50 protein-coding genes (1 of these 50 cut by a window edge) are annotated in these 57,190 nt (G+C 59.8%); 17 read left to right on the top strand and 33 right to left on the bottom strand.

The window, feature by feature from the left end:
- The 4 genes from ileS to ABCS64_RS01815 all read right to left on the bottom strand — a co-directional run.
- On the bottom strand, positions 1-1,246 hold the start of the coding sequence (gene ileS / locus ABCS64_RS01800; RefSeq protein ID WP_418890227.1) for an isoleucine--tRNA ligase. 1,553 nt of this gene lie to the left of the window's left edge; the window shows 1,246 of its 2,799 coding nt (coding positions 1-1,246); the start codon lies at positions 1,244-1,246; its stop codon lies beyond the left edge, outside the window.
- Positions 1,247-1,255: 9 nt separating this feature from the next.
- Positions 1,256-2,197, bottom strand: coding sequence for a bifunctional riboflavin kinase/FAD synthetase (locus tag ABCS64_RS01805; protein WP_418890228.1), 942 nt, complete (start codon positions 2,195-2,197; stop codon positions 1,256-1,258).
- Between the two features lie 80 nt (positions 2,198-2,277).
- Positions 2,278-3,582: an EAL domain-containing protein gene (locus tag ABCS64_RS01810; protein ID WP_418890229.1), complete on the bottom strand. Its 1,305-nt coding sequence runs from the start codon at positions 3,580-3,582 to the stop codon at positions 2,278-2,280.
- Between the two features lie 54 nt (positions 3,583-3,636).
- Positions 3,637-5,025 carry a cyclic di-GMP phosphodiesterase gene (locus ABCS64_RS01815; protein ID WP_418890230.1) on the bottom strand — a complete coding sequence of 463 codons (1,389 nt, stop codon included), beginning with the start codon at positions 5,023-5,025 and terminating at the stop codon, positions 3,637-3,639.
- 362 nt (positions 5,026-5,387) lie between these two features.
- Between ABCS64_RS01815 and nhaC the strand changes: the two genes are divergently transcribed.
- Positions 5,388-6,764 (top strand): Na+/H+ antiporter NhaC, encoded by a 1,377-nt coding sequence (nhaC, locus tag ABCS64_RS01820; RefSeq protein ID WP_418890300.1) that lies wholly within the window; start codon positions 5,388-5,390, stop codon positions 6,762-6,764.
- Positions 6,765-6,969: 205 nt separating this feature from the next.
- Here nhaC and ABCS64_RS01825 read toward each other — a convergent pair whose 3' ends face one another.
- The 3 genes from ABCS64_RS01825 to ABCS64_RS01835 form a co-directional block, all read right to left on the bottom strand.
- Positions 6,970-7,398 carry a ProQ/FINO family protein gene (locus ABCS64_RS01825; protein WP_418890231.1) on the bottom strand — a complete coding sequence of 143 codons (429 nt, stop codon included), beginning with the start codon at positions 7,396-7,398 and terminating at the stop codon, positions 6,970-6,972.
- A gap of 120 nt (positions 7,399-7,518) precedes the next feature.
- Entirely contained in the window at positions 7,519-8,385 is an 867-nt protein-coding gene (rsgA, locus tag ABCS64_RS01830; protein ID WP_418890232.1) for a ribosome small subunit-dependent GTPase A, read from the bottom strand.
- On the bottom strand, positions 8,382-9,638 hold the full coding sequence (locus ABCS64_RS01835; protein ID WP_418890233.1) for a M48 family metallopeptidase: 1,257 nt from the start codon (positions 9,636-9,638) through the stop codon (positions 8,382-8,384). Before ABCS64_RS01835 ends, rsgA begins: the two co-directional genes overlap by 4 nt.
- A 44-nt stretch (positions 9,639-9,682) precedes the next feature.
- Here ABCS64_RS01835 and orn point away from each other — a divergent pair, with 44 nt between their 5' ends.
- Positions 9,683-10,228 (top strand): oligoribonuclease, encoded by a 546-nt coding sequence (orn, locus tag ABCS64_RS01840; protein ID WP_418890234.1) that lies wholly within the window; start codon positions 9,683-9,685, stop codon positions 10,226-10,228.
- 276 nt (positions 10,229-10,504) lie between these two features.
- Here the strand turns inward: orn and ABCS64_RS01845 are convergent, their stop codons facing one another.
- The 7 genes from ABCS64_RS01845 to trxA all read right to left on the bottom strand — a co-directional run bounded on the left by ABCS64_RS01845 (position 10,505) and on the right by trxA (position 17,441).
- Complete coding sequence (locus tag ABCS64_RS01845; protein WP_418890235.1) at positions 10,505-11,317, bottom strand: ABC transporter ATP-binding protein; 813 nt, start codon at positions 11,315-11,317, stop codon at positions 10,505-10,507.
- Positions 11,314-12,123 (bottom strand): ABC transporter permease, encoded by an 810-nt coding sequence (locus ABCS64_RS01850; protein ID WP_418890236.1) that lies wholly within the window; start codon positions 12,121-12,123, stop codon positions 11,314-11,316. Before ABCS64_RS01850 ends, ABCS64_RS01845 begins: the two co-directional genes overlap by 4 nt.
- Before the next feature lie 96 nt (positions 12,124-12,219).
- Entirely contained in the window at positions 12,220-13,176 is a 957-nt protein-coding gene (locus ABCS64_RS01855; protein ID WP_418890237.1) for an ABC transporter substrate-binding protein, read from the bottom strand.
- Positions 13,177-13,345: 169 nt separating this feature from the next.
- Complete coding sequence (locus ABCS64_RS01860) at positions 13,346-15,091, bottom strand: ArnT family glycosyltransferase (RefSeq protein ID WP_418890238.1); 1,746 nt, start codon at positions 15,089-15,091, stop codon at positions 13,346-13,348.
- 132 nt (positions 15,092-15,223) lie between these two features.
- Complete coding sequence (gene rpmE, locus ABCS64_RS01865; RefSeq protein WP_418890239.1) at positions 15,224-15,439, bottom strand: 50S ribosomal protein L31; 216 nt, start codon at positions 15,437-15,439, stop codon at positions 15,224-15,226.
- 157 nt (positions 15,440-15,596) lie between these two features.
- On the bottom strand, positions 15,597-16,853 hold the full coding sequence (rho, locus tag ABCS64_RS01870) for a transcription termination factor Rho (protein ID WP_418890240.1): 1,257 nt from the start codon (positions 16,851-16,853) through the stop codon (positions 15,597-15,599).
- A 261-nt stretch (positions 16,854-17,114) separates the two neighbouring features.
- A complete protein-coding gene (gene trxA / locus ABCS64_RS01875; RefSeq protein WP_418890241.1) occupies positions 17,115-17,441 on the bottom strand; it encodes a thioredoxin TrxA in 327 nt (108 codons plus the stop codon).
- Between the two features lie 361 nt (positions 17,442-17,802).
- On the opposite strand from trxA, the gene ABCS64_RS01880 reads away from it, so the two are divergent.
- Positions 17,803-20,649: a PD-(D/E)XK nuclease family protein gene (locus tag ABCS64_RS01880; protein ID WP_418890242.1), complete on the top strand. Its 2,847-nt coding sequence runs from the start codon at positions 17,803-17,805 to the stop codon at positions 20,647-20,649.
- A gap of 209 nt (positions 20,650-20,858) precedes the next feature.
- Here ABCS64_RS01880 and ABCS64_RS01885 read toward each other — a convergent pair whose 3' ends face one another.
- The 12 genes from ABCS64_RS01885 to ABCS64_RS01940 form a co-directional block, all read right to left on the bottom strand.
- On the bottom strand, positions 20,859-21,644 hold the full coding sequence (locus ABCS64_RS01885; RefSeq protein ID WP_418890243.1) for a peptidylprolyl isomerase: 786 nt from the start codon (positions 21,642-21,644) through the stop codon (positions 20,859-20,861).
- Positions 21,645-21,753: 109 nt separating this feature from the next.
- Positions 21,754-22,050: a BolA family protein gene (locus ABCS64_RS01890; RefSeq protein WP_418890244.1), complete on the bottom strand. Its 297-nt coding sequence runs from the start codon at positions 22,048-22,050 to the stop codon at positions 21,754-21,756.
- A complete protein-coding gene (locus ABCS64_RS01895; RefSeq protein ID WP_418890245.1) occupies positions 22,047-22,349 on the bottom strand; it encodes a YciI family protein in 303 nt (100 codons plus the stop codon). Before ABCS64_RS01895 ends, ABCS64_RS01890 begins: the two co-directional genes overlap by 4 nt.
- A 13-nt stretch (positions 22,350-22,362) precedes the next feature.
- Positions 22,363-22,908, bottom strand: a complete 546-nt coding sequence (locus ABCS64_RS01900) for a septation protein A (RefSeq protein WP_418890246.1) — start codon at positions 22,906-22,908, stop codon at positions 22,363-22,365.
- 322 nt (positions 22,909-23,230) lie between these two features.
- Positions 23,231-23,947, bottom strand: a complete 717-nt coding sequence (gene bioD, locus ABCS64_RS01905) for a dethiobiotin synthase (protein ID WP_418890247.1) — start codon at positions 23,945-23,947, stop codon at positions 23,231-23,233.
- Positions 23,944-24,750 carry a malonyl-ACP O-methyltransferase BioC gene (gene bioC / locus ABCS64_RS01910; protein ID WP_418890248.1) on the bottom strand — a complete coding sequence of 269 codons (807 nt, stop codon included), beginning with the start codon at positions 24,748-24,750 and terminating at the stop codon, positions 23,944-23,946. The genes bioD and bioC overlap by 4 nt, the downstream gene beginning before the upstream one ends.
- Positions 24,707-25,504: an alpha/beta fold hydrolase gene (locus ABCS64_RS01915; protein WP_418890249.1), complete on the bottom strand. Its 798-nt coding sequence runs from the start codon at positions 25,502-25,504 to the stop codon at positions 24,707-24,709. Before ABCS64_RS01915 ends, bioC begins: the two co-directional genes overlap by 44 nt.
- Complete coding sequence (gene bioF / locus ABCS64_RS01920; protein ID WP_418890250.1) at positions 25,501-26,706, bottom strand: 8-amino-7-oxononanoate synthase; 1,206 nt, start codon at positions 26,704-26,706, stop codon at positions 25,501-25,503. Before bioF ends, ABCS64_RS01915 begins: the two co-directional genes overlap by 4 nt.
- Positions 26,707-27,234: 528 nt before the next feature.
- The gene (locus tag ABCS64_RS01925; protein WP_418890251.1) at positions 27,235-27,627 is read right to left on the bottom strand and encodes an Hsp20/alpha crystallin family protein; all 393 of its coding nucleotides are present in this window, start codon (positions 27,625-27,627) and stop codon (positions 27,235-27,237) included.
- Positions 27,628-27,642: 15 nt separating this feature from the next.
- The gene (locus tag ABCS64_RS01930; protein ID WP_418890252.1) at positions 27,643-28,089 is read right to left on the bottom strand and encodes an Hsp20/alpha crystallin family protein; all 447 of its coding nucleotides are present in this window, start codon (positions 28,087-28,089) and stop codon (positions 27,643-27,645) included.
- A 559-nt stretch (positions 28,090-28,648) separates the two neighbouring features.
- Complete coding sequence (locus ABCS64_RS01935) at positions 28,649-29,221, bottom strand: hypothetical protein (RefSeq protein ID WP_418890253.1); 573 nt, start codon at positions 29,219-29,221, stop codon at positions 28,649-28,651.
- A 71-nt stretch (positions 29,222-29,292) separates the two neighbouring features.
- Entirely contained in the window at positions 29,293-30,267 is a 975-nt protein-coding gene (locus ABCS64_RS01940) for a cache domain-containing protein (RefSeq protein WP_418890254.1), read from the bottom strand.
- A 664-nt stretch (positions 30,268-30,931) separates the two neighbouring features.
- Here ABCS64_RS01940 and ABCS64_RS01945 point away from each other — a divergent pair.
- Positions 30,932-33,907, top strand: a complete 2,976-nt coding sequence (locus ABCS64_RS01945) for a DNA internalization-related competence protein ComEC/Rec2 (protein ID WP_418890255.1) — start codon at positions 30,932-30,934, stop codon at positions 33,905-33,907.
- 944 nt (positions 33,908-34,851) lie between these two features.
- On the opposite strand, the gene ABCS64_RS01950 is transcribed toward ABCS64_RS01945, so the two are convergent.
- Positions 34,852-34,986 (bottom strand): hypothetical protein, encoded by a 135-nt coding sequence (locus tag ABCS64_RS01950; RefSeq protein ID WP_418890256.1) that lies wholly within the window; start codon positions 34,984-34,986, stop codon positions 34,852-34,854.
- Between the two features lie 179 nt (positions 34,987-35,165).
- Here ABCS64_RS01950 and ABCS64_RS01955 point away from each other — a divergent pair, with 179 nt between their 5' ends.
- Positions 35,166-36,089, top strand: a complete 924-nt coding sequence (locus ABCS64_RS01955; protein WP_418890257.1) for a LysR family transcriptional regulator — start codon at positions 35,166-35,168, stop codon at positions 36,087-36,089.
- Between the two features lie 135 nt (positions 36,090-36,224).
- Positions 36,225-36,749 (top strand): hypothetical protein, encoded by a 525-nt coding sequence (locus tag ABCS64_RS01960; RefSeq protein ID WP_418890258.1) that lies wholly within the window; start codon positions 36,225-36,227, stop codon positions 36,747-36,749.
- Between the two features lie 643 nt (positions 36,750-37,392).
- Here ABCS64_RS01960 and hslO read toward each other — a convergent pair.
- Together hslO and ABCS64_RS01970 are read right to left on the bottom strand one after the other, a co-directional pair.
- Positions 37,393-38,262 carry an Hsp33 family molecular chaperone HslO gene (hslO, locus tag ABCS64_RS01965; protein ID WP_418890259.1) on the bottom strand — a complete coding sequence of 290 codons (870 nt, stop codon included), beginning with the start codon at positions 38,260-38,262 and terminating at the stop codon, positions 37,393-37,395.
- 17 nt (positions 38,263-38,279) lie between these two features.
- Positions 38,280-38,639 carry an arsenate reductase gene (locus ABCS64_RS01970; protein ID WP_418890260.1) on the bottom strand — a complete coding sequence of 120 codons (360 nt, stop codon included), beginning with the start codon at positions 38,637-38,639 and terminating at the stop codon, positions 38,280-38,282.
- 509 nt (positions 38,640-39,148) lie between these two features.
- On the opposite strand from ABCS64_RS01970, the gene ABCS64_RS01975 reads away from it, so the two are divergent.
- On the top strand, positions 39,149-40,528 hold the full coding sequence (locus ABCS64_RS01975) for an IS1380 family transposase (protein WP_418889980.1): 1,380 nt from the start codon (positions 39,149-39,151) through the stop codon (positions 40,526-40,528).
- Between the two features lie 777 nt (positions 40,529-41,305).
- Here ABCS64_RS01975 and ABCS64_RS01980 read toward each other — a convergent pair.
- Positions 41,306-43,759: a Tex family protein gene (locus ABCS64_RS01980; protein WP_418890261.1), complete on the bottom strand. Its 2,454-nt coding sequence runs from the start codon at positions 43,757-43,759 to the stop codon at positions 41,306-41,308.
- Between the two features lie 413 nt (positions 43,760-44,172).
- Between ABCS64_RS01980 and ABCS64_RS01985 the strand changes: the two genes are divergently transcribed.
- From ABCS64_RS01985 to ABCS64_RS02020, 8 genes are all read left to right on the top strand, one after another.
- Positions 44,173-45,147 carry a TRAP transporter substrate-binding protein gene (locus ABCS64_RS01985; RefSeq protein ID WP_418890262.1) on the top strand — a complete coding sequence of 325 codons (975 nt, stop codon included), beginning with the start codon at positions 44,173-44,175 and terminating at the stop codon, positions 45,145-45,147.
- Positions 45,148-45,297: 150 nt separating this feature from the next.
- The gene (locus ABCS64_RS01990) at positions 45,298-45,864 is read left to right on the top strand and encodes a TRAP transporter small permease (RefSeq protein WP_418890263.1); all 567 of its coding nucleotides are present in this window, start codon (positions 45,298-45,300) and stop codon (positions 45,862-45,864) included.
- 15 nt (positions 45,865-45,879) lie between these two features.
- The gene (locus ABCS64_RS01995) at positions 45,880-47,178 is read left to right on the top strand and encodes a TRAP transporter large permease (RefSeq protein WP_418890264.1); all 1,299 of its coding nucleotides are present in this window, start codon (positions 45,880-45,882) and stop codon (positions 47,176-47,178) included.
- Between the two features lie 573 nt (positions 47,179-47,751).
- Positions 47,752-48,591: a putative hydro-lyase gene (locus ABCS64_RS02000; RefSeq protein ID WP_418890265.1), complete on the top strand. Its 840-nt coding sequence runs from the start codon at positions 47,752-47,754 to the stop codon at positions 48,589-48,591.
- A gap of 15 nt (positions 48,592-48,606) precedes the next feature.
- On the top strand, positions 48,607-49,158 hold the full coding sequence (locus ABCS64_RS02005; protein ID WP_418890266.1) for a L,D-transpeptidase family protein: 552 nt from the start codon (positions 48,607-48,609) through the stop codon (positions 49,156-49,158).
- A 155-nt stretch (positions 49,159-49,313) separates the two neighbouring features.
- On the top strand, positions 49,314-50,075 hold the full coding sequence (gene pxpB / locus ABCS64_RS02010) for a 5-oxoprolinase subunit PxpB (RefSeq protein WP_418890267.1): 762 nt from the start codon (positions 49,314-49,316) through the stop codon (positions 50,073-50,075).
- On the top strand, positions 50,072-51,070 hold the full coding sequence (locus ABCS64_RS02015) for a 5-oxoprolinase subunit C family protein (protein WP_418890268.1): 999 nt from the start codon (positions 50,072-50,074) through the stop codon (positions 51,068-51,070). Before pxpB ends, ABCS64_RS02015 begins: the two co-directional genes overlap by 4 nt.
- 43 nt (positions 51,071-51,113) lie before the next feature.
- Entirely contained in the window at positions 51,114-51,899 is a 786-nt protein-coding gene (locus tag ABCS64_RS02020) for a LamB/YcsF family protein (protein WP_418890269.1), read from the top strand.
- Between the two features lie 597 nt (positions 51,900-52,496).
- Here ABCS64_RS02020 and fabB read toward each other — a convergent pair.
- Both fabB and fabA read right to left on the bottom strand, forming a co-directional pair.
- Positions 52,497-53,708, bottom strand: coding sequence for a beta-ketoacyl-ACP synthase I (fabB, locus tag ABCS64_RS02025; protein WP_418890270.1), 1,212 nt, complete (start codon positions 53,706-53,708; stop codon positions 52,497-52,499).
- 152 nt (positions 53,709-53,860) lie between these two features.
- A complete protein-coding gene (fabA, locus tag ABCS64_RS02030; RefSeq protein WP_418890271.1) occupies positions 53,861-54,385 on the bottom strand; it encodes a 3-hydroxyacyl-[acyl-carrier-protein] dehydratase FabA in 525 nt (174 codons plus the stop codon).
- A gap of 378 nt (positions 54,386-54,763) precedes the next feature.
- Here fabA and ABCS64_RS02035 point away from each other — a divergent pair, with 378 nt between their 5' ends.
- Positions 54,764-55,759 (top strand): MdtA/MuxA family multidrug efflux RND transporter periplasmic adaptor subunit, encoded by a 996-nt coding sequence (locus ABCS64_RS02035; protein ID WP_418890272.1) that lies wholly within the window; start codon positions 54,764-54,766, stop codon positions 55,757-55,759.
- A gap of 151 nt (positions 55,760-55,910) precedes the next feature.
- Here ABCS64_RS02035 and ABCS64_RS02040 read toward each other — a convergent pair whose 3' ends face one another.
- Entirely contained in the window at positions 55,911-56,630 is a 720-nt protein-coding gene (locus ABCS64_RS02040) for a S24 family peptidase (protein WP_418889933.1), read from the bottom strand.
- A gap of 250 nt (positions 56,631-56,880) precedes the next feature.
- Between ABCS64_RS02040 and ABCS64_RS02045 the strand changes: the two genes are divergently transcribed.
- A complete protein-coding gene (locus tag ABCS64_RS02045; protein ID WP_418889932.1) occupies positions 56,881-57,159 on the top strand; it encodes a helix-turn-helix domain-containing protein in 279 nt (92 codons plus the stop codon).
- Positions 57,160-57,190 lie beyond the last annotated feature (31 nt).

Here is a 57,190-nt window from a genome sequence, read left to right on the forward strand (position 1 = left end):
TGATCGGCGTTTTGTGCCGCCAGCAATGCGGGTAGCTGTGCTGGATTTTTTCGCTGTGCAGCAGGCGGCCACGTGCCTGGAGTTCTTGCAGGACGAGCGGGTTGGCTTCCCAGACGGTTTTGCCAACCAGTGGTGCGACCGAAAGCGGGAGCGTGTTGGGCAGAAAGCAGCCGTCGTCGCCGACCGGATTGTCTACAGGCAAGCCGTAAACCTTGCCGATCAGATAGTCGTCGGCACCATGCGCCGGTGCGGTATGAACAAAGCCAGTACCCGCATCGTTCGTCACATGTGTGCCGCAGATGATGGGTACGTGACGCGCGTAGAACGGGTGCTGGAAGCGGATGCCCTCCAGCGCCTTGCCGGAGGCCGAGGCGAGCGTTTTACCAGTCAGGGCATAGCGTTGCAGGCAGCCTTCGGCCAGTTCGCGGACGAGGATCAGAGCGCCTTTCGGCGTTTCGATAAGGTCGTAAACGAAATCTGGATGGGCGCTGATGGCCACGTTGGCGGGCAGCGTCCAGGGCGTTGTCGTCCAGATGACGGCGAAAGTCGATGTGGGCAGCGTGTCGAGGCCAAACGCGGTGGCCAGCTTGCCGGCATCGTCTGCGGCAACCTCAAAGGCGACATCGATGGCGTCCGATGTTTTATCTTCGTAATCGACCTCGGCCTCGGCCAGCGCCGAGGCGCAATCCAGACACCAGTTGACCGGCTTTAGTCCTTGATAGAGATAGCCTTTTTCCAGGATTTTGCCGAGCGCGCGGATTTCGTCCGCTTCGGTTTTGTAGGCCAGCGTCAGGTAAGGGTTGTCCCAATCGCCCAATACGCCCAGGCGGATGAAGTCCTGCTTCTGACGCGCCACCTGTTCGTTGGCGAAGGCGCGGCACAGCGCGCGCACTTTGTCGGCGGGAATGTGTTTGCCGTGCAGTTTTTCGATCTGGTGCTCGATCGGCAGGCCGTGGCAATCCCAGCCGGGGATGTAAGGGGCATCGAATCCGGCCAGTGTTTTCGAGCGAATGATGATGTCCTTGAGAATCTTGTTGACGGCGTGACCGATATGGATGTCGCCGTTGGCATAGGGCGGGCCGTCGTGGAGTACGAAACGCGGGCGGCCTTTCGCCTGTTGGCGGATCTTCTGGTAAAGCTGTTTCTCCTGCCATTCCTTAACCCATTGCGGCTCGCGTTTGGCGAGGTCGCCGCGCATCGGGAAGGTTGTATCGGTCAGGTTCAGGGTGTGCTTGTAATCGGACATGGTGATCACTCAGTGCGAAAAATAGTGTTTTGCAGAAACGATATCCTGGGCAATCTGCTGCCGAAGCGCATCAAGGCTGGCAAATACCTGCTCATCGCGCAGCTTATGCAGAAAGCGGACGCAAATGTGGGCGCCGTAGAGGTCGCCAGAAAAATCGAATAGATGGACTTCCAGTGTCGGCGGCATTTTGCCGCCAAGGCTTGGGCGCAGGCCAAGGTTGGCGACGCCCGTACGGCGGCCTGCCGGTAGACCGTCCACTTCGACGGCGAAAACGCCGCTCAGTGGCGGTTTGTGGTGCTTGACACGGATGTTGGCCGTCGGTACGCCCAGTCGCCGGCCCAATTGCCGCCCAGGCACGATGCGGCCGCTGATCGCATAGGGTTGGCCGAGAAGCTGGGCGGCAGCTTCCATATCACCGGCCTCCAGTGCCTGGCGTACCAGCGAACTGGAAACCCGTTCCCCGGCACAGGCCACGCCGGAAAGCGTTTCGACCGTGAAACCATGCTGTTGGCCCAGGCGCTGGAGTAGCGCGATGTCTCCGGTGCGTTGTGCGCCAAAGCGGAAATCGTCGCCAACGACGAGATGCGCGACACGTAGCCTATCGACCAGAATATCCTTGACGAAATTTTCAGCCGGACAAGCGGCCAGCGCGGCGCCGAAACGGCAGACATACGCGCGTTCGATGCCTTGGCCGGCGATGCGTTCCAGTTTTTCGCGCAGCGTGGATAAACGAGTCGGCGCGGTGTGCGGCGCAAGAAATTCACGCGGATGTGGCTCGAAGGTCAACACCGCCGGACTCAGCGAGCGGGTGTTTGCGGCGACTTTGATCCGGCCAAGCAGTGCCTGATGCCCCAGGTGGACGCCGTCGAAATTGCCGATACCCAGCGCCGTGGGCGCTGGAGATCGTCGAAAAAAGTCACGGGAGCCGCAAAAGCCACGGAAAACGAGCATGGCAGGTCGTAAAAATCAGGAAAGTCAGGAAGGCCCAGGAAGGCTAGAAAAATGGTGAATTGTAATGGATTTGCAGGCGTTCAGGCTGGCTTTTCCAGCCGTTTCTGGTACCAGTCGATGAACTTGTCTGGCGGCAATCCGGGCGCGAACAGAAAACCTTGCAGGTGGTCGCATCCCATCTCCGCGAGAATCTGCGCCGATTCGCGTGTTTCGACACCTTCGGCGATGACGCGCAGGCCCAGCCGGTGCGATAGGCCGATGATTGATGCCGTGATTTCACGGTCGCGCTGCGATGTGGCGATGTTGCGGACAAAACTCTTGTCGATTTTGACTTCATGCACTGGCAGATTTTTCAGGTTGGACATGCCCGAAAAACCCGTGCCGAAATCGTCGATCGACAGCTGCGTGCCAAGCTGACGGAACCGTTCCAGAACATCGGCGACATGCTCGGTGTATTGAACCATGCTGGTCTCGGTGATTTCTAGCAGCACCATCGACGGATCGATATGCCAGGTCGCCAGCGCCTGCCCGAACAGATCGGGCATTTCCAGGTCGAGCAGATCGTTGGCCGAGAGGTTGACCGACAGGCGCAGGGCGATGTGGTGCGCCGCCAGTTCTTTACAAATATGGCCAAGGCGCTGGAAAAGCCAGCGGTTGAAAAGCTGGCGCAGACCGAGTCGGACAATGGTGGCGAGCAGCTCAGGCGGAGAAACCCATTGGCCGCTTTCACGCTGCCAACGCAATAGGCATTCGGCGCCGATGCAGGCGCCGCCGACGGCTTCGACCTGTGGTTGCAGGTAAAGCTGAAGTCCGCTTTCCGACTGGAAGGCCTGACGGATTTCCTGGTCAAACGATTTCAGGCGATCATCCAGCTTTTCCATATCGGCATGGTAGAGCGCCTGGCCTTCTTCGTTGTTTCTGGCGTGTATCGAGGCGATCCGCGCCGATTGCACGAGGTACAGGGCATCCTTGCCGTCTTCGGGGTACATGGCGCCGCCGCAGGTCGCCGCTAGCCGCAAGGCTATGCTGTCGATGTTCAGCAGATAGGCGTCAAACATCCGATGCAGCTTGATCATGGCCATCGTCAGGGTAGCGCTGCTGCGCAGGTCGGGTAGAACCAGTAGCCATTCGCGCGGCGTGATGAGGTAGAGCAGATCCTGCGGGCGTTTGATGTCGCGCAGGCGGCCGGCGATTTCATGCTGAAATCGTTGCAGCGATTCCGGCTGAAGCCGGTAGAACGCCGTATCCGGCTCGAGGGCGAGCACGATGACGCCCAGCGAAGCCGTCGGTGACTGGCGCGCCAGCTCCGGGATGTCGAGCAGCGCCGTGGTCAGTTCGGCGGGAAGAAAGTATTCGGCGGAAGCGTCGGTTACGTTTGAGTACATCAGGAAAGGCGCCGGAAAGCGTTGGGAAGCGTCGGGAAAAGCTGCGTGAGGGCATCAGCTCAGGAAAAACTCCGTTGGATCGATGCCGTAGGCATTGAGCGGCAGGGCTTTGATGATACGGTACGGTTCGCCGGTCGGCGTCGACGGTTCATAGATCAAGTCGAGGTTGCGCGGGTGCCGTTCGACGGATTTGTCCGGCGCCAGCAGTATCAGCAGACGTGGCTTGAGGCGGCGCACCTGATTTTGCTGGATGACGATGGCGACTTCGCCCGAATTGAGTTCGACGAGTGAGCCGATCGGATACAGCCCGACGCATTGTACGAACTGATCGACGATGGCCGCACGAAATTGCGTGTCCCGCAGACGGGAAAGCGTTTCCAGCGCTTTCTGGCTCGATACGGCGGGACGAAAAACGCGGCGGCGCGTCATTGCGCAATATGTATCGATCAGCCCGGCCAGTTCCGCATCCATGCCGATGTTGTCGCCGCGCAGCCCTTTTGGATAACCGCTGCCGTCATAGCGCTCATGGTGTCCTTTGACGGTTTCAATGACTTCCGGAGGAAAATTTCCGCTGTCGCGCAACATTTCGACCGAATACCCGACGTGGGCGCGCAGCTGCTCGCTTTCCACCTCGCTCAACGGCGGCGTTTTGCCGAGGAGGTTGGGCGGGAGGCGGACCTTGCCGATGTCCTGCATCAGCCCGGCTTGGCCGAGCATCTCGATATTCCGCCGCCCCAAGCCGAGGAAGCGGCCGAACACCATTAGATGGACCGAGACGTCGACAGCATGGTCGTAAGAATACTGATCGGTGGTGCGCAGGCGGGTCAGCCAGAGCAGGGCATCCGGGTTGCGTTCGACGCTGGCCGCCATTTCCTCGATCAGGCCATGCACTTTATCGAGTTCGACGAATCCTGAAGCGTCGGTCGCCTGTTCGACAGCCACCAAGGTGCGGTGAGCGTCATCGACGATGGGCGCCGCATACACCATTTCTTCTTCCAGCGTGCTGCCCGGAGCCGGCGGCAGGCTGCGTCGCTGTATTGCAGCCTGTTCAGCATCCGCTGGTTTGTCAGGCCGGCGTTTACGCAGTTTGCGGATGAAGGCAAAGAAATTGCTCTGCTCCGGATCTGTACCGGCTGTCGTGTATGAAACCGTGCGCGTTGATGTACCGTCAGTTTTAAGACTTGCCGGCGTGCGCGGCCGTTCGGAGAAATGTTCGCCAATCGAGCGCCGTCGGTCGATAAAAACATGCTGACAGAGCTGGCGAAGCTGGGCGAGTTCTTTCTCGCTCTCGACCAGGAAGCCTTGCAGCAAAAACGGCGTGCCTAGCCACGGGCGATCCAGCGATGAGACGAACATGCCGATGCGTAAGTCATCGACGCCGATTTGTTCGTCGTTCTGACCGGCATCGTTCGCTATGTCTGTTCCTAGATTTTCAGTGTTCATAGCAATTTGTGCTTACGTTGACACGGAGATATTCAGCGTACTCGGTTTTCTTATTATTACTTATACCGCTATCGTTCTTGTTTGGCTATAGCTGCGGTGCAGGTTTGGGTAAAGGCGCCGGCGACAGGTCAGCTCCTGTAGTGGCAAGCCGGCCGGCCGAACGGATCAGTCGAGGGGATTTATGGAATAATGCGCACGTCAGTGCTGCCAAGAGAATGTGAAAAACAGGGGCAGGCCATAGATGGTCGGCTGAAGAAACCCGTACCAATATTTGGAATCTGGATAGGTCTGGATAGGGTCTGAATAGGGAATAGGCATATTTCAAAATTTCGGGAGGAATCGTGCAAGCGCCGTTATTGAATATGAGATCGGGAGAAGCCGTGCTGATTGCCGTCATCGCAGTTGCCGCGATGAGCGTGACCATGATCGGTTTTGGCTGGGTGCCGCATTTGTCCATTATTCTGGTGCTGTGTGCATTGCTGGCCTTGGGGCGGTGCAAGGGCTTGAGCTTCCGGCAGATGCAGCAAGGCATGGCCAGCGGCGTGATGTCCGGAATCGGCGCCATTTATCTGTTTTTTTTCATCGGTCTGCTGGTGTCGGCCTTGATGATGTCCGGCGCCATTCCTACGCTGATGTACTACGGGCTGGACGCCATCTCTCCCAGGTTCTTTTATGTCTCGGCATTTGCGCTGTCGTCGGTCGTGGGCGTGGCGATCGGTAGCAGCCTGACAACCTGCGCCACGGTGGGGGTGGCGTTCATCGGTATGGGCGCGGCATTTGACGCTGATCCGGCGATCGTTGCCGGGGCGGTGGTTTCCGGGGCGTTTTTCGGCGACAAGATGTCGCCGCTGTCGGATACCACGGCCATTGCCGCGTCGGTAGTGGGCATCGATCTGTTCGACCATATCCGCAACATGATGTATACCACCGTGCCGGCCTGGCTGATCACGGTATTGCTGTTGTGGCTTTTGCCCGGGCATATGAAGAGCGCTGAGCTGGCGGATATTGAAATGTTCAAAACCTGGCTGATGGCTAGCGGACTGGTACGAGGGGTTGCGCTGCTGCCTTTTGCCGTGCTGCTGGTTCTGGCGATGCGTAAAGTGGCGACCATTTACACGATCGTGATTACCATCACCGTGGCCTTGTTCATTACCTACCTGCACAGCAATCCCAGTATCGGGCAGCTGGGCGGCTGGTTTTTCAAGGGATACGCGCCCGCCGAGGGCGTCGATCTGGGGGACGTGAGCAAACTGGTGACGCGCGGCGGCATTGAAAGCATGTTTTTTACTCAGACGATTGTCATTCTGGCGCTGAGCCTGGGCGGGCTGTTGAGCGCGCTGGGCATCTTGCCCGCCTTGCTGGCAGGGGTGAGCCATATGCTGACGAATGCTGCACGCGCCACCTTTAGCGTCGCTGCGACGTCGCTGGGGGTGAACGTGCTGATTGGCGAGCAGTACCTGAGCCTGTTGCTGGCGGGGCAGACATTCCGCCCCGTCTATGAACGCCTTGGCCTGCACCCGCGCAACATTGCGCGAACCGTGGAAGATGCGGGCACCGTCATCAATCCGCTGGTGCCCTGGGGCGTCTGCGGCGTCTTTATCAGTGGTGTGTTGGGCGTGCCGGTGCTGCATTACCTGCCCTACGCATTTTTTTGTTACTTGTGTCTATTCCTGACGCTGATTTTCGGCCTGACGGGCAAAACCCTCAGTAAGGCCGATGCCGCCGCTGGCGGTGCGTAGCCGGAAGGGGCGGGGGCGCGCAAGCCCGCGTGGATTGGGCATCTCCGAGGGGGTGCCTGGAAACCCTTATAAATAGGGTATTTCAGAGGAGGTGCCCGGAAATGCCCTGTTTACGCGGGGTTCCGGGGAGGGTGCCCGGAGAAGCCCTGTTTACGCGGGGTTCCGAGGTGGTTAAAAAGGCCGCCGATGGCTTGCCCGCGCACGCTTAGCGGTCTTTGCCGAATTTGGCGACGAGCTGGCTGAGTTTTTCCGTCCGCCGCTGTGCTTCGGCTTCGGCCGCGCGCAGAGCCTTTTTGCGTTCAGCCGCTTTGCGCAGGCGTTCGCGCAAAATATCCGTGGCGTGCTGACGGTGTTCATCACTGATTTCGACGATTTGCTGGCCGTCAAGACCGAAACGGTGCGTCGCCTTTTCAAAGGTTCTGAGATAGCGCGTCGAGTGTGTATGCATGCCGAGCGCCAGACGCAGAAGCTTGCGCTCCATTTCCGGTCGCTGGGCGAGGATCTGCTTGTCGATACCGATGGCCAGCGGCGAGTAGTTGGCAAAAACCGGATAGCTGTCCTGAAGCTGCCTGAGTAGCTGGCGTGCCCGCTCGGCGGGGGAAGGCGAGGGCGCCGCGTCCTTGGGTGTGTCCATGCGTGAGATTCGGAATGAATTGGATGAGATGGGCGCCAGCTTATCATGTTCGTATTCCGAAATGATTTGTATCGGGCAGATTTTTCAGCAATGCCGGGGGTTGGCAATACACCGTTTGCTTCAGCCCGCTTCCGAGAGTAGCCGCTGAAAGACGGCGTAGCGGCGCGAATCGAGTTCGCCGCGTGTTAATGCGGCGCGGACGGCGCAATCCGGTTCGCGTGCGTGGCGGCAATCCCGAAAGCGGCATTGGCCGAGGAATGGGCGTAATTCGGGAAAAGCGCGCTCGATGGCTGCCGGCGCGAGATGATGCAGCCCAAAGGCTTGCAGGCCCGGCGAGTCGATCAATGCCGACTGCGCATCAAGCCGGTATAGCGTTGCATGGGTCGTCGTGTGCTTGCCGGTATCGAGGGCGGTCGAAATTTTGCGTGTGGCGGCCCGTACTCCCGGCAACAGGGCGTTGATCAGCGTCGATTTGCCCATGCCTGACTGGCCGACCAGCACACTGGTCTGCCCGGACAAAAAAGGCCGTAGCGCGCTGGCGTCGGTCCGTGCAGACAGCCTGAGCAGCGGGTAGCCGATGCGCGCGAAAGGTGTCAGCGTCGCTTCCGCCGCGGGCAAACGGTCCGTGAGATCGCATTTGTTGAGGACGATCAGTGCGCGCAGGTTCTGGCTTTCGGCGGCAACCAGGCAGCGCGTGACCAGTTCGTCAGAAAAAGAAGGTTCGGTGGCGACGACGATAATGATCTGGCTGACATTGGCGGCGATCAGCTTTTCCCGAAACGCATTGGAACGGTAGAGCAGTGAACGACGTGGCGCAATGGTCTCGATGACGCCCTGGTTGCTATCGCTGTATCGAATGCTCACCCGGTCGCCGCAGGCAAGTTCACTCTTTTTGCCGCGCGTAAAGCAGCTGAGGGTTTCCCCGCCATCGAGTTCTACGCGGTATTGCCGCCCGTGCGCGGCGACAACGGTGCCGGAGGCGTTCAAGATGCGGCGGATGAGGTCGGTGAAAGATGGGCGATGCGCAGCGCTGCCGGCGGGTGCGAATCGTAAAACAGCGAGTGCAGCGGGTCCGGCGTCAGTGTAGCGGCGTTGTCTTCATAAAGCTTGACCAGTGCTTTAACCAGCTCGTCGGCCGAAGACTGTCGGGCAGCGTAGCGGTCGGCTTCGAATTCGTGCCGGCGCGACAGACTGTTCAACAACGGTGTCAGCAGGAAAGTGAACACTGGGGTGATGAGGAAAAACAAAATCAGCGCCAGCGCCGTACTGTGCGCTTCGACGCCGAGACCGCGATAAAACCAGTCGGCGTCGATCAATTGCCCGAGCAGTGCGAGGAAGCCGAGCGACAGGCCGAACATCAGGACGATGCGCTGGATGACGTGGTGATGCTTGAAATGCCCCAGTTCATGCGCGAGCACGGCTTCGATTTCCTCGGCCTGCAGGCGGGTAAGCAGTGTATCGAAGAAAACGATGCGCTTGGTTTTGCCAAAGCCGGTGAAATAGGCATTGCCGTGGCTGGAACGTTTTGAGCCATCCATGACGAACAGGCCGGAAACGGCAAAGCCGCAGCGGGCCAGCAGGGCTTCGATACGCGCGCGTAGCGGCGCATCGTCGAGCGGCGAGAATTTGTTGAACAGCGGCGCAATCCAGGTGGGATAGATAAACAGGATGAGCAGGTTGAACGCGCACCAGAACAGCCAAACATAAAGCCACCACAGCGCACCCATGCGCGCCATCAGCCAAAGCACGGCGAGCAGTACGGGAGTGCCGATGACAAGGCCGAGTACGGTTTGCTTGGCGAGGTCAGCAAAAAACAGTTTCAGCGTCATGCGGTTGAAGCCAAAACGTTCTTCGACGACGAATTGCAGATAGAGCGATAACGGCAGGTCGACGAGTCCAGAAATTGCTGTCACGCTGAAAATCAAGGCGAGGCCGCCCGACAGGCCGTCACCAAGCCGCGCCGACCAAAATTCATACAAATATTGCAGACCGCCGCCCAAGGTCCAGGCGAGCAGCAGCGCGATTTCAATCGTCAGTGCAATAAAGCCGATGCGCGTGCGCGCCAGGCAGTAATCGGCGGCCTTCTGGTGTGCAGGCAGCGTGATGCGGTCGGCAAACTGGAGTGGAACATGGTCGCGGTGTTGCCGGACATGGCGGATTTGACGCCAGGCCAGCCAGACGCGCAGGCAAACCGTGAGGGTGAGGGCAATAATAAAGACCAGCGTAAAACTATTTGTCATCGGGCTATGAGAAAATAACGGACTCATTCAGAGTCTGAAATTATATGGCACAGAACACCAATCATCTCGTCTGGCTGGATATGGAAATGACCGGCCTGGATCCCGAACGCGAACGCATCATTGAATTGGCGATGATCGTGACGGATAGTGAACTGAATGTTCTCGCTGAATCGCCTTCCTGGGCGGTTCATCAATCCGAGGCGCTGCTGGATGCGATGGACGCCTGGAACAAAGGAACACACGGCCGCTCCGGCCTGATCGAGCGCGTGCGTGCATCGACGCTGGATGAGAGCGCTGCCGAGACGCTGGCGCTTGACTTCGTGCGTCAGTATGTACCCAAGGGTGCCAGCCCGCTGTGCGGTAATACCATCAGCCAGGATCGCCGTTTTATGGTGCGTTACATGCCGCGGCTGGAAAGCTGGTTCCACTACCGGAATCTCGATGTCAGTACGCTCAAGGAATTGTGCAAGCGCTGGAAACCCGAGGTGGCCAAGGGATTTGTCAAGCGTTCCGCGCATACGGCGCTGGCCGACATCCGCGAGTCGATCGAGGAACTGAGGTACTACCGGCAACACTTCATCGCCCGATAGCGGTTTCCTTTGCACAACACAATACGGCCTTGGCCTTACCTTACCGTACTGTTTGCGGCTTGCCGCCTTGTTTTTTGGCAAAGCCGAGCCGTTATATAAGGGATTCAGAACACCTCCCCGCAACCCCGCGTAAACAGGGCGTTTCAGAGGGGTATGCCCTGAGAGGCACTATCCATAAGGGTTTCAGAGGGGGTTCCCGGAAATGCCCTATCCATGCGGGTTTCAGAAACCTCCTTGGAAACGCGCTATTTACGCGGACTGTGGCGGTTCCTGATTTTACTGGCCGAGCGGGGGAATTTCCGCGCGGATTTCTTCAGCCAGGCGTGCTTTGAGCGCTATGAAGGGCGCTGTCGTCTTTAGCGTGTAGTGGCGCGGATGAGGCATGTCGACTGCCAGTTCCGTCTTGAAGCGGCCGGGGCGCGCGCTCATAACGACGATGCGGCTGGCCATAAAGATGGCTTCGTCGATGTCGTGGGTGACGAAGAGCACGGTTTTTTGTGATGTTTCCCAGATGCCGAGCAGGAGTTCCTGCATTTGTGCGCGCGTCTGATTGTCGAGCGCGCCGAAGGGTTCATCAAGCAGCAGGATGCGCGGATCGTTAGCCAGTGCGCGGGCAATCGCCGTGCGCTGTTGCATGCCGCCGGAAAGCTGCTTGGGGTAATGGCGCTCGAAGCCGCGCAGGCCGACGCGGGCGATGAAATAATCGCTGCGTTCTTTCTGCACGGTTTCCGGAATGCCGCGCTCGCGCAGGCCGAAGCGGATATTTTCTTCTACCGTCAGCCACGGAAACAGCGTATAGCTTTGGAACACCATGCCGCGTTCCGGCCCGGGACCGACGACGGGCTGCCCATCCAGAAAAACCTGACCGCCGCTCGGATGGTCGAGGCCAGCGATAATTCGCAGCAGCGTCGATTTGCCGCAACCGGAAGGTCCGAGAATGGTGACAAAATCATTTTCCATGACGCTGAAATTGATCGGGCTGAGCGCTTGCGTCGCGGAGCCGCCATGCACGCCGCAAAAGGTGCGCGTCACGCCTTCGATACGCAGAATCACGGGAGCAGCGGCAGGTTGTGCGGCTTCCTGACTCACAGCGTGCTCCAGACGAACAGGCGGCGGTTGGCGTATTTAAAAGCCAGGTCGGAAATCAAGCCGATGATGCCGATGACGATGATGCCGAAGATGATTTGCCCAGTATTGAGCAGCGTCTGGCTTTCGATAATCATATGGCCGATGCCGGAGGAGGCGCCGATCAGTTCGGCGACGATGACGTATGTCCACGCCCAGCCGAGCACGAGGCGGAGCGCTTCGGCAATCTCCGGCGCCGCGCCAGGAATGAGGACGCGGCGGACAATGCCGTGTTTGCGCGCACCCAGCGTGTAGGCAGCCTCAACAAGATCACACCGCGCGCCGCCGACGATGACGGCGACCATCAGGGTAATCTGAAAGACAGCGCCGATGAAGATGACGAGGATTTTCTGCAACTCGCCGATGCCGGTCCAGAGAATGAGCAGGGGAATGAATGCGGAGGCAGGCAGATAACGGCAGAAAGATACGAAAGGCTCGAAGAAGGCTTCGATGGGCTTGTAAGCGCCCATACTGATGCCGAGCGGTACGGCGATAAGCGTTGCCAGAAGAAATCCGGCCAGCACACGCCAGACGGTCATCCCGATATCCTTGGCAAAGCCGTATTCGGTAAAGAGCAGCCATCCTTCGCGCAGCATGGTTGTCGGGCTGGCGAGAAAGGTCGGGGAGACGAAACCAAGATAGGTAATGAGCCCCCAGAAAGCGACGAAAATGACAAAAAATGATGTGCCCAACACGATACGAGCAAAGGGTGATACCGGACGTAGCGGGCGCAGAATGCGGCTGAACGGCGAAGAGCGTAATTGTGTCATGCGGGCGTCTAGGCGGCGTCTGTATGTCTAGGCAGGAAAAACCGGCATGTAAAGCGTTGCATGCCGGTCTGTGGTCATGGACGGTATCGTCCGGGGTTATTGAATGAACGATGTATCGATCAACGCTTTGTAATCGGCCGGTTCTGTTTTCATGACGCCGCTTTCGATGTTTACCTTGGCAGCTTTTTTCATGAAGGGAATGATTTCGTTGGCAAAAAATTCGCGGTTGGCCGCTTTATCCTGCCACTTGAGGTAGCTGGCCGATTTGGCAAAATCTTCGCCGCTTTGTTTGACTTCTGCGCCCATCACGGCGTAGGCGTGTTTGGGGTTGGTTTTGATCAGCTCAAGCGCTTCAAAGTAGCTGTCGGTAATCGCCTGGGCAACCTTTGGGTTGGCTTTCAGCCATTTCGGGTCACAGCCGAAGGTGTCGATAATGATCGGGTAATCGTTGGTGGTGACGAGAATTTTGCCCGCGTTCGGGTTTTGGCGAATGCTGCTCAGGTACGGTTCGTAGGTGATGGCGGCTTCGTTCTGACCGGCGACGAAGGCTTGTGCGGCGGCTTGCGGCGAGAGGTTGGCGAGTTTGACGTCCTTCAGGCTCAGGCCGTTGCTTTGCAGCATCCAGGCGAGCATGAAGTGAGGCGTGGTTCCCGCTGCATCGACGGCGATGGTTTTACCCTTGAGATCGGCAAAGCCCTTGATGTTGCCGCGCACCACCAGTCCATCGGCGCCCGCTGATTTGTCCATCAGGAAGATTTGCGTGATGGGCACGCCGTTCTGCGTCCACATCAGATGTGTCTGCACGGCGGTCGTGGCGCATTGCAGGTCGCCCGAGGCGAGCGCCAGGTGGCGATCCTTTTGCGGGATCAGCTTGATGGTCACGTCCAGGCCATTTTTCTTGAAGATGCCTTCCTTGAGCGCCAGAGAAAGCGGCGCGTATCCTGTCCAGCCGTTCATGCCGATGGTCACTTTTGTCTGCGCCCAAGCGTTGGCGCATGTCAGGCCAGCAAGGCTGAAGCAGGTGAGCATGCCGATTTTCAGGAATTTTTTCATTGCTGTTCTCCCGTGAAAAAGTAGGGGTAGGTGTTGTATGCAGGAGCCGTGGAAAAGGCGTCACTATAGCGCCATTTGCGGCTTGCCGGAATCCATTTTCGGATAGCCGCCTCTGGCTTCCGTTTTTTTGGATAAGTGCCCCATCGCTTGTCACCACATCGTCGAATGGCTATGGAATGCTGAGAATGCGGCCACCACCGCTATGATCATCTGCTGTTTCCGGGCTGGCGATGTCTGAAAGTGCCGCGGTCGGTTTGGCGCGTCGCCCGCGCTGATACAGCCTCAGCTTTTCGTGATCGCGGCGATCGCTCGGGCGATGTCCTTCCCAGATCATCCGCCAGCCGGCCGCAGTAATGAAATCCGGATCGCGTGGCTGGCCCCGCAGCAGCAGCAGATCGCAGCGGCGGCCGTTCTTGCTTTCCAGCGCCTGCGTCTGGATGCCATCAAAATAGTCGAGGGAGGCGAGCAGGGCAGGCGGCAGGTTGGCGTTGGCGATGCAGTGGAATTGATGGGCAGAACGCACGGTGGGCAATACGCGCGCCAGCGAGGCGGACACCGGACGGTAAGACTTGCCGTAGTCAATCCAGGGCATCCAAAGCACGGCAACCAGAATCCAGAACAGCGTTAGCCCGGACATCCAGTGCATGATGCCACGCACAGGCGAACGCGGGCTGGTGACGATCAGCCAGAACCAGGCAACAGTCAGAATGAGCGCAAAGGTAAAAGCCATCCCGTCGAAATGGCCGACAAAACCCGGCTCCAGGCGCACGGCCTGACGGGCGAGCCGTTCCGGCCAGCCGAACACCAGCGCACTCCAGGCGATCCATGCCACTGCCGCAAACAGGGAAAACGTCACCATGCTGAACCAATCAAAGGCATTGGCCGCACCACGCCGCAGGGAAAATACGCCAGGTACGGCCAATAAAACGAGCGGTGGCAGCAGTAGCAGGGCGGATGCGCTGCGGGCTTGAGCCAGTACCGAGAGCATTAGAAGTGTTGTCAGAAACGCGAGCAGCGGCAACAGCAACATGCGTCCGGTCAGTGTGCGGCGCTTGGTCCAGAGGGTCCAGCCTGCCAGCGGTAGCGCTGGCCAGGCATACCAGGGAAGCATGTTGAGATAGTCCATCAGATTGATGGAGATCGGCCGGCCAAAGGTAAATTGCGCCAGTTCGTTAGCGAGGAAGGCCGCCGCGGCATCGGGTGCGGTGCGGTACAGCGGCCATAGCCAGCCGGTGCAGAGGATTGCCGACGTGACCATGCCAAGCAGCAGTAATCCGGCGTCACGGCGGCGGTTTGCGGAAAAACAGAGCGTCAGCACAATGGCAGGCAATAAGGTGAGTGTGGGTAGCAGGCCGTTGGCGAGAAACGCTGCGGTCAGGGAAAAAGCAAAAACCGGCGTTGCCAGTCCGGGGCGGCGTGGCAACAGTAACAGCGACCAATATGCGGCTGTATGCGCTGTCAGCGCAGCCAGCATCGGTTGCGCTTCGTGCGCATGGAAAAGGAAACCAAGGCTACCCGCCAGAATCAGCGGCGCTGCCGCGGCGAAGGGTTTGCCGTATAACTCGCGCGCAGCCTGCAAGATCAGTGACAGCGCCAACAACGTGCACAGGCCGGAGGTCAGGCGTACGGCATCATGTAGCGGCAGGAGCCAGGAGAACGCTTTGACAAAGCCGGTGCCGAGCCAGTAGTACAGTGGAGCATCCGGATAAGATTGACCGGCTAAGTGTGGGAGCAGCCAGTGCCCATGGCTTGCCATGTCGTATACGATGCCGATCGTGATGGCATCGTCGTGTTTCCAGGGATCGTGGCCGATCAACCCAATAAAAATGTAGAGCAGCAGCAGGACGGCCAATGCCAGCCCGCTGGGCGGTAGCGTAATTCCTTTGAAACGTGAGTTGTCCGCAAAGATATGCATGCGTATCGGCGCGAGTGATTCGTCACCAGGCCATCAACAAAAAAGGCAGCACGGCGGCTGCCTTTTTCGCGAGCTCGAACGAACTCGTATCTGCTGCATCTAGCAGATGACCGTGGGTGCCAGTCGTGGATATCAGGATGCTCTGGCGCGGGTACCGTATTTTTTGTTGAATTTCTCGACGCGGCCTGCCGTATCGATGATCTTCTGTTTGCCTGTATAGAATGGATGGCAGGCAGAGCAGACTTCGACGTGCAAGGGTTTGCCCAATGTCGATTGGGTCTTGAACGTGTTGCCGCAGGAACACGTGACTTCGATTTCTTTGTATTCAGGATGGATATCGGATTTCATCTTGGAAATTCCTCGGGTCAAATCATACCGGCTCGAAAAAATGGGGTTCTCGGTGGCCGGCTTCAGAAAGGCCACTATTATCCGGATTTCTGCCTGACTTGGCAATGGCTGGCGGAGGGATGCGGCGCGTAAGGTGAATGGTGTGAATGAGATACTGCTAGCGTCGCATCGACTCGAAGAACTCGGCGTTGTTCTTCGTTGCCTTAATTTTGTCGAGCAAAAATTCCATCGCTTCAAGATCGTCCATGTTGTACAGCAACTTGCGCAGAATCCACATTTTTTGCAGTACATCGGGCATCAGCAGCAACTCCTCGCGGCGCGTGCCGGAGCGGTTGACGTTGATTGCCGGGTAAACGCGTTTTTCGGCCATACGGCGGTCAAGGTGAATCTCCATATTGCCGGTGCCTTTGAATTCTTCATAGATGACATCGTCCATGCGGCTGCCGGTTTCGATCAGGGCGGTGGCGATGATGGTCAGCGACCCGCCTTCCTCGATATTGCGCGCTGCGCCGAAGAAGCGCTTGGGTTTTTGTAACGCATTGGCGTCGACCCCGCCGGTCAGTACTTTGCCAGAGGCTGGTTGGACTGTGTTATAGGCGCGTGCGAGACGGGTGATCGAGTCGAGCAGGATGACGACATCTTTTTTATGCTCGACCAGGCGCTTGGCCTTGTCGATGACCATTTCGGCGACCTGTACATGACGTGTTGCCGGTTCGTCAAAGGTTGATGCAATGACTTCGCCCTTGACCGAACGCATCATCTCGGTGACTTCTTCCGGGCGTTCGTCGATCAGCAGAACGATCAGATGGATGTTGGGGTGATTGGCGGTGATGGCATGTGCGATGTGCTGCATCATCACCGTTTTACCGCTCTTTGGGCTGGCGACGAGCAGACCGCGCTGCCCTTTGCCGATCGGGGCGATGATGTCGACGATGCGGCTGGTGATGTTCTCTTCGCCGCGCATGTCGCGTTCGAGCCGGATGTGTTCATCGGGGTGGAGCGGCGTCAGGTTCTCGAACATGATCTTGTTTTTTGACGCCTCAGGCGGATCGCCGTTGATACGATCGACCTTGACCAGTGCGAAATAGCGTTCCCCATCTTTCGGCGTGCGGATTTCGCCTTCAATCGTATCGCCGTTGCGCAGATTGAAGCGGCGGATCTGGCTCGGACTGACGTAGATATCATCGGTGTTGGCGAGATACGACGTATCGGGCGAACGCAGGAAGCCGAAGCCGTCGGGCAGGGTTTCCAGCGTGCCGTCGCCAAAAATGGTTTCGTTCTTTTTGGCTTGGTTTTTGAGTAGTGCGAAGATCAGTTCATGTTTGCGCAGCCGGTTGGCGCCTTCGATGCCGTTAGCGACGGCCATATCGAGCAATTGGCTGACGTGCAGCGCTTTGAGTTCAGATAGATGCATGAGCGTGCGAAAAAGGTCGGAAAAGAATATGCACGAATATCCGGCAGGTTACCGGAAGATGCAAAAAACAGAAGATTTGTGGGAAACAGGAAACTGCGAAAATATTTTCTGGCATTTACTGGCGCTGGCCGGCAAAATCAAAAGCCTCAAATTCTTGCCAGATACGCGGAAAACCAATAAATCCGCCGAAAGCCGCAGGCAGGCTTTGTTCTGTACTCAGGTCGCGTGGCTGCGTGCTTTCAGGCGCGAAGATTAGCGATTTTACAGGTGGCTGTCAATGAACGCAGCCAATTGCGACTTGGAGAGCGCGCCAACTTTGGTGGCTTCGAGGTTGCCGTTTTTGAAGATCATCAGCGTTGGGATGCCGCGCACGCCAAAATTGGCGGGGATGCCCGGATTCTCATCGATGTTGAGCTTGGCCACTTTTAAACGACCGGCGTATTCCTCGGCGATCTGGTCGAGAATGGGCGCCAGCATCTTGCACGGGCCGCACCATTCAGCCCAGAAATCGATCAGTACCGGGCCTTGCGCTTGCAGAACATCGGTGGGAAAAGTGGCATCGGTAACGTAGGAAATATGTTCGCTCATGGAGTTACTTTCAGGGAAAATTAAAATATTGAAAATCCGGAATGTGGAATTCGGTATATACGCTGCCGAAGGAGAATGATCTGAAAATCGGAGAATGGACAACACACGGGAAGTATTCTGGTAGCGATTCTGGCAGCGGGCGTAATGCTAGCAAAAAAGCGGCAGCACGGGGAAAATCAAGCGGGTTTGTCGCAACATGTAGGCGTTCTATCCAACCTGCCGGCGTGCCGCCAGTTTTTTCTTTGAGCGGGTCGTGTGCTGCCGGTGTGCTATGGCTTTCGTCTCTGGTGCCGTTTCAGGTGCGGAACATTGTACGGATCGCTGGCGAGACGGCGAACGCGGAAAAACAGAAAGGCTCAGAATGAATATTGCGGGACTGCCGCCTGATGAGGCGTTTTTTGACGCGCTGGCGGCACGTCTGGTCGCTCACCATCCTTGTGCTGCGACGCATCACGATTTTTCATCGTTGCGTGTGCTCGCCCCGTCTCTGCCCATTGCCGCCGAACTGCGGGTGGCGCTGGTCCGGCGCTTACCCGGCGCGGCCTTGTTGCCTGTTTTCGCGACACTGCGCCAATGGGCGCAAACCGTCCCCTTGCCGGTGGCGCCGTTGTCGTCGAGTCGACGGCTGGCGTTGTTGTACGAAGCGCTGCGCACGCGCGGCTGGGCGTGCTTCAAGGGGGCCGAATCCGTACTGTGGGGCATCGTCAGTGAAATGGCGGCGCTATTCGACGAATTGAGCGAGGCTTCGGTGTCCTTGCCCGATAACGCCGAAGCGCTCGCCGTGCAACTGGAAAACGCCTATGCCCTGCGCGCTTCGCAGCCGCTTGCGTTTGAAGCGCGCATCATCCACGAACTGTGGCGTGCGCTGGCAATTTCGGGGGAGCCTGACGCAGCCGCAGCGTATCGCCTACAGCTGAGCGGACTGGCGCAGCAGGCGCAGGCTTTACCGCCGCAGTCTGCGCCCGTATTCGTCGTACTCGACGCCGTGCCGAAGGAAGCGCTGTCCGCTGCCGAATACGATTTTTACCAGCGTTATGCCGCGTATCAGTCGGTGCATATGGTCTATCCATTGCCGCGCGAGTCGGCGTCCCCGGAGAAAACGCCGCTGCTGGATACATTGGCGGCAGCTTGGCTGCCTGCCGCTTCCGTCATCAATGCAGCCTCAATGACGACCAGCGCTGCCGCACCGCCGCCGATGGCGAAACGGGCAGGCGCCGTGGCACAGCGTCATCCGCACAGTCCGCTGGTCGGCCGTCTGGCGCTGGTGCCAACGGCCGGACGTGAGCCGGAAGCGCAGGCTGTCGTCGCCCAGGTTGGCGCCTGGTTACAGGCTGGCGTGCGGCGTATAGCGCTGATTGCGCAGGATCGCTTGACGGCGCGGCGCGTGCGCGCCTTGCTCGAACGCGAGCACGTATGGGTCAGCGATGAAACCGGCTGGTTGCTGTCGACCTCACGCGCTGCGGCTGCGGTGGATGCGTTGCTCGAAACTGTCGCTGGAAATACCCGATACCGCGATCTGCTCGATATGTGCAAAACGCCGTTCTTCTGCGCCGACTGGTCGGAAGAGCTGCGCCAAACAGCCGTGTTCGGGCTTGAAATGGTCATTCGCAGTGCTTCTGTCGACGGCGGACTGGCAAATATCCGGCGGGCACTGGCGCACAGCGACACCGCAGGCAAAGAACAGGCGTTTGCCGCGCTTGAACGCCTGGCGGTGGCGCAGGCACTGTTCGGTGCACAGCACGCCCCGCTTGTGCATTGGCTTTCCTGTCTGCATGAAGCGCTGGTGGTTCTGGGGATGCAGGACGTATTGGCGGATGACATCGCCGGCAGGGCGCTACTCGCTATGCTGACAGCCCGTCAGGAGGAACTGGCGGGCGATGCCGGCCGCTTTTCGTTCAGCGCGTGGCGCGACTGGCTACGACATGAATTTGAATCGACAAGCTTCCGCGATGATCGTGTTGTTAGCCCGATTGTGCTGACGCCGCTGAATGCCGCTTCCTTGCGCCGTTTCGAGGCAGCGATCCTGATCGGCGGCGACGCGCGCCAGTTGGCGCCGGCAGGACATGGCGCTTTTTTCAATCAGGCGGTGCGCCGCGAGCTGGGGCTGCGTACGCGTGCCGATAGCGAACGTGAATTGCGCCGCGACCTCGAATTGCTGCTGGCCATGGTCCCGCGCGTCGTCGTCACCTGGCAGTCGATACAGGATGGCGAAAGCAATTTGCTCGCGCCAGAATTCCTGCTGCTCTCGACGCTGCACACGCTGGCTTGGGGGGATGACCTCCAGCGCTCGCCGCTGCCGCCGCCTCCTGTTGCCGAGGCGAAAAACGCAACGGCCCCCACGTCCGCTGCGTCATGTACAGTGCTGGCAGCAGCGGAACGCACGGCGATTTCCGTGCCGGCAAAGCGGCTGCCTGCACGTCTTTCCGTCAGCGCCTACGCCCGCCTCGTTGCCTGCCCATACCGTTTCTTCGCCAGCCATGTCCTGCAGCTGGGGGAAATGGACGAGGTGCGCGAGGCGATGGAAAAACGCGACTACGGCACCCTTGTGCATCGCAGCCTGCAGGAATTTCATTCGCGTTGTCCCTGTGTCTCGGAATGGCCTGCCAATGAAGCGCTGGCCTGCCTGCTCGAATGCGTGGACACGGTTTTTGCGCCCGCGGTGGCGGACGATTTTCTGGCGATTGCCTGGCGCCAGCGTTGGGAAAAACGTTTGCCGTCGTACCTCGACTGGCAGCGCCGCTGGGAAGCTGAAGGCTGGCGCTGGGCGCAGGCTGAAACACCGGTCAGCCGTGTGTTTCCGCTATCTAGCGACGCAGGGGGTAGCCGTGTCGAGCTGTATGGCCGCATTGACCGCATTGACCAGCGTGGCGATGAAGCGGCGAGTGAAGTTGCGCTACTCGATTACAAAACGCAGCGGGCGGCATCGATCAAAAAGATGCAGCAACAGGATGGTGATGTGCAGCTTTCCAGCTACGCCCTGCTGCATGAGGCTGCCGAGGCGGCTTACCTCGCGCTCGACGACGAAGTGGTTAGCGCCGTTCCTGCCGGCGGTGATGATTTGACAGCGCTGGCTCAAGCGCAAGGTCAGCGGCTGGTCTCAGTGTTTGAAGCCATGCATGCCGGCGCGCCGTTACCGGCGAACGGTACAGACAGCGTCTGCCAGTGGTGCGAGATGCGAGGGCTGTGCCGGAAAGCGTTGTCCGGATAAGCGGACTGTGCGGGAGCGGAATGCCAGGCGTGCCTGGAGGCGGGTTAAAGCAAGGGACGAGGGGCTTTGTGTCAAGTTTTTGTCACCCTCATGAAAGGTAAAACAAAAAACGTAAAACAAAACGCCGCCCGCTAGCGGTACGGCGTTTTGGCGTTGTGCATACTGCTACCGTGCGGTAGCGGGGCGCTGCTGGTGACCCGCGTGCGTGCTTATTTAAGTTTTGCCTTGGCGCGCAGATCCTCGACCATCTTGCTGATTTGCTCGGCCTGTGCCTGTTGCTGGAGGCGCGGCTTGAGTTCGTCAAACGAAGGAATGGTTTGCGGGCGGCTGTCTTCAAGCAGGATGACGTGGTAGCCAAAGTCAGTTTTGACCGGCGTTTCCGTAAATTTACCCTTGCTCAGGCCGGTAAGCGCATCGGCAAACGGCTTGACGAAATTGGCCGGCGTTGCCCAGCCCAGTTCGCCGCCATTGTCCTTGGTGCCAGTATCGATGGACTGTTTGGCCAGGTCGGCGAACTTTTCGCCTTTCTTCAGCTTCTCGATGATGGCCTTGGCCTCGGCTTCATCCTTGACCAGCACATGGCGCGCCTTGTACTCGGTGCCGCTCATCTGCGATTTGATCGTTTCGTACAGGGACTTGAGCTGGGCGTCGCTGACAGGATGCTTCTTGGCGTAATCCTGGAGAAAGGAACGGATGAGAACCGATTGGCGCATGGCGTTGATCTGCGCGATGACGTCCGATTTTTTATCGATTCCCGCCTTCTGGGCTTCCTGCACCAGCAATTCGCGGCGGATCAGCTCTTCGCGCACGGCATTTCTCAGTTCGGCGTTGTCAGTGGCGCCCTGTGCGGTCTGTTCGGCGATGAAGAGGTCTGCCGTACTTTGCGGGATGGCGCTGCCGTTGACGGTGACAAGCGTTTTCTCAGCGGCACCGGCCGAAGCCGAAAGCAGGGTGCCGATGAGCAGGGCAGCGGCGCATTGGGTCAGTTTTTTCATGCGTGGATTCCTTTCGAAGGTTCCGTGAAGTCAGAAGTTGGATTGGGAAAATTGGCTTGATAAATTGATTGAATTGTCCGAAGCCTTTTTTTGCGCAGGTCTGCGAATTTCAACCAGGTCGGCACTCTTCCGGCGCAAGCGCCGTAATGCCTAGCGCATGAATTCTACCATGCATCAGTTCGCCCAAGGTTTCATGGACAAGACGGTGCCGTGCAAGCATCGTCTTGCCGGCGAAAGCCGGTGAGACGATGTACAGGCGATAATGCCCGCCGTTCCGCGTTCCGGCATGGCCGGCGTGCAGCGCCGACTCGTCGATGATTTCAAGCGATTGCGGCGAGAGGCTCTTCAGGCGCTCGCGTAGCAAGACCATCGTTTCAGTGCCCGTGACGGCGATGTCGACGCTCATGCCGGCAGGACTTGGCAGAAAGGTTTGACGGTCAGCCGGACGTAATTTCCGGCAAGAACATAAGAGTCGTGCTTGGCCCAGCGCTGCGCGGCTGCGCGCGAGGCAAATTCGGCGGCGATCAGGCTGCCGCGGAAGCTGCCCGGACCGGGGGTAGGCGCATCAATGGCCGGGCAGGCGCCGGTGAGCCGCTGCCGTCCTTCATCCTGCAAGGCGCGCTGGCGTTCAAGGTATTCCGAACGGTCGGCTCGGCGCGCTGCCAGGGAATTGGCGCGGTCCTCGGCGATGAGGGTATATCGCATTGGGGTTCCCGTATCAGGGCTGCTTTTCATCGTTTTCGATGTATTTAGCCAGCATGAAACCTTGCGCTAGCACGAAAGCCAGCGTCATGCCCATGCTGCCGAACAGCTTGAAATTTACCCAGGCGGCGGTGGACAGCCCCATGAAGAATGCCACCGCCAGATTGGCCAGCCCCATAAAAGCAAAGAAGCCGGTCCATGCCCAGTTGAGGCGGTTCCAGACGGCCTCGGGCAAGGTAAGCTGCGCGCCGAGCAGCCCGCGGATCAGATTCTTGCCACACAGCCGTCCGATGATGAAGGCTGAGGACAGCGCCCAGTAAAGCACGGTTGGCTTCCATTTGATGAATGTTTCGTCGCGCAGAAACAGCGTCATGCCGCCAAAGAGGGTGACGATGGCGAAGCTCGTCCAGAGCATGCCGCTGACCTTGCGCGTGCGCAGCCAGATCCAGGCGATCTGGACGAAGGTTGCGGCAATGGTCACGGCCGTGGCGACGTAGATATCGGCCAGCTTGAAGGCAGCAAAGAACAGGATGACAGGGAACAGATCGAAGAGAAAATTCATGGGCAAGACGGGCGACGGGTCAGGGGAGTACGGAGGTTCGTGAGTCAGGAACAGCGTATGCGGCGGATTATAGCGGATGCGTTTTTACGCGTTGCTGCCCACTGGGACGATCGCCGATGCAATCATCGGCGCTCCCATCAGGGCGGAAGCGCGCCGGCAAGAGCAAGAGGAAATAAAGGAAAATAAAGCGGCTGCAATAATAATCGATGAGGGGATGGAAAAGCCCAGGCGAGCCGGCTGGTACGGCGCATGCAGGTGGGCGCCTCAATAATCCGCAGAATCTATCGGACGGCTCCTGATGGCTCCGAATGGTTTTACGCGCTTACTCTCCCGGCAGGTGTAGCAAGCGGGCGGCGGCTTCCGGCGTACTGTGCGGCGGGATGATACCGAGCAACGGTACGGGCAGGCGCGCCTGCAGCGCCGCCAGATTACCTTCCCAGCGCGACATGGCTGGGTCGATCCGGTTGGCGATCCAGCCAGCTAACGGCAGCCCGGCGGCGGCAACCGATTCGGCGGTAAGCAGCGCATGGTTGATGCAGCCCAGGCGCATGCCGACGACGAGGATGACCGGCAGTCCCAGCCGTTTTGCCAGATCGCCGGCGTCATGTTCCGCATCGAGCGGCACACGGAAACCGCCGACGCCTTCGACCAACACGGCGTCCGCCAGCGTGCGCAGCGCGTCAAAGGCGGTGGCGATGCGCTCGATATCGATGTGCTCGCCGGTTTCCTGGGCAGCGATATGCGGCGCGATCGGCGGTGCGAACAGGTAGGGATTGACGAGCGGGCGCGGCGCTTCGACGCCGGAAGCGGCAATCAGCGATTCGACATCATCGTTTTTGCCGTCAGCGTCAATGCCGGCGGCGACGGGCTTCATGCCGGCGGCGCGGATTCCCCGCTGTTTCAGCACGTGCAGCAGCGTACAGGTGGAAAAGGTTTTGCCGACTTCGGTATCGGTGCCGGTGATGAACCAGGCGTTTGCCGGCGCTGGGGCGGATGAAATGGGTGAAATAGGTGAAGTGGGCGTTGAGTGCGTGTTCATATCGTCGCGGCGCAGGCAAAAATGATGTCGTAAGTGGCAGGTAGCCCCTCGGCGGTGCGGAAGCGTTCGTAAGCCGCCTCCACTTTCTGCCAGGCGGCGCGACCCATTAGGCTGCTGCGGCCGCCGCCGCCGACATTTTGCGCGCCGATGGCCTTGATGGCGCGCAGCAGGGTTTTCAGGTCAGGGTAGTAGATCGGGCGCTGCTCGCGCCAGAGTTCGATTTGCCTGAACCCGGCGGCGTCGAGCGCGCGGATGATCGCGTCGGGTTCGTTGAAATGCAGCGTGTGGCGATAGGCGTCGATGCCGGAAAAAGCTTCCCGCATTTCGTGGAAAGTCTCCGGCCCCAAGGTGCTGGCGGCCAGCCGGCCGCCGGGGCGCAGCGTGCGCCGGGCTTCGGCGAATACGGCGGCGGCGTTGCACCATTGGATGCTCATGTTTGACCACCACAGATCGAACTGCTGCGCGGGCAGCGGCAGGGCTTCGATGTCGGCGGTGAAACATTCGTCCATCACCGGGCGCGCCCGCTCGACCATGGTCGGCGCAAAGTCGACGCCGGTAATGTGCGCTTGCGGCCAGCGCTGGCGTAGGATGCGCGCGCCGAAGCCGGTGCCGCAGCCTGCGTCGAGAATATGCGCCGGAGCGGTTTCCGGCGCCAGGTGCGCGAGCAGTGCATGGCAGGCATGGCGCTGGACGATGGCGGCTTCGTCATACGTCGCGGCGGCCCGGTCAAACGCGGCGCATACGCGCTGTTTAAGCGGTTCAGCGTCCGCTGGTCGGGGCGTGTGGGGTGATGCGGCAGACATGACAGTGTTCGATGACAAGTTCGGCAAAACGTTCCGGTGCGCTGAGGAACGGCGCATGTGCTGCGCCCTCGATACACGCGAGCCGCGCGTTCGGCAGCGCCGCGGATAGCCAGCGTGCGGCGGGTAGCGGCATGAGCGGGTCGCGGTCGCCGTGAATCAGCAAAGTCGGCATGGTAATCGCCGTGACGGCCGCGCGCAAATCGACGTTCCCCAGCCAGTCGAGACCTTGTTGCAGGCTGGCTGGATCGGGCGCGGGCATGGCCGACAATGCGCGCTGCTGGCTGCGGGTATGGGCGCGCGCCTGTGCGTCGCCCTGGTTGAGCAGCGCGATGAAATGGCGCAGTGTTTCGGCCGGCGCATCGGCCACCGCCTGGGTAAAACGCTCCAGCAGTTGCGGCGTTTGTGCGTGCGGCCAGTCGTCGCGTTGTGTGAAGCACGGCGTTGCGCCGACGAGGATCAGCCCGCTGAAATGCGTTGGCGGCTGCTCTGCCTGCGGATGTGCCTGCTGCGTGGCGATTTCCAGCGCCAGCAGCGCGCCCAGTGACCAGCCGCACAGCAGGCTGCCCGCGGGCAGGCGGCAGGCAATCCGGCGGGCGGCGTCGGCAAAGCGTCCGGGATCGGGCGGCGCGCTTGCGTAACCGGGCAGGTCGACGAGATGAATATCCAGGTGTGCCGACAGTGCGGGAATGACCGGCGCCCAGGCTTGCCGCCCAAAGCCCCAGCCGTGAATCAACGCCAGCGACGGCCTGCTCATGCGCATTCCTTCAAAGCATCGACCAGGCGGTCGATCTGCTCGACGCGATGCGTGGCCGACAGCGAAACGCGCAGCCGCGCCGTGCCTGCCGGCACCGTCGGCGGGCGGATGGCAGGCGCCCAGATTCCCTTGTCGTAGAGGGCGGCGGCCACGCGCAATGCCGCGTGGTTGTCGCCGATGATGATGGGCTGGATGGCCGTGGGCGAAGGCATCAGCCGCCATTGCGTGGCGGACAGCCCGTCGCGCAGGCGGGCGATCAGCCTTTGCAGATGCGCGCGCCGCGCATCGCCCTGTTCGATCAGATCCAGGCTGGCGAGCAGCGCACAGGCCATGATCGGGCTGGCGCCGGTGGTGAAAATGTAGGTGCGCGCGCGGCTGATCAGCCATTCGATCACGGTTTCCGACGCGGCGACGAAAGCGCCCGAAGCGCCGGCAGCCTTGCCGAGCGTGCCCATATAAACGAGCCGTTCGGCGCGCGCTTGCCCGCTCAGGCCGATATCTAGCCCAAAGTGCGCTAGACTGCCGCGCCCTTGCGGGCCGAGCACGCCGAAACCGTGGGCATCATCGACCAGCAGCCAGGCATCGAAACGTTCGGCCAGCTCGAGCAGGCCGGGCAGGGGCGCGAGGTCGCCATCCATGCTGAAAACGGCGTCGGTCAGGATCAGCCTGCGCTGGCCGGGCCGGGCCGGGTTGGCCGCGAGCAGGCGCTCCAGCGCGGCAAGATCGCCGTGCGGATAACGGTGGCTTTCCGCGCCTTGCGCTTTGGCGAGCTGCACGGCGTCGATCAAGGAAGCATGGTTCAGACGGTCGGCAAAAATGGCATCTCCACGCCCAGCCAGTGCAGTCACCATGCCGATGTTGGCCATGTAGCCGGTCGTCATCAGCAGTGCGCGCGGAAAGCCGGCAAAGGCGGCGAGCCGCCGCTCCAGCGCGTCATGTGGCGCCAGATGGCCGCTGACGAGATGCGAAGCGCCGCTGCCGACGCCCCAGCGGCGAGCGCCGTCGCAGGCCGCCTCGACCAGCGCCGGATCGGCGGCCAGGCCCAGATAGTCGTTGCTGCAAAAGCTGATGAATTCACGGCCGTCGACGATCGCCAGCGGCCCGCACGGGGAGGCCAGCGTGCGGCGATGGCGGCGCAGGCCGTCGTGATCAAGCGTGGCGAGCTGGGCGGCCAGATCGTCGTGGAGCGGGATGTGTGACATGGCGGATGATGGTAAAAATGAGCTTGGCGCAATGGTTCGGGAGGCAGGCAATCATACAAGATTGGCGCGGAACCCGCTTTTGCGCGATAGCCAGATGGAGCGCTCCCGGTAAGGGAGGGCAGCGATGGCTGAGGCACGGCGGCACGCTGCGCCGTTCGCCATGATCGGCCTGAAGCCGGCGCGGATTGGACGTTGCCGGTAAGCATGCCCTGAAGCCCGCGTGGAATGGGCGTTTCCGGCCACCCTGCCCGCCAGCCCAGTATTGGCGCGGGTTTCCGGCCTGCCTGCCAGCAAACGCCCTATTGGCGCGGGCTCGCGGGCAGCCTCTATCGCAACGTCCGCCGCAATGTCCACCGTATTCGTGCTCGCGCGGCAGGCTGCATATGCACCATGTCGCTGGCGCCATATGATTGCGAATGAAAAATGCCGACCAGGAAGGCCGGCATTTTGAGAGGCGCACGGTGGAGATGCAGTGGCGCGGTCACCGCTGGATGCGCTGCCGGGCAATCGGCCGGCCGATCCGGCCAGTTAGGCGACGCGCACTTCGATCTTGCGCGGTTTGGCGCGTTCAAGCTTGGGGATGCTCAGTTTGAGTACGCCATTGTTGAATTCGGCCCGGATATTCTCGCGGTCGAGTTCCTTGCCCAGCGAAAACGTCCGGCGGTAGCGCGGCAATTCGACTTCGACGTAGCTGGCTTCCATATCGGTGGGGATGGGCAGTGCGACTTCACCTTCGATAGACAGCGCTTCCGCATCGACGTGGATGTTCAGCTTGTCTTTCGGCACGCCCGGCAGGTCGGCATAGAGCGTAATGCCCGCTGCGTCCTCAATGACATCGACGGGCGGCAGCATGGCCGCCGTTTCGGCGTATTCGCTTTCATTTTTCCGTTGCGCGGTTTCTGTCACCTGATGTTCGTTCATGATGTTTTCCTTTCTTCAGCTTTTTTCAGTGATTTCGACGCGACGCGGCATCGAGGCGGCACGGCGCTGAATGCTGACGTGCAGCACGCCGTCCTTGTAGGCGGCCGAGGCGCTTTCCGGATCGATATCGTCAGGCAGACTGATGGCGCGGCGGTAAGTGCCGCTGATGCGCTCGTTGATATGCGTTGCCGCTTTCGCATCCGCCTGGGGCAGTTCGCTGCCGCGTTCGCCCGACAGCGTCAGCACGCCGCGTTCGATCGAAACATCGATACTGGCCGGGTCAAGCCCCGGCGCAAAGGCGTAGATTTCCACGCTTGTCGGCGTCGTGCCGACATTGAGCGCCGGAAAACCGCTGCGTCCGATGCCGCGCAGCGGGGTGGTCGGGCCGGCATGGCGCAATAGCTGGTGTTGCAGGCGGGCCAGGTCGGCGAACAGGTCGCCGGCAAACAGGGTTCGATACATTCCATTCTCCTTTCAGATGGTTTCCGCAGGGGGTGCGGCGTTGACAACAAGATAGGGATGTGTTTGGGCTTTTCAAGCCCCATGAGCGCCGGTGCGTAGGTGAAAGGCAAGGTCGGCGGTTGCTTCGCTGCTGCCGATTTCCGTGTACGCCGGTGCGCCGGTGAAAGATCGCCGGGCCGTTGCGCGGCGCAATGGCTGCCGCGCGCTGGCTGCGGCGTGTTGCTCGAACGCACGGCGTTCGCCGGTCAGGGGAGGCCGATGCCGCGGAAGCTGAATTGATCGGCGTTACGAGTCTTACGAGTCGGGTGGATGAAGGGCTGACAAGAAATGGAACAGGTGGGGCAGGTGTGCAGGTGGGGCAGGCGGGATCGGAACGATCGAACGACAAAACGAAAAAACGGCAGGAACGTTCCGGGTAGATGCATTGACGGCCTTGCCGGAAAGGCCCGTTCCGCCTGGGGTGCAGCGCCGCTGTAGCCGCCTGTTTACGCGGGTTCCAGCCATGCGCCATATCTGCTGCGCGCATCCGGCAATGGCTGCCGGCGCGTGGGTAATTTTTTCAGGCTGACTCGTTGATCGTGCGGATAATATCGCGCAGCGCCGCCAGTTTTGCCGGTTGACGTTGGCTGATCAATGTCGCCAAGTCTTTCGTCTGCGCGGACAGCTCGGTCTGCGTCTTGCAGGTACGGAAGCGGTCGATCAGCGTTTGTGCCTGCGTGCCGAAGCAATCCATGCAGAAATCGACCAGCAGGAATCTTGCTTCGGAAATGATGGCCTCATCATGAATGTGCCATTCATCGCGGGCGTGCGCGGTTCTCGCTCCGGCTGCCGGCATAGCGGGGGCAACGCCATTTGCCGTATGCGCCGCCATGCCGGTATGTACGGGCGGTGCTGCAGACGGCACGGGCGCCGTGCCGTCATCCTGGGTAATGAAGCCGTCCCGCATCAACTCATGGAGGATGGTGTACGATTCCTCGGTGGGGAGTACCGATTTATGCAGCAGATCTTGCAAAGTTCGGGGCTTGCTCAGCAATAGCATGATGCCTCGTTGCCGGAGCCCCAGCCCAACAGTATGGCGCGCTATTTCTTCTGCGCCTTTTTCGGTGACACGCAAAACTGCCGATGGATTCATATTTTCCTCCCGCGTTTCTGAATGATCGGATGGGCTGCATGCGTTGTCAATCGGTTTGATGATTTTCCACGCTAAAGTTTGAAGCGGGCAATCGACTTATTCAGCGCGCCGACGATTCTATGGACTTTATTGATCGCCAGCAGCAGCGGCGGCAGGGCGTCTAGGGAACGCGTTTCAACATAATTGCGCGTTGCCACGTCGATGGCGGCCATCTGTTTGGATAGGGCGTCGCTGTTTTCTTGAATGGCTGCCGTAATGTTGATCAGCTTCATCTGCATCAGCTTGAGCGAGGCCATCATGCTGGAGTCGTCATCTTCGGCGAGGTGAATGCTGATATGAAGGTCGCCCTCGGCAATTCTTCGCATGTTTTCGGCGGCCTCATAGGGTTCGCCGCCCAGCTGCCTGAGAATGTCGGTGCGCATACGGAAGGCGAAAATCGCCACGAAAGCCAGCAGCACGCTGCTGGCTCCCAGGTAGTAGGCCGCTTGCTGCCAGAAACGCGCGTCGATATCGTCGATGAAGAAGCCGATGCCGACGATCCATCCCCAAGGGTCGAATTTCAGCACGCCGTTGAGTTTCGGGAAACGGAGGTATTCCGGCTCGCCCGGCTTGAGGGTATCCAGTTCAAGATAGGCTTTATTGTTGGTGCTTGTTTTCAAGCCTTCGCGATAGGCTTCGGTGACGGTGCGCCCGTCCGGCAGCTTGCCGCCGTCGTCTATTTTGCCTATGCGGCTTTGGATGGGGTGCTGGATGAATCGGTCGCTCGCATAGTCACGGATGAAGTAATAGTTGCGAACGCCTTGCCGTTGCGCGTTGATTGCTTCGATGGCGTGCCGCTGCGCATCTTCACTGCTCATCTTGCCGCTGACTTCCAGCGCGTGGTAGTGCTTGATCAGCGAATCGGCAAAATCGAGCGATTGGTTGATATGCGAACGCCGTTCTTCATACAGATTGTGCCGGATCGTATAAAGGCCGAAGCCCGATATGACGAGGAGCCCGAGCAGGGAAGCGGTGACGATGATTTGTATTCGGGTTTTCAGATGCATGATGTACCCCAACAAGCTGGTTCATTGATCCAATCAATATGAAATTTAATGATGGATTACAGTATTGCCAATATTGCAACGGCAGGCCTGAGAAGCCAGCGTACCGTCGTAATTTGCACGTAATGGCCTTGTGTGCCCGAACCTTTGAGCGCATAACCATTGCCATCATATATCGGGGAATTGCTCCTCAAATCAAGACCTGGGTGATGATGAGTAAAAAAATCTGACGGATGTGGCTTTATTGCAGGGTATTTGTGCCTATAGCGTTGCCGCCAAGAGGAGCCGGACGGCAGATTGTTCTGGTGGTTCCGTATATGTTTTCCGTACAAATACGTGGTAAAACAAGCGCTTATATTCTTTGATGCGATGTCGGACTCGGAGAAAAGCGGCTTGAACCGGGGTGTATGCACACAAAAGGCATTCCTTGAGCGGAGTTGAGCGCAGGTTCACGGGTGTGCAGCGGATTACCGCGCTGTACCGAGGCAAAATCGAGATGTGCGCGGGTGTGCAGGCACAGGAGTTCAAGGCGGCTCGGCATCGGCGAGGAAGTGCGAGTGTGCGAGCGCGCGGGGGCGGGTACGCCGGGCATCGCTCCGTCGCCGTGCTAAACGGGCTTTCCATCGGCTCATAATTTGACGATAAGATATTCATTTTTATCAGATTTATGCAATTCTCCAAGTTCGCCATCCTGTCCTTCGCCGCGGGTGTTCTCTGCCTGCAAATGCAGGCGCATCTGCCTTCGCTGGCGATGATTCTGCTTCTGGCGGGCGTGGCGGGCACCGCTGTGTTGGCGGGCGTCATGAGCATGCGCGGAAAGCGCGCGTCAGGTCAGGCGCGTCTGGGCGAGGCGCCAGGCAAGGCGCGCCGGCCGTTTATGCCGGAGCGCATGGCTTTACTTGGCGTTGGTTTTGCGCTGCTCGCTTTTACGCTGGGTTTTGCCTGGGCCGGCTGGCGGGCGCATCTGCGTTTGGCGGATGCCCTGCCGGCCGAGTGGGAAGGGCGCGATGTGACGCTGACGGGCATCGTCTCCGCTTTGCCGCATCGTTTTGCGCGGGGCGAGCGTTTCGAGTTGACGGTCGAGTCGGTGCAGACACTCGGCGCGCATGTGCCAAAACACCTCCAGTTGACCTGGTATGACGAGCGTTCCGGGCGTGATGCACGTGCCTTGGGAGAAAACAGACGCCAGGAAGGCGATGGGGAAAATAGCCGGCGCAGGGACGATAATGGCGCAGAGAATCCGTCCGCCGAGGCAGTGCGCACTGCGCGCGTGCATACTGTGAATTCAGGCGCGGAACAGGGAGAAAAACCGGCTGTGGCACCGGTTGCCGCTTCGCTATCGGCTACGGCGGCGGCCGCAGATTCTGGCGCAGATTCGGGCGCGGATTCGGACAAGGATTTAGGCGTCAATCCCGTCGCTCGTTCTCCTATCAGCCAGACTGCCGATGTTGCTCTTGCTCCGCCCGCGACCACCCATCGGGCGACTGATGACGCTTCCGACCCGTTGGGGGCGGTGAATCCGTCTGCGTCGCCGGCACGGGCGGCCGGTGGACGTTTGCACCCGGGCGAACGCTGGCGGCTGACCGTGCGCTTACGGCGTCCGCACGGCAATGCCAATCCGCAGGGCTTCGATTACGAGGCATGGCTGCTGGAGCGCAATATTCGTGCACTGGGCGCGGTGAGGCCGGACAAGCGGGCGGGCAATAGCGCCGACAGCGGTGTTGGCGGCGGCAATAAGCGGCTCGATGCTTTCGTCGTGCGTCCCGGTTATCTGGTCGAGCGCCTGCGCGAGGCGGTGCGTGACCGCTTTGTTGCCGCACTGCCCGATGCGCCGTATCGCGGCGTGCTGGTGGCGCTGGCCATCGGCGATCAGCGCGCGATTCCCAGTGCGCAATGGACGCTTTTCAACCGCACGGGCGTGACGCATCTGGTGTCGATCAGCGGCCTGCATGTGACGATGCTGGCGGCCTTGTTCGCGGGGCTGGTGGGCTGGCTGTGGCGGCGCAGCGAGTGCCTGATGCTGCGTGTGCCCGCGCCCAAAGCCGCTTTGCTGGCGGGCGGGCTGGTCGCCTGTGCGTATGCCTTGCTGGCGGGCTTCGAGGTGCCGGTGCAACGGACGCTGTACATGTTGAGCGTGGCGGTGCTTGCCCTGTGTTCCGGCCGTAATTTCGGTTCCGGCAGAATTTTGCTGGCGGCGCTGTTCGTCGTATTGCTCATCGATCCGTGGGCTGTGCTGTCTATCGGTTTTTGGCTCTCGTTTGGCGCGGTCGCCGCATTGCTGTATGCGGGCGGCACGCGCCTCAGGCAGCCTGAGCGGCCTGCCGGAGTCGCGCGTTGGCGTGCGCTGGCGCTGCATTGGGGCGCGGCGCAGTGGGCGGTGACGGTTGCGGGGCTGCCTTTGCTGCTGCTCTTCTTCCAGCAGTTTTCGCTGGTCTCCCCGCTGGCCAATGCTCTGGCGATCCCCATCGTCAGCCTGCTGATTACGCCGTTGACGCTGCTTTGCGCCGTATTGCCCTGGTCATGGCTGTTACACGCCGATCACTGGCTGCTGGCGCAGTTGATGGCCGTGCTGCACGAATTGTCCGCCTGGCCGGTCTGGCAACAGCCCGCACCGCCGCTGTGGGCGATATTGCTGGCGCTGGGCGGTGTCGCTTGGCTACTGTTGCCGCGCGGTTTTCCGGCACGCTGGCTGGGCAGCCTGTTGCTCTTGCCGGCACTGCTCTGGCAGGCGCCGAGGCCGCCGGCGGGCGAAGCCTGGGTCGATGTGCTGGATGTCGGGCAGGGATTGGCGGTCACCGTGCGCACGGCGACGCACAATCTGCTCTACGATGCCGGACCGCGTTACAGCGCCGAGGCGGATGCCGGGCAGCGCGTTGTGGCGCCGTTTCTGCGTGCGGCGGGTATCGGACGGCTCGACGCGCTGGTCATTTCGCACAGCGATACCGACCATGCGGGGGGATTGGCTTCGATTCAGGCGTCGCTGCCGGTCGCGCGCCTGCTCTCTTCGGCGCCGGCTGCTTTTGGCGGCGAAGCCTGCGCATCGGGGCAGCATTGGACGTGGGACGGCGTGCGATTTTCTCTCCTGCATCCGGATGAAGCCGTGTATGCCGACACATCGGCCCAGCCGAATCATTTGAGCTGCGTGCTGAAGATTGAGGCCGCCGGAAGCCGAGCCTTGCTGACCGGCGACATCGACGCGGCGGCGGAAGCCCGGCTGCTGGTGCGCGAAGCGAAGCGAAAAGGCGGGGAGAGTGAAAAAAGAAGCGAAGAAAAAAACAGGAAAGAGGGCACCGATGCAGAGATACGCCCGACGGCGGATGCGGCGAACGGCACGTCGGCAAAAGGCTTGCTGTCAGCGCCTCCGACGTTGCGCAGCGAGGTCATCGTTGCCCCGCATCACGGCAGCCGCAGATCGTCGACACGGCCTTTTCTCGCGGCTGTCGACGCACATGAAGCCGTGTTTTCGGCGGGATACCGCAATGCTTTCGGGCATCCGCATGCGGAAACACTGGCGCGCTACGCCGCGCGGGGCAGCCGGATCTGGCGAACCGATACCGGCGGCGCAATACATATACGGCTGGCGGCGCGCGCCGAAGTCTCGTCGTGGCGGCAGGTTCGCCGACGTTACTGGCAAATGCCCTAAGCGGCCATAAACAGCCACAAGCGCGCGAAAGGCGCAAGTCGGCGGGAAGTCTGCAACGACGCCGTAAAGTTTGGTTTTGCCTTACCGTTTACGATGTACCGTAGCGTTATTGGCGATTGGCAGACCTGCCCGCAAACGCCCAATTGACGCGGGCTACAGAGGTGATGATCGTGATAGGCGGCGCTATTTTTGACCGCCGGCAGATTTACCCGACTGGCTACCGGCGGCGATCAACATGACAGCACCGATCGTCGTGCCGTTGCGATCCTGGCTCGCTTCGGCACTGCGCAACGTGCCGTTTGGTTTTGCCTACCGTTTACGATGTACCGTAGCGTTATTGGCGATTGGTAGACCTGCCCGCAAAAGCCTAATTGACGCGGGCTGCAGAGGCGGTGACCGTGACAGGCGGCGCTATTTTTGACCGCCGGCAGATTTACCCGATTGTTCCCCGATTGGCTGTCGGTGGCCGGATGTGTCTCGGTGAGCATGCAGACCCGACGGATCGGGCGGTCAGACCAGCGTGTATCGTCAGGCCGTCTCAATCAGCCTGCATGGATTTCTTGCCGACCGCGAGACGATGGAAAAAGAAAAAAGTGAAGGGTACAAACGCCTGAACGCCTGAAAAGGCGCAAAAAACGAGGGGAAAGTAATGAGAAAGACAAATAAAAATGCCCCCTGAAAAGGGGGCAAAGGAGGTGCAAAAGAGGAGAGGTGAAATACCTGAACCGACAGGCCTGAAAATAAGGGCTATGGGCAAGGCCAAAACGTCGCCCATAGCCCCAACAGGTACACGTGGCAAAAATCTTTCAGGGCGGGCCGATTGGGGTACATGGATGATGAAGAATACGTCTGGAATGTCTGGAAAGTGTTGAAAATACTGGCTGCCGTAGCGTTTGTCGAGGCGGTGGCCATGCCTGTCATCGCTGACAGATTGCCGACGGCTGTCAGTGGGCGTTGTGTTCGAGAATCTCGCTATCTGCCGCGTGATGGTCGGGCGCGTGATTGACCAGCGTCGTCGCCAGACCGAGGCCGATGATGTAGGCAAGAATCAGAACGGAGCGAACGATGCGGATTTTCATGATAGATCCTCGGTAAAGGTATCTCCTTGCGGTACGCTTCAGACTGTGTTCAGACTATGGCATTTGGCCGGAAGCGGACTTCAGGAAACTTCAGGAAGTTCGAATGGCAAGGAGTCTATCCGTTTTTTCTTCGTTTACAATAAACACAACGGAAATTTTTTATTAAGTTTATTTTAATAATGGATGCGCTTTCTGATATTGCTTTTTTTGCGCTGCTGGTTCGGCACGGCAATCTGACTTCTGCCGCCCGCGAGCTGGATGTAACGCCGCCTGCGGTCAGCCGTCGGCTGGCGCTGCTGGAAAATCGCCTGGGGATCCGTCTGCTCAACCGGACGACGCGCCGCGTGTCGCTGACGTATGAAGGCGAGCTGTATTTAGAGGAAGGTCGGCGGATTCTCGACGATCTGGGCGAGCTGGAACAGCGCGTTTCCAGCGGCCATTCCGTACCGCGCGGCCTGCTGCGCGTCAATGCGAGTTTCGGCTTCGGTCGTGAGTATGTGACGCCGATCGTCGCCGAATTTCTGCAGGCCTATCCCGAAGTGGAGGTGCAGTTGCGCCTGACCGATCGGCCGATCAATCTGGTCGAGGAAGGCTTCGATGTCTGCGTGCGTTTCGGGCATGTGCCGGATGCGCGGGTCGTCGCCCGCAAGATTGCCTCGAACCGCCGCTATCTCTGCGCGGCGCCGGCCTATCTCGAAAAATACGGCGTGCCCGCCACGCCGAACGAACTGCGCCAACACAAGTGCATCGTCATCCATCAGACGAATGCCGCTGTCGGCGCCTGGCGCCTGAGTAACGGCACGGAAGAGGAAACGGTCAAAGTACGCGGCGCAGTCGTCACCAATGACGGGGATGCGGCGGTCGCCATGGCGTTGCGCGGCCTGGGGATTCTCGAGCGTTCGGAATGGCACGTGGCGCCCTATATCCGCTCGGGCAAGCTACAACTGCTGCTGCCGGACTGGGTGCTGCCGGCGGCGGATATCTACGTGGTCTATCCGGTCAGAAAGAATCTGTCGGCCAAGGTGCGCGCTTTCGTCAACCATCTGGCGGACAGCATTGCCGCGCATCAGGTGGTGACGGACGGCGTGATGAATCAGTGGTGACTCCATAAACTGACCCAACCGGCAGACGGCGGGCAAGACGACGAGTGCTCCCGCCAACACCTGGCGGAACGTGATGGAAAGCGCCCTGGCGCGTACCCCAGAAGGCGGCCCGGAAAATGGCCGCGTAGCAAGCGCATGGCAACGATCGGTGCACATGGCCAGGGCAGTGGACATGCACATAGCGGTAGCCTGATAAACGCCGCCGCATCCGGCGCGATGTCTGATGTTGCCTCTGGCTCGCCTTTCGGCGTGGCCAGTCGGCCGGCGATGGCTCTGGTGCTGGCGGCTACGCTGCTTTTCGCCCCGTGTGATGCGCTTTCCAGATGCCTTGCCCGCGCTACCCCGTTGCTCAACTGCTTGGGGTGCGTCGTGCCTGCATGTGCTGCGGATGGCGGCGTTTTTCGGTGCGCGTATGGAAAAAGGCTGCTGCGCAGCCGACGGCCGCTGCTCCAGGCGTTGTGCGCGCTGATGCTGGTTTCCGTGTCTTTTCTGGTGATGTTTGGCCGGCGCCGTATTCCGCTTGCTGAGACGACGGCGATTATTTCTTTCCGCCCTTTGCTGATTACGGCGATTACGGCTCTTTCCGCGCCGCGGCTCAGGGAAAGCGCCGAGAAAATCCAATGGGCCGCCCCGCGTTGGGCTTTGCCGGCGTCCTGTTGATCATCCGCCCCGGTGCGCCGGTGTTCGATCCGGCCGTGTTTCCCCCTTGCCGGGTGTAGTTTGCTACAGCCTGTCCCGGATTTTGACGCGCCGGTTCAGCAGTACGGGAAATTTGGTGACGATGCCTTTTTATACCGGACGGGTTGGCCTGATCCGTCGCCAGCGCCACCTGGTAGGCGGACTGGGCTGTGCCGGACGGTTTGCTGCCTGATGATCGGTCTGGGGCTTTCTGCCGGGATCGGCCACTACCTGCGGATCATGGTATTTCAGCGTATCAGCCCGGCGGCGGATGCGCTGTTTTTTTCTATGCGCAGCGCGTCTGGGCCATGCTGCTTAGCGCCGGTTTTTTGACGACCTACCGGATGTTTCGTCGTTGGCGGCAATGTCGATCATCGTTGGCCGCAGTCTATTCATTGCGTTGAGGTTGTTCCGGTAGCGCCTGGGCTGAGGCCGGCGTGTGTCAGATCGACGGACAAAAGGCAGCCCCGCGCCCGCTGCGGCACGGTGGCCGCACGAATGGCACGAATGTCATGAACGGCTCGCATGCCACGAATGCTAGGAATGCCACGACGGGCGGGCAAAGGGTGAATGGCCAATGGCAAATGAGGTGCGTTCGGCAAAATCCTCGCGTCGATCGCCCCGCTTAATGTATCGAAGGCGGCGTTTCCGGCACGTTGCCAAAGAGCGAGTCGATGTCAGCCTTGTCGAAGCGGTATTCGTGGTTGGCAAGGTCGTCGCGGATAACGAGCACGCCGTTTTCCTTGAGCGCGCTGTAAATGTCCTGACGGCCGAGCGTGCGCAGAATATTGCGCACTTTGTCCCAGTCCATCGGCCAGTCATGCGTGACCGCCCGGGGAGGAAAGAGGCGCACAGTCTCTTCGTGGAACAGGCGGGTGAGCAGCGTTTCGGCGGGCAGCGCGTTCAGTTCTTCCGGCGTGGCGGTGCCCGCCAGGGCTTCGATACGCGCCCAGCCGTCGGCATCGCGTGCGTCGGTCGTCGGCATTTTCTGGATGAACAGCCCGGCGGCGCCTTGTGCCGAAGCGGCCAGGAAAAAACGCGTGGTGAGTTGCTCGGACTGCGCCAGATAGTGTTCGAAGAGGGCGGCAATACTGTCGCCGGCCAAAGGGACGACGCTTTGATAGGGGGCGCGCATCGCCGCAGTTTCGAGCGAGAACAACAGTTGCCCGTGGCCGAGCAGATCAGCGAGCGGCGCATCGCGCCCGATCGCTTCGCCGACCTGCGCCATGGCGCGTAAATTCAGCGATTCGCTGCAATCAATGACGAGCAGCGGCAGGGGGCCGTTGCCGCGTAACTGGATCGTCAGGCGGCCGGGCTGCTTGAGGTTGTCGGCGAGCAATACGGTGGTTGCGCCCATCTCGCCCAGCAGCTCGATGACGCGCGGCGGATAATCGCGCCGCGCCAGCAGTTGCGCCCAGACGGCCTCCAGGCGCACGATGGCGCCGCGGATGTCGAGTTCCTCGAAAAGAAAGCGCTGTACGCAATCGGTGGTCATGGTTGCTTCTCCGTTCGTCATTCCGCCGGTTTCTCCGGCAGGGCCTGGGCATAAGTCTCCGGCGTAAAGCCGACGAGCAGCGTCTTACCGGTGTCGAGCACCGGCCGCCGGATAAGCGTCGGGTAACGCGCCATCAGCGCCAGCGCGCCAGCCTCGTCGAGATGGGCGCGTTCAGCTTTACTGAGCTTCCGCCACGTCTGGCCGCGCGTGTTGAGCAGCGTCTGCCAGCCGACGCGGCGATTCCAGTCGGGCAGGCACGTGCCGGCGACGCCCGCCTTTTTGTAGTCGATGAATTCGTAGGCAATTCCCCGCGCATCCAGCCAGGCGAAGGCTTTTTTCATCGTGCTGCAATTTTTGATGCCGTAAATCTTGAACATTCGGTTGGTGTCTCATGCCATCGGTTTGTCTGCGACTGCCTTGCCGTGGCGTAACGCCAGCACGGCGGGCAGCTTGTCATCGGCTGCAAAAGTAGCGCAATCGCCCGGCGGCTTCAAGCAGCGCCCCGGCGCGGGTTCAACCAGGACACGCTGGGCGCCCCGCTGAAATAGCGGCTTCCTTTGCCAAAATACGGCGTTACTGTGTTGACCTAGCCTTGCCGTACTAAATGTACGGTCTGCGGCTCGTCGCCTTGTCTTTTGGCAAAGTCGAGCCGCTATAGATTGTCGGTTTTTAAAAAGTGCTGCCCGCAACTCCGTATGGATAGGGCGTTTCCGGGCAGGCACCTCTGAAACGCCCTATTTATAAGGGTTTCAGGGCATACCCCTCGGAGATGCCCTAAATACGCGGGCTAGCCCGCATTTCTCACAGATAGAAGGTGCATCGCGGCCGGAGATATGAGAAAGTTTTTTTGCGAGAACGACTTAACCATATCTCTGAGGAAGCCGCGATGCCGACACAGTGTACCGTAGTCAGCCCATGCGCGAAGCGTATTGATGGCCGCCAGGTGGCGGTGGATTTCGACGGAGGGCAGATCAGTTCGGATGCGGGCGCGCTGTTGCTGCGCGAGGTCGATCGCACCTTGCGGCTGACCGAACGGGTGGCGGCCTGCTTCGAGGATGGGCGCGATCCGGAGCTGATCGAACACACGGTGCACACGTTGGTGATGCAACGGATCGTGGGGATCGCGCTGGGCTACGAGGACCTGAACGATCACGATCAATTGCGCCGTGACCCGGTACTGGCCACGCTGGCCGGTAAGCTCAGCGCTCGGCGCAAGGGCTGCGAGCCGCTGGCGGGCAAGTCGACCTTGAACCGGCTCGAACATGCCCCCGACACCAAGGACGGTTCGCGCTATCACAAGATCGCTCACGATCCGGCGGCCTTCGAGTCGCTGTTCGTCGCGTGCTTCATTGAGGCGCACGAGCAGGCACCTGACGAGATCATCCTCGATCTGGACGCCACCGACGACCCGCTGCACGGCCAGCAGGAAGGGCGTTTCTTCCATGGTTACTACGGCGGCTACTGCTACCTGCCGCTGTACATCTTCTGCGGCCGACATCTGCTCGCCGCCAAGCTGCGCCGGGCCAACACGGATGCCTCGGCGGGCAGCATCGATGAACTCGAACGCATCGTCACCCAGATCCGCCGCCACTGGCCGGAGGTGCGCATCGTGCTGCGTGCCGACTCGGGCTTTGCGCGCGATGCCTTGATGAGTTGGTGCGAGCAGACGCACATCGACTTCGTCTTCGGGCTGGCCAAGAACGACCGGCTCAAGGCCCAGATCGAAACCGAGATGAGCCAGGCGCAGGCCGAATGCACCCAGACCGGCAAGCCCGCACGGCGGTTTCGCGACTTCACCTACCGCACCCTTGACAGCTGGTCGTGCGCCCGGCGGGTCGTCGGCAAGGCCGAGCAGCTGCCGGGCAAGGCCAATCCGCGCTTCATCGTCACCAGCCTGGACGCTCAGCGCTGGCCGGCACGCGAACTGTACGAGGCGCTGTACTGCGCCCGAGGCGAAATGGAGAACCGCATCAAGGAGTGCCAGCTACACCTGTTCGCCGATCGCACCTCAACGGCGACGATGCGGGCCAATCAGCTGCGGCTGTGGTTCGCCTCCTTCGCCTACGTCATGCTCGAAGCGCTGCGCCGCATCGGGCTGGCTGGCACCGAACTGGCCGAGGCCACCTGCGAGAGCCTGCGCCTGAAACTGCTCAAGATCGGCGCACGGGTCAAGATCAGCGTGCGCCGCATCCATGTCAGCATGGCCAGCAGTCATCCGTTCCAGACCACCTGGCGCCTGGCCCAGGCCAGACTCGCCCCCGGCTGATCCGCCACGCCACCGTGGCCCTGCTGATCCGATCGCGCTCCCGTTCGCGCGAGGCGGTCTCATGCCCAAACAGCGCCGCTTGCCCCCTCAACGCACCTGACCGCTCGCAGAACCTCACCCGCCTGCACTCCATTGGCCGCTCGCGGGCCTGAATCCTCGCGGTCACGGCGACGCGTGAAGGAAAAAACCGCGCCAACGGGGGCCGAACCGTGAGAGTGTGAGAAATGCGGGCTAGCGGGCAGGTGCCCTGAGATACTTTAAATATAGGAATTGCCAAAGCCTGCGCGCTGACTTCCACTCACAGAACTCCTCTTAATGCCGTTGCGCTGAGCGGCAGCGCGCCCCGCTGACTTTCTTTGCCCCGCCAAAGAAAGTCAGCAAAGAAAGGCGACCCCGAGGCGCAGAAAACTCCTTGTCGCGGGCCGCTTGTCGGCGGGCTTGATTAACTCGCTTGCGCTCAAACAATCAAGCCCTTGATTCCGCCAAGCCGCCCCGCGTTCCTGAAATAGCGGCTTCCTTTGCCAAAATACGGCGTTGGCTCGCCTTGCCGTACTACTCGTACTGTCAGCGGCTCGCCGCCTTGTCTTTTGGCAAAGTCGAGCCGCTATGAGGTTTTCGGGGCACACTTCTAAACCCCGCGTGGATAGGGCGTTTGCGGGCAGGCACCTCTGGAAGCCTTATGAATAAAGGGTTTCAAGGATGGGGTACCGGAGATACCCTGTTTATAAGGGTTTCCAGGCGCCTTTTCGGAAACGCCCTGTTGACAAGGGCTGGCGGCTAGCGTTTGAGTTTGGCAAACGCCGCGGCCATGGCGCTTTGCGGTTCGGGGTGCGCTGGTCGTTTGCTTTGCCGTGCCTGCGCTTTGGCGGGCGCGCCCGTGTGTCTTGCGTTTCCTGTGTTTCCGGCATTTCCCGCATTTCCTGGCGTATCGTCCAGACGCATGGTGAGCGCGATGCGGCCGCGCGGCAGGTCGACTTCGAGCACCTTGACGCGGACGATGTCGCCCGCCTTGACGATTTCGCGCGGGTCCTTGACGAAACGGTTGGCCAGCGCCGAAATATGCACGAGGCCGTCCTGATGTACGCCGATATCGACGAATGCGCCAAAGTTGGCGACGTTGGTGACGACGCCTTCGAGGATCATGCCGGCGCGCAGATCCTTCATGTCCTCGACACCGTCCTGAAAAGTGGCGGTTTTGAATTCCGGTCGTGGGTCGCGGCCGGGTTTTTCCAATTCTTTGAGCACATCGTGCACGGTGGGCAGACCAAAGCGTTCATCGGCGTATTTTTCCGCACGCAGTGACTGAATGAGGCGGGCATCGCCAATCACTTCGCCGATGTTTTTCCGGATATCGGCGAGGATGCGCTCGACCAGCGGGTAGGCTTCCGGATGCACGGCGGAAGCATCAAGCGGGTTGTCGCCCTGCGTGATGCGCAGAAAGCCGGCGGCCTGTTCAAAAGTTTTGTCGCCCAGGCGCGGCACCTCGCGCAGCGCGCTGCGATTAGGGAAAGCGCCATGCTGGTCGCGGTGGGCGACGATATTGGCTGCCAGCGTGCCGTTCAGGCCGGAAACGCGCGTGAGCAGGGGCACCGAGGTGGTGTTGACATCAACGCCGACGGCGTTGACGCAGTCTTCGACGACGGCGTTGAGCGCTTTTGCCAGCCGTGTCTGGCTAACATCGTGCTGATACTGGCCGACGCCGATCGATTTGGGTTCGATCTTGACGAGTTCAGCAAGCGGGTCTTGCAGACGGCGGGCAATCGACACCGCGCCGCGCAGGCTGACATCCAGTTCGGGAAATTCGCGCGCGGCGTATTCGGAAGCCGAGTAGACCGAGGCGCCCGCTTCAGAAACGACGACCTTGGTCAGATGCAATTCCGGCAACATTTTGACCAAATCGCTGGCCAGCCGGTCGGTTTCGCGCGAGGCGGTGCCGTTGCCGATGCTGATGAGCTGAACGGCGTGTTTTTTTGCCAGCGCGGCCAGTGTCGACAGCGCGCCATCCCAGTCGCGGCGCGGTTCGTGCGGGTAGATAGTGGCTGTTTCCAGCAGCTTGCCAGTGGCGTCAACGACGGCGACCTTGCAGCCGGTGCGGATGCCGGGGTCGATGCCCATCGTCGGACGCTGACCGGCGGGCGCGGCCAGTAGCAAATCGTGCAGGTTGCGCCCGAAGACGCGGATGGCTTCTTCCTCGGCGCGTTCGCGCAGTGCCCCCATCAATTCGCCTTCAAGATGCGGGAACAGTTTGACGCGCCAGGTCCAGCGCACGGTATCGGCCAGCCATTTATCTGCCGGACGGCCGTGATCGGCGATGCCGACGCGCCTGGCGATACGTGTTTCGCAGGGGTTGGCGGCTTTCATCGTCGCCGCCGTGGCGGGGAGGGCGCTTTTCGGCGTTGTTCCCGTTGCGGTCGAAAGGGACGAGCGCGCCGCTGCATCGTTTGCGGCCAGGTCGGTGTCGAGCGCCAGCGCAATGTGCAGCATGCCTTCGTTGCGGCCGCGCAGCAGCGCCAGCGCACGGTGCGAGGGGATGGCCGCGAGCGGTTCGCGGTAGTCGAAATAATCGCGGAATTTGGCGCCTTCGCTTTCCTTGCCTGCGGCCACCGTCGAGGTGACGAGGCCATGCGTTTCAAGGTATTCGCGCAGTTCGCCAAGCAGGGCGGCGTCTTCCGAAAACCGTTCCATGAGGATTTGCCGCGCGCCGTCGAGCGTACTTTTGGCATCGGTAAAGCCGAGCGCGGCAGCCTCGGCATTGAGATATTTTTCCGCTTCGTCTTCCGGGGCGCGCGTCGGATCGGCGAGCAGCGCTTCGGCCAGCGGCGCCAGCCCGGCCTCGCGCGCAATTTGCGCCTTGGTGCGGCGCTTGGGCTTATACGGCAGGTAAAGGTCTTCGAGTGTCTGCTTGGTTTCGGCGGCGTCGATCTGCGCAGCCAGCTCCGGCGTCAGTGCGCCCTGTTCGTCGATGGCGGCGAGGATCGATGCGCGGCGTTCTTCCAGTTCGCGCAGGTAGGCCAGCCGTTCGGCCAGCGTGCGCAGTTGCGTGTCGTCAAGCCCGCCGGTCGCTTCCTTGCGGTAGCGGGCGATGAAAGGCACGGTGGCGCCTTCGTCAAGCAGGGCTACAGCAGCTTCCGCCTGCTGGTTGCGGCAGCCGATCGCTGCGGCGATGCGATTGAGAATGCGGGCGGCTGCGGGGGAAGATTGCGGATGTTCAGAAGCGTGGATGGCAGACATCGATTGTGTTTCAGAGAACGGGAAAAATGGCGAACACTACGCAATCGGATGGGAAAGTTCAAGTTGGCCTCGGCGATTTCGAGGCGCTTTTCAGCGTGAGATTCGGGTCGGTGTGCCTGACAAATTTGAGCTGCCCAGCCGGGTGCCGGTATTTATGCGGCGCTGGCGCTGGCGCAAAATGGCCGGCTTTTCATTGACATCACGGGCCGGTTTGATTAGCGTTCCGCCTGCTTGTGCCGGTGGGCGCGGTCGGAAGCGGGTACGCTCGGCCGGGCGGGCGAGGGCGCCCCTTCGGAAACCCGCGTGGATAGGGCATCTCCGGCTACCTCCGGTTTTTTGGGTTGGGATTTGGGATTTTTGATTCCGGATTTCAGGTTCCCGATTTTTGGACCATTCTTTGACGAGGAACGTTTATGTTGAAGCAGTTTCTGACGGCGGGTTCTGCCGCGGTGATGGTGTTGTTCGGCGCAGCTGCGCAGGCGCAGACCAAGTGGGACATGCCGACGCCTTTCCCGGCGGGAAATTATCAGACGGAAAATGTGCGCCATTTCGTTTCCGAGATCGACAAAGCAACGAAAGGGCAGTTGAAGATCACCGTTCATGACAGCGGCTCGCTGTTCAAGGGCAACGAGATCAAGCGCGCCGTGCAGGGCGGTCAGGCCGAAATCGGCGAGATCATCATCTCCGGCTATTCCAATGAAGACCCGATGTACGGCGTCGATTCGATTCCTTTCCTGGCAACGGATTACAAAGCCTCGGAAAAACTCTGGAAAGCCTCGCGGCCGGCGATTGAGGCGCGCTTTGCCAAACAGGGACTGAAGGTGCTCTACGCCGTGCCGTGGCCGCCGCAAGGTATTTTCAGCGCCAAGCCCATCGATTCGCTGGCTGACCTCAAGGGGGTCAAATGGCGTGCCTATAATCCCAATACCAGCCGCATCGCCCAGCTGATCGGCGCGCAGCCGGTGACGATCCAGGCGGCGGAACTGAGCCAGGCGCTGGCGACCGGCGCGGTGACGGCGTTCATTACTTCCGGATCGTCCGGGTACGACACCAAGGTGTGGGAGCAGATCAAGCACTACTACAAGACGAACGCCTGGTTGCCCAAAAATATCGTCTTTGTTTCCCAAAAGGCGTTCGACAAACTGGATAAGCCGACCCAGGATGCGGTGATCAGCGCCGCTGCCGCTGCCGAGGCGCGCGGTTGGAAGTTGTGCGAGGAAAAGACCAAGTGGTACAACGAGCAACTGGTCAAAAATGGCATGAACGTCGCCGATCCTTCACCGCGTCTGCGTGCGGATTTTGAGAAGATCGGCCAGACGATGGTCGATGAATGGATCAAGCAGACGGGAGCGGATGGGCAGGCCGTTATCGACGCGTTCAAGAAGTGACCGCCGCCGGCGTTTCTTGCAGCCCGCTTTCTTTCGCGAATTTTTGCAAATGCGGTTCGATGAGGCATCCGCACCGCGCCGAGGGCGTGTTGCGGCTGCTTCGGCTTCTTTTTGATGTGCCGGCGTCTCCCAACATTTTTTCGACATTTCATGCGAATTTTTATTGATCGGCTTTTCCAGGTTGCGGGCGGATTGGCCGGGATCTTCATGGTCCTGACGCTGCTTTCGGTGCTGTCGAGTATTGTGGGGCGCTTGCTGCCCGCATTGGCGTTGCCGGGTGCGGATGCCTACGCCGGTTACTGTATGGCCGTTGCGGCTTTCCTGTCGCTGGGGGCGACACTGCGGCGCGGCGAGCATATCCGCGTGACGCTTTTGCTTAACCGCCTGCCCGATTGGGGACGCCGCCGGCTCGATCTCTTTTGCCATGTTGTGGCGCTGGCGGTCGCCGTCCTGCTGACCTGGTATGCGGTTCGGCTGGTGCGCCAATCGTTTCTGTTCAACGATATTTCGCCCGGCCTCGATGCAACGCCCCTGTGGATTCCGCAGATCGGCATGGCGGCCGGCAGTGCGCTGCTGGGACTGGCGTTCGCCGCCGAACTGTTCGATCTGGCGATGGGGAGAAAAACCGCAGATACGGGCGGGAGTGAAACGGAAAAAGGTGCGGAGAATGACATGACGTGCACGGCCTGCGACGCCGAACTGCCGCATACCGAATGAGGGGCGGAGCGTTTCATGGAATTTTATGTCACCGCTTTTCTTATTCTGGCCCTGTTCGCCCTCCTGGGTTGTGGCGTCTGGATTGGGCTGACGCTGATCGGGGTCGCCTGGATCGGCATGGCGCTGTTTACCGACCGTCCCGTGGGCGACAGCATGGTCATGACCATCTGGGGATCCTCTTCGTCGTGGACGCTGACCGCTCTGCCGCTGTTTATCTGGATGGGAGAAATCCTTTTCCGCACGCGGCTTTCCGAGGACATGTTCAAGGGGCTTTCGCCCTGGCTGGATAGACTGCCGGGGCGACTGCTTCACGCAAACATCATCGGCTGCACAATCTTCGCGGCGGTATCCGGCTCATCGGCGGCAACCTGTGCGACGATCGGCAAGATGACGCTGCCGGAACTCAGGAAGCGCGGTTATCCCGACTCGATTTCGATCGGCACGCTGGCGGGCGCCGGTACGCTGGGTTTATTGATTCCGCCGTCGATCACCATGATCGTATATGGCGTCATGGCGAATGTGTCGATTGCCAAACTGTTCATTGCCGGCATTTTGCCGGGCGTCGTGCTGGCCGGCCTGTTTATGGGGTACACGATGCTCTGGGCGCTGTTCAATTCGGATAAGGTGCCGGCGCCGGATCAGACGATGGGTTTCCGGCAGAAGCTTGCCGCCTCCCGGCACTTGCTGCCGGCCGTCTCGCTGATTCTCGCCGTTCTCGGCTCAATCTACACCGGCATCGCTACGGCGACCGAAGCCGCGGCGCTCGGCGTGGTCGGCTCTCTGGCAGTGGCTGCCGTGCAGGGCGATCTGAGCTGGAAGACCTTCATCGAAAGCCTGCTCAGCGGCACGCGCCTGTATTGCATGATTGCGATGATTTTGTTCGGGGCCGCCTTTCTAACCTTGTCGATGGGCTACATCGGCCTGCCCCGGCAGGTGGCGGAGTGGATCGTCAGCCTGAATCTTTCGCCATTTGCGCTGATTCTGGCGCTGACGGTGTTTTTCGTCCTACTGGGGTGTTTCCTCGATGGCATTTCCATGGTCGTGCTGACGATGGGCGTCCTGCTGCCGACCATTGAAGCGATGCAGATTGATCTTGTCTGGTTCGGTATTTTTGTCGTGCTGATCGTTGAGATGGCACAGATTACGCCGCCGGTGGGCTTCAACCTCTTCGTGCTGCAAGGAATGACCCGAAAGGATATTGCGTTCATTGCACGGCACACTTTCCCGATGTTCATGCTGATGGTGGTTGCCGTGCTGCTGATCTATTTTGTTCCTGATATTGTCGGCTGGCTGCCGCAGCACATGGATGGCTGACGTTTTGCCGACCGTGTGCCGCCGTTGATGGTGATGGCGGGCGGCTGCCATCGCTCCGGCCGGCGTGTGCCGGCGTATGTTCTCCGCGTGAGGCCGCTGCGGGCGGGTCTGCAAGGTTCAATGTTCAATGGATTTACAGGCAGGGTTCCGTTTCCCTCTGGGAAGGCGCAATCTCTACCGGGGAGTGGGTATTTCTTAAGGGAAGGGTGTATTCGTTTCAGCGAAGCAGGCGTAGCAGATGCACCACCGTGTATTCCCTGCGGGAAAGGTGTATTCCCTGCGGGAACGGCGCCATTCCTGGGGGATGGAATGCGTGCCCATGCCGCTCGGAGAAGCCCATGTCGAAAAAGCATGCCCGGAGAGGCCCATTCCACGCGGGCTCCAGCCGGCCTGTAGCCCGCGTTCCGTGGGCGTTTCCAGCCGGGTCACGCCAGCGACATCCAAGCTGGCCAGCATTGTTCCGGATACGACGGTTTTTATTCCTTTCCGGAAAGTTTCCATTCCCCGTAGGGCGGGATGGTTGTACACTGAGCGGCCTTGAGGTTTTACGGCTTTTTGCGGAGGAAAGCGACCATGAGTGCGAACATAAGCGCAGCAATCTCCTGCCCGTCTGCGGGCGCTTCAAATTACGGTACGTTTGCCAATGCACGTGAGGCGCGTCTGGCCATTCGCCGCGGTGAATGGGACTCCCATACCAGCGGCCTGGCGCCCGGTTATGCACAGGGCAATCTAGCGATCCTGCCGGAAGCGCTGGCCACCGATTTTCTGCGTTTTTGTCAGCGCAACCCCAAACCGTGTCCGCTGCTCGCTGTTTCCGAACCGGGCGATCCGATGCTGCCGACGCTGGGCGAGGATGTCGATATCCGCACCGATATTCCGCGTTACCGTATCTGGAAGCACGGCGAACTGGCGGCGGAGGTGAGCGATATCCGCGATTTCTGGCGGGACGATCTGGTCAGCTTTGTTCTGGGCTGCTCCTTTTCTTTTGAACACGCGCTGATCGAGGGCGGCATTGAACTGCGCCATGTCAGTCAGGGCAAGAATGTCGCCATGTACCGGACGAATATCCAGACCGTGCCGGCCGGCCCATTCCACGGGCCGATGGTCGTGTCGATGCGGCCGATGACGGCGGCCAACGCCATCCGTGCCGTGCAGATCACCGCGCGGGTGCCTGCCGTGCATGGCGCGCCGGTGCATCTGGGCGATCCGGCGCAGATCGGCATTGCCGACATCAACCGGCCGGATTTTGGCGATGCGGTTGAAATCCTCCCCGGCGAAATGCCCGTCTTCTGGGCCTGCGGGGTGACGCCGCAGGCGGTCGTTATGGCCATGGCACCGGAATTCTGCATCACCCACGCGCCGGGCTACATGCTGATCACCGACGTGCGTAACAGCGACCTTTCCCTGGCGTGAGTTTAAAGGCGGAGAATGCAAAAGGCTTTAACGTTTGCCCTGGTTTTAATCGTGGGTTCGTTATCTCTGGCTAAATTTAGTGAAGCGGGCACGGCGCAGATCAATCAAGACGTGCCGTTAAAAACCCTTTTAAAGGATAAAAAAATCACGTCTTTGCGCGCGATAAAAAGCGAGCGAAGGCTCGAAGTTCTTGGTGGCGACGAAGTTTTAAAAAGCTATAAAATCGCGCTAGGCGCTAATCCCAAAGGGCACAAGCTTCAGGAAGGCGACAAAAAAACGCCCGAGGGAATTTACACGATTAACGCCAAAAATGCCGCTTCGAGATTTCATAAAAATCTAGGCATATCCTATCCCAACGCGGCAGACCGTGCTCGCGCAAAGGCGCGTGGCGTAAGCCCTGGCGGCGATATCAAAATACACGGCATCCCCAATCAGTTTTCGTATATGGGCAAGGCATTTTTGAAATTTGGTGACTGGACGGATGGCTGCATAAGCGTTATGGACGACGAGATAGACGAACTATACGAGCTTGTGCCATTAAATACACGCATCGAAATTTTGCCATGATTTGTTTCCTGAACGCGATAGGTTTGCCTGGTAAGACCTATGGGCGCGTATTCTTGCTCGTTATTTTTACTAATTTTTAAAGAACATTTAAATGCAAGGCATACTATTGAACGGCGCTCCAGGCGAAAGCTTGAATTTTCTGGAATAAAAATCTTATGAATGAATCTGCATCAACACTCAAACTGCTGCCGCTGGGTGACACCGCTTGGACGGTCGAATTCGGCAACCGTATCGACCCGGCACTGTACGCCCGCGTGCTCGGCCTGCTCGATGCCTTGAAAGACGCGCCGCGCGATGGCGTGTTTGCCGGCATCGTCGACATCGTGCCGACCTTCCGTTCCCTGACCGTACATTACGACCCAGCGCGCAGCGAAGGGCAGGCGCTTGGCGAGGCGTTGCTGTCGCTGGCGCAGACAGCGCAGGCAGTCAGCCGGGAAGGGAGGCGCTGGTCGATTCCCGTCTGCTTCGATGCTGATTTTGCCCTTGATCTCGATGATTTGGCGCAGGCGAAGGGAATGACGCGCAATGCGGTGATCGATCTGATGACGGCAACGACCTTTCAGGTCTACATGATCGGCTTCATGCCGGGATTCCCCTATATGGGCGGGTTGCCGGCCGCGCTCGAAATGCCGCGCCTGTCCTCGCCGCGCAAGGCGTTGCCGGCGCGCTCGCTGGCGATTGCCGGTGCCATGTGTGCGGTCTATCCGTGGGAAAGCCCCGGCGGCTGGCGGCTGCTGGGCAGAACGCCGATCCCGATGTTCTCGGCGCGCGAGGAAAGCGCACCGTCCCTACTGGCGGCGGGTGATCGCGTGACGTGGCGCGCCGTCGATCGCGCCGAGTTTGAGCGGCTGGAAGCGGCGGTGCTGCATGGCGAGTTTGTGCGCGAAAGCCTGTTGATCGAGGAGGCGCAGCGATGAGCGAGGATTTTATGAACGGACTGGTCGAAGTGGTTGACGCTGGCATCGCCAACAGCATTCAGGATTTGGGGCGGCTAGGTTTTCGCCACATGGGCATTGCCGTTTCCGGTTGCCTTGATTCCATGCTCGCGCGCTGCGCCAATGCACTGGCAGGAAATCCGGCGCAGGCCGCCTGTATCGAGGTACGCGCTGCCGGGCCAAAGCTGGCTGTTCGGCGCGGGCCGGTACGCTTTGCCTTGAGCGGTGATTTGAGTGCGACATTGGTGCGCGCCGATGGTGATACGTTTGAAATTCCCGCCTGGCAAAGCGTCACGCTGGAAGCGGGGGACGAGTTGCATGTGGGTTTTCTGCCCGGCGGCGTGGCCTATGTCGCCGTATCCGGCGGCTTTGCCACACCCGTGCAGCTGGGCAGCCGTTCGACCTATCAGCGCGCCGAAATCGGTGTGCCGCTGACGCTGGATGCACAGATTCCCTGCGCTGTCCTGTCGCCGGAAGAGTGCGGCGGGATCGGCGAAGAGGGCGGCTATTTTGTGGCTTCGCCCTGGGCACACGCCGAAGGCCCCATTCGCATCATCCTCGGTCCGCAGGATGACCATTTCACGGCGGCCTCGATTGCGGATCTGCTCGACGGCGAATATCGGGCGACGGCGCAGAGCGACCGTATGGGCATGCGTCTGGAAGGGAAGGCGCTGGCGCATCGTGAGCCGGCACTGGCCGATATCGTTTCCGACGGCGTTGTGCCCGGTGTCATCCAGGTGCCGGGCAATGGCCAGCCGATTATCCTGCTAGCTGATTGCCAGACGGTCGGTGGTTATCCAAAAATCGCCGCGGTAATTTCCGCCGATCTGCCGCGTCTGGCGCAGGTTCGGCCGGGGCAGGCGTTGCGTTTTGCCGCAGTGGATGCTGTTCAGGCCGCCCAGGCGCGCGCCGCGCAGGAAGCGCAGTGGCGGATGTGGGCGGCGACCATCGAGATGGTGAGCGGACCGGGCTGCTGAATCGAACACTGCATTCCTTGAGAAAATCAGTCAGGAGAAGAACATGACCCAAAATACGACGAAAAAACTCAACCTGAATTCTGACCTGGGCGAAAGCTTTGGTGCCTGGGTTATGGCCGGCGACGCCGCCATGCTCGGCATTGTCAATTCGGCGAACGTAGCCTGTGGTTACCATGCCGGCGATCCGCTGGTGATGACTCAGACCGTTGAGCGTGCCAAGAAGAATGGCGTCAGTATCGGCGCGCATCCTTCATTCCCGGATTTACAGGGCTTTGGCCGACGGCGCATGGATATTCCTGCGCCCGAACTTGAGGCCATGCTCATCTACCAGATCGGTGCGCTGGATGCCTGCGCGCGCGCCCAGGGCAGCAAGGTGACGCACGTCAAGCCGCACGGTGCGCTGAGCAACATCGCCAGCGCCGACCGTAAGGTGGCCGATGCGGTGGCGCGTGCGGTACATCGTCTCGACCCCTCGCTGATCCTGCTGGCGCCGGCCGCTTCGCAGATGGCGCTGGCTGGCAAAGAAATCGGCCTAAAGATCGTCGAAGAAATTTTTGCCGATCGCGCCTATCTCGATGACGGCAATTTGGTACCGCGCAGCCAGCCGGGCGCGATGATCCACGGAGCGGAAGCCAGCCTCACCCATGTATTGCGCATGGTTGAGGAAAGCGCGCTGATTTCGATCAACGGCAAGCGTATCCCGGTCAATCCGCAGAGCATCTGCGTGCATGGCGACAATGCCGAGGCAGTAGCGGTTGCCCAGGCGATCCGCAATGGGCTGACGAAAGCAGGCTATACGCTCGTCACGATCCCTGAACTGGCGGCTTGATGCGGTTTTTGGGCGATTATGGGTGCCTGAATTCGTCGGGCATGAGTTGATGCGCTGCTTTTGTCCGCCGGGATTGCGCATCCCGCCAAAAACGCCGGTACCGTTCCGGCGTTTTTATTTTTTTGTCTTACGTAAAACCCGGAACCATTTGGTGTTTGTACCACGGTCTGTTGTTGTATTTATATGTGCCGTATTTCCCCTGGTTAATCGTGTTGCGGTTTTTTCAGGCGGGGTTTATTCGCCAGTGATGGCTGTAAAAAAGCCATAAGGCGTTTTGTCGGTCGATTGCTGCGGACAGGACGGCAAGCAATGCCTGACATTATTTTGCCGGCAGGGCAAGAAGGCCGATGCGAGATCGGAATACCAGGTAACGATTGTTTTTCAGTCGCGCTCGCGATGCGTGTGCGTATGGGCGTCGACGTCCTCCTAGTCGGCGCAAAATATGGGGAACGAGGCCCGGGCGGCCAAATGGGTTGAAAACCTATAACCATGAAAAAACTGCAAACGACGGTTCGGGTCAGTTTACAGTTTTTTCATCTGGTTTTTTCTTGGGTTGTGAGTCTGAATTGGGATGGCTCTCACAACCCGCGGGGACGGTCAGACGCGGCTGAAGATCAATGTAGCATTGGTGCCGCCGAAGCCGAAGCTGTTGCTCATGACGGCCTGCAAGCGTTTCTTCAGGTTTTCCCGAACGATTGGCAGTCCCTGGGCGCCTTCATCGAGAGTGAAGATATTGGCCGAAGCGGTCACGAAATCGTTGAGCAGCATCAACAGCGAGTAAATGGCCTCATTCGAGCCGGCGGCGCCAAGTGCATGGCCGGAGAGCGATTTAGTCGAGCTGATCAGCGGAATGTCTTGTCCGACGAAAGTCGTTTTGATGGCTTCTAGCTCCTTGGTGTCGCCCACCGGCGTTGAGGTGCCGTGCGCGTTGATGTAGTCGATGCCACCCTTATGGGTTGCCATCGCCATCTGCATGCAACGCACCGCGCCTTCCCCGGAAGGCTGCACCATATCGTAGCCGTCAGACGTCGCGCCGTAGCCGGTCAATTCGGCGAGAATTTCCGCCCCGCGTGCCTTGGCGTGTTCGTATTCTTCCAGTACCAGGACGCTGCCGCCGCCGGAAATGACAAAGCCGTCGCGATTGGCGTCGTAAGCGCGTGAGGCGACTTCCGGCGTGTCGTTGTACTGGCTGGAAAGGGCGCCCATGGCATCGAACTGGCAACTCATCGACCAGTGAACCTCTTCGCCGCCGCCGGCAAAAACGATGTCCTGCTTGCCGAACTGGATCAGTTCGGCGGCATGGCCGATGCAGTGGGCGCTGGTCGAGCAGGCCGAACTGAGCGAGTAATTGACGCCTTTGATGCCGAACGGGGTCGCCAGGCAGGCGGAAGTCGTCGAAGCCATCGTTTTGGTAACGGCGTAAGGACCGACGCGCCTGACGCCGCTGTTGCGCAGGATATCGGCGACTTCAACCTGCGCTGAGGATGTGGCGCCGCCGGAGCCCACGATGATGCCGGTGCGTGGATGCGAAACCTGTGCTTTGTCCAGCCCGGACAGAGCGATGGCTTCCTGCATGGCGATGTGGCAATAGGCGGCTGCATTGCCCATGAAGCGTAATTCCTTGCGGTCGATATGCGCCTTGGGGTCGATGCTGATCGGGCCTTCCACCTGCGAGCGCAGCCCCATTTCCTGATAGGTGGGGGAAAATTTGATGCCCGATTTCAATGCTTGCAAAGAAGCGAGGACTTCCTTGAGGTTATTGCCCAGGCTGGACACAATGCCCATGCCGGTCACAACGACACGTCTCATGAATTTCTCCTGTCGCTAGGATGCGAGAATAGGGTAAATATGGTTTTGATTATAAAAAATAATGCCGGCTCAGTGAATCGTGCGCTGCAATTCGTTCCGGCAAGCGTGCAAACCATTTTTGGAATTTATACAGCCTCAGGATTGAACGCTGCTTAAAATGAGTCGGTGCTGGTAAACAGCCCAACCTTGAGATCCGCACCGTGATAGATTTCCCTGCCATCTACGCTCATCGTCGCATCGGCGATCCCCAGCACCATCTGGCGCATGATGGTTCGCTTGATGTGGATGTGGTAAGTGACTTTCTTATGTTTGGGCAGAACCTGTCCGGTGAACTTGACCTCACCGCAACCCAGCGCACGGCCGCGCCCCAGGCCGCCGCTCCAGCCGAGGTAAAAACCGATCAGCTGCCACATGGCATCCAGACCGAGACAGCCGGGCATGACCGGATCGCCCTCAAAATGGCAGGCAAAAAACCACAGGTTCGGGTGGATGTCCAGCTCGGCGATGATTTCGCCCTTGCCGTATTTTCCGCCGTGGTCATTGATTTCCAGAATGCGGTCAAGCATCAGCATATTGGGCAGCGGCAATTGTGCATTGCCGGGGCCGAACATTTCGGTACGCGCGCAGGCCAGTAAATCTTCTTTGCTGTACTGATTCTTGCGGGCGGCAGCGGTCATATTCTTTCTCCTTGTCTGTTGTCTTTTGTTTGGCTTTCGGCAACGTGCCGGCCGCGTCATGCGTCAGGCAGTGTACCCGGGCGCACGGCAGCCGGTCCCTTCGATCGTCCAGCCCGGTATTGTGCAACGCGATATTAACGGAATCCGGCCTATCCCGCCATGTCGGACCGTTGGAAACGCCGTGCCAAATCCATACTGAACCCTGCCGATCAGGCCGGCATTGAACTCACCCTACGGGCGTGTCGAAAAGTGATTGCAAATTATTCCGTCTGCCGCCGGTGCCGGTGTGAGTTTGTTATATTGCAGTTGCCGGAATTTGTGGCCGCCGCGATAGGCTGGGTGGCCGGTAGTCCGGTATCTGATTGAGGAATCTCGTGCATGCGCAAGAAAGTATTCTGGATAGGCCTTGCCTGTGCGCTGGCGCTGGCGCTGGCGGTAGCTTGGTTCTGGCCTGGAAGTGGGCGTGGTGATGGCGAGGGCGGTAATGCGCGCCCAGGGCGCGGGCGACACGGCGCGGCCGAGGCGCCGCCTGCCGTCACAGTGGTGACGGCGCGGCACGGCGACATCGATGTCGTACTCAGTGCGCTGGGCACAGTGACGGCGCGCAATACGACGGTCGTCAAGGCGCGCGTTTCCGGGCAGCTGCAACGTATTGCTTTTCAGGAAGGACAGCGCGTCAAGGCGGGTGATCTGCTGGCCGAGATCGACCCGCGCCCTTTTCAGGCGCAACTCGACCAGGCCGCCGGGCAATTGGCGCGCGATCGGGCGCTGCTTGCCAATGCCAAAATTGACCTGGCCCGCTACCGTGACCTGCTGGCCAAGAATTCGATTGCCAGGCAACAGGTCGATACGCAGGCGGCGCTGGTCAAGCAGTACGAAGGCGCCGTGCAGACCGATCAAGGCAGCGCCGAAAATGCGCGCCTGCAACTCTCCTTTACGCGCATTACCGCGCCGATCGACGGTCGCCTTGGCCTGCGCCGGGTTGATACCGGCAATATGGTCAGCGCCAGTGACGCCGACGGGATCGTCACGATCACACAGACGCAGCCCATCGCCGTCGTTTTTTCAGTGCCTGCCGGTCATCTGAGCGCAGTGCTTCAGGGGATGCGGGAACACGAAACGCTGCCGGTCGAAGCCTGGGATCAGGACAATAAAAACCGCCTGGCCGCTGGCAAACTGCTGTCGGTCGATAACCAGATCGATACAGCAACCGGCACGGTCAGGCTCAAGGCAGAATTTACCAATGCCGACGAGGCGTTATTTCCCAACCAGTTCGTCAATATCCGGCTGAATGTTTCCACGCGCCGCGACGTCGTGCTGATTCCCGCCGCGGCCGTGTTGTGGGGTGGTGATCGTTTTGTCCAACAGGATTAATCAGGGCGAGTCAGCGGAAACGCCCATTTGATGCGGAACTCAGGGCGATCCGCCAGAAAATTTGCCGCACATTAATTTTGCAAAAAAACGGGCACTTTTTAAAAAATTTTGCGCATTTTTTGTCCAAAAATGCGCCGGGAATAAACAGAAATTAAAACCGCGTCCCTGCCCACACTACCCGGCCAATAATTGCCACGTCTCCCTCAGCCATCTTGCTTATGTCCAGCGTCCAGGGTCTATATGTCGGGTTATCACTGATAACGCTTATTTGCCCGCCGGGCAATAATTGAAGCCGCTTAACGAGGAGCATATCACCCATCCGCATAATATATATGCCATCTGTGTCCGGCTGGGTGAGACTCTGATTAATCAGAATAACGTCTCCATCGCGCAATGTAGGCAACATTGACTCGCCCGCCACACGAATCAGCACCAAATCTTTAGGCTGCATCCGCAGCTCGTGTTTGATCCAATCCTCACGGAACATTAACGAGTCGTCGGCCTCCTCACTACCGACAACTGCGCCGTGCCCTGCGGCTGCGCGAACGTCATTATGCAGCGGCAGCGCTATGTAACGTCCCGATGCTGTCGCCTCTTGCACCGATAGTACCGTTGCTGCCCCGGCTTGATATGGCGTATCGGCCTGTATTTTTGGCGCGGGCTGGTGTCGCGGAGCGTTAAACATCTCGCCCTCACCAGTCAGCAACCAGTTAGCGTTAATACCTAAGCGCACTAATCCTGCTATAGCGTCTCCTCCTGGGATACTCCTGCCGTCTTCGTAGCCTTGATACCCTCTTGCTGATACGCCAGATTGTTCTGCGGCGTCTTTTTGGCTCAATCCAAGTCTAGCCCTTGCCTCTTTAAGTCGCATAGATATGTTCATGTCGCGCTTCCTGGGCGAAAGTGCGACACATCACGCCGCACTTTGCAATGTATGTCGCACTTCGTAGCGCTTTGATTATTAAGCGGTAAATTTATATACGCACTTTTTGTCGTATCTTGAAAGCGCGACACGTAAAAAAATACTGAAAAAACTCTTGACATACGAAAAATTGTGCTGTGTAATATAAAACATCAACCAGCAATATGGTTAGTTTAACCATTATAGGAAACGATACAAAATGGTATGCAAAAAAGATTGGCACCCAGCAGATATAAAAGCCGCCCTAGAGAAGCGTGGATGGACGCTTATCGGGCTAGCCGCGCATTACGGGATCAAAAGCTCATCCTCGTTCTCGTTTGCCCTCAGTAATAGCTATCCGTTAAACGAACGGCGCATTGCCGATGCGCTAGGCGTACCTGTGCAGGAAATCTGGCCGTCCCGTTACTTTGCTGACGGCACAAAACGCCCTCGCGGCCTGCGCGGCGCGCGGGCATCACGCCTTGGTGCTCATGCATAGCAAAGGACTAAAAAATGAGCACATGCTCAAT

The sequence above is a fragment of the Dentiradicibacter hellwigii genome (assembly GCF_041770905.1).
Lineage (GTDB): Bacteria > Pseudomonadota > Gammaproteobacteria > Burkholderiales > Rhodocyclaceae > Propionivibrio > Propionivibrio hellwigii.

Coding starts and splice junctions, on each gene's coding strand:
- hslO (WP_418890259.1), bottom strand. CDS start 38,262: ATGACCACCGATTGCGTACAGCGCTTTCTTTTCGAGGAACTCGACATC.
- ABCS64_RS02035 (WP_418890272.1), top strand. CDS start 54,764: ATGCGCAAGAAAGTATTCTGGATAGGCCTTGCCTGTGCGCTGGCGCTG.
- rpmE (WP_418890239.1), bottom strand. CDS start 15,439: ATGAAATCCGATATCCATCCTGAATACAAAGAAATCGAAGTCACGTGT.
- ABCS64_RS02040 (WP_418889933.1), bottom strand. CDS start 56,630: ATGCGACTTAAAGAGGCAAGGGCTAGACTTGGATTGAGCCAAAAAGAC.
- ABCS64_RS01825 (WP_418890231.1), bottom strand. CDS start 7,398: ATGGACACACCCAAGGACGCGGCGCCCTCGCCTTCCCCCGCCGAGCGG.
- ABCS64_RS02005 (WP_418890266.1), top strand. CDS start 48,607: ATGCAAAAGGCTTTAACGTTTGCCCTGGTTTTAATCGTGGGTTCGTTA.
- ABCS64_RS01805 (WP_418890228.1), bottom strand. CDS start 2,197: ATGCTCGTTTTCCGTGGCTTTTGCGGCTCCCGTGACTTTTTTCGACGA.
- ABCS64_RS01970 (WP_418890260.1), bottom strand. CDS start 38,639: ATGTTCAAGATTTACGGCATCAAAAATTGCAGCACGATGAAAAAAGCC.
- ABCS64_RS01925 (WP_418890251.1), bottom strand. CDS start 27,627: ATGAACGAACATCAGGTGACAGAAACCGCGCAACGGAAAAATGAAAGC.
- ABCS64_RS01900 (WP_418890246.1), bottom strand. CDS start 22,908: ATGAATTTTCTCTTCGATCTGTTCCCTGTCATCCTGTTCTTTGCTGCC.
- ABCS64_RS01835 (WP_418890233.1), bottom strand. CDS start 9,638: ATGACAAATAGTTTTACGCTGGTCTTTATTATTGCCCTCACCCTCACG.
- ABCS64_RS01890 (WP_418890244.1), bottom strand. CDS start 22,050: ATGAGCGTCGACATCGCCGTCACGGGCACTGAAACGATGGTCTTGCTA.
- ABCS64_RS01995 (WP_418890264.1), top strand. CDS start 45,880: ATGGAATTTTATGTCACCGCTTTTCTTATTCTGGCCCTGTTCGCCCTC.
- ABCS64_RS02020 (WP_418890269.1), top strand. CDS start 51,114: ATGACCCAAAATACGACGAAAAAACTCAACCTGAATTCTGACCTGGGC.
- rho (WP_418890240.1), bottom strand. CDS start 16,853: ATGCATCTATCTGAACTCAAAGCGCTGCACGTCAGCCAATTGCTCGAT.
- bioC (WP_418890248.1), bottom strand. CDS start 24,750: ATGTCTGCCGCATCACCCCACACGCCCCGACCAGCGGACGCTGAACCG.
- ABCS64_RS01960 (WP_418890258.1), top strand. CDS start 36,225: ATGGCAACGATCGGTGCACATGGCCAGGGCAGTGGACATGCACATAGC.
- ABCS64_RS01980 (WP_418890261.1), bottom strand. CDS start 43,759: ATGTCTGCCATCCACGCTTCTGAACATCCGCAATCTTCCCCCGCAGCC.
- ABCS64_RS02015 (WP_418890268.1), top strand. CDS start 50,072: ATGAGCGAGGATTTTATGAACGGACTGGTCGAAGTGGTTGACGCTGGC.
- ABCS64_RS01915 (WP_418890249.1), bottom strand. CDS start 25,504: ATGAGCAGGCCGTCGCTGGCGTTGATTCACGGCTGGGGCTTTGGGCGG.
- ABCS64_RS01955 (WP_418890257.1), top strand. CDS start 35,166: ATGGATGCGCTTTCTGATATTGCTTTTTTTGCGCTGCTGGTTCGGCAC.
- fabB (WP_418890270.1), bottom strand. CDS start 53,708: ATGAGACGTGTCGTTGTGACCGGCATGGGCATTGTGTCCAGCCTGGGC.
- ABCS64_RS01935 (WP_418890253.1), bottom strand. CDS start 29,221: ATGAATCCATCGGCAGTTTTGCGTGTCACCGAAAAAGGCGCAGAAGAA.
- ABCS64_RS01810 (WP_418890229.1), bottom strand. CDS start 3,582: ATGTACTCAAACGTAACCGACGCTTCCGCCGAATACTTTCTTCCCGCC.
- ABCS64_RS01950 (WP_418890256.1), bottom strand. CDS start 34,986: ATGAAAATCCGCATCGTTCGCTCCGTTCTGATTCTTGCCTACATCATC.
- ABCS64_RS01930 (WP_418890252.1), bottom strand. CDS start 28,089: ATGTATCGAACCCTGTTTGCCGGCGACCTGTTCGCCGACCTGGCCCGC.
- ABCS64_RS01885 (WP_418890243.1), bottom strand. CDS start 21,644: ATGAAAAAACTGACCCAATGCGCCGCTGCCCTGCTCATCGGCACCCTG.
- ABCS64_RS01815 (WP_418890230.1), bottom strand. CDS start 5,025: ATGAACACTGAAAATCTAGGAACAGACATAGCGAACGATGCCGGTCAG.
- bioD (WP_418890247.1), bottom strand. CDS start 23,947: ATGAACACGCACTCAACGCCCACTTCACCTATTTCACCCATTTCATCC.
- ABCS64_RS01940 (WP_418890254.1), bottom strand. CDS start 30,267: ATGCATCTGAAAACCCGAATACAAATCATCGTCACCGCTTCCCTGCTC.
- pxpB (WP_418890267.1), top strand. CDS start 49,314: ATGAATGAATCTGCATCAACACTCAAACTGCTGCCGCTGGGTGACACC.
- ABCS64_RS01855 (WP_418890237.1), bottom strand. CDS start 13,176: ATGAAAAAATTCCTGAAAATCGGCATGCTCACCTGCTTCAGCCTTGCT.
- orn (WP_418890234.1), top strand. CDS start 9,683: ATGGCACAGAACACCAATCATCTCGTCTGGCTGGATATGGAAATGACC.
- ABCS64_RS01975 (WP_418889980.1), top strand. CDS start 39,149: ATGCCGACACAGTGTACCGTAGTCAGCCCATGCGCGAAGCGTATTGAT.
- ABCS64_RS02000 (WP_418890265.1), top strand. CDS start 47,752: ATGAGTGCGAACATAAGCGCAGCAATCTCCTGCCCGTCTGCGGGCGCT.
- ABCS64_RS01895 (WP_418890245.1), bottom strand. CDS start 22,349: ATGCGATATACCCTCATCGCCGAGGACCGCGCCAATTCCCTGGCAGCG.
- ABCS64_RS01860 (WP_418890238.1), bottom strand. CDS start 15,091: ATGCATATCTTTGCGGACAACTCACGTTTCAAAGGAATTACGCTACCG.
- ABCS64_RS02045 (WP_418889932.1), top strand. CDS start 56,881: ATGGTATGCAAAAAAGATTGGCACCCAGCAGATATAAAAGCCGCCCTA.
- fabA (WP_418890271.1), bottom strand. CDS start 54,385: ATGACCGCTGCCGCCCGCAAGAATCAGTACAGCAAAGAAGATTTACTG.
- ABCS64_RS01985 (WP_418890262.1), top strand. CDS start 44,173: ATGTTGAAGCAGTTTCTGACGGCGGGTTCTGCCGCGGTGATGGTGTTG.
- ABCS64_RS01850 (WP_418890236.1), bottom strand. CDS start 12,123: ATGACACAATTACGCTCTTCGCCGTTCAGCCGCATTCTGCGCCCGCTA.
- ABCS64_RS01880 (WP_418890242.1), top strand. CDS start 17,803: ATGAATATTGCGGGACTGCCGCCTGATGAGGCGTTTTTTGACGCGCTG.
- ABCS64_RS01990 (WP_418890263.1), top strand. CDS start 45,298: ATGCGAATTTTTATTGATCGGCTTTTCCAGGTTGCGGGCGGATTGGCC.
- trxA (WP_418890241.1), bottom strand. CDS start 17,441: ATGAGCGAACATATTTCCTACGTTACCGATGCCACTTTTCCCACCGAT.
- nhaC (WP_418890300.1), top strand. CDS start 5,388: ATGAGATCGGGAGAAGCCGTGCTGATTGCCGTCATCGCAGTTGCCGCG.
- ABCS64_RS01945 (WP_418890255.1), top strand. CDS start 30,932: ATGCAATTCTCCAAGTTCGCCATCCTGTCCTTCGCCGCGGGTGTTCTC.
- bioF (WP_418890250.1), bottom strand. CDS start 26,706: ATGTCACACATCCCGCTCCACGACGATCTGGCCGCCCAGCTCGCCACG.